Source organism: Streptomyces xiaopingdaonensis, assembly GCF_000262345.1.
GTDB classification, from domain to species: domain Bacteria; phylum Actinomycetota; class Actinomycetes; order Streptomycetales; family Streptomycetaceae; genus Streptomyces; species Streptomyces xiaopingdaonensis.
The window spans coordinates 57,439-114,364 of the sequence record NZ_AJTQ01000186.1; the positions used below are offsets into that span (position 1 = coordinate 57,439).

The 56,926-nt window shown below is 72.3% G+C and carries 50 protein-coding genes (1 of these 50 cut by a window edge); 30 read left to right on the forward strand and 20 right to left on the reverse strand.

The features are described 5' to 3' along the window. Positions 1-94: 94 nt before the first annotated feature. A complete protein-coding gene (locus UWG_RS0115220) occupies positions 95-919 on the reverse strand; it encodes an inositol monophosphatase family protein (RefSeq protein ID WP_016908081.1) in 825 nt (274 codons plus the stop codon). A gap of 76 nt (positions 920-995) precedes the next feature. On the opposite strand from UWG_RS0115220, the gene UWG_RS0115225 reads away from it, so the two are divergent. Further along, positions 996-1,772, forward strand: a complete 777-nt coding sequence (locus UWG_RS0115225) for an SIR2 family NAD-dependent protein deacylase (RefSeq protein WP_016908082.1) — start codon at positions 996-998, stop codon at positions 1,770-1,772. Between the two features lie 12 nt (positions 1,773-1,784). Here UWG_RS0115225 and UWG_RS0115230 read toward each other — a convergent pair whose 3' ends face one another. Further along, positions 1,785-2,582, reverse strand: coding sequence for an ABC transporter ATP-binding protein (locus UWG_RS0115230; protein WP_016908083.1), 798 nt, complete (start codon positions 2,580-2,582; stop codon positions 1,785-1,787). A gap of 530 nt (positions 2,583-3,112) precedes the next feature. On the opposite strand from UWG_RS0115230, the gene UWG_RS0115235 reads away from it, so the two are divergent. From UWG_RS0115235 to UWG_RS0115270, 8 genes are all read left to right on the forward strand, one after another. Then, positions 3,113-3,910, forward strand: coding sequence for a 2,3-dihydro-2,3-dihydroxybenzoate dehydrogenase (locus UWG_RS0115235; RefSeq protein ID WP_016908084.1), 798 nt, complete (start codon positions 3,113-3,115; stop codon positions 3,908-3,910). A gap of 51 nt (positions 3,911-3,961) precedes the next feature. Next, positions 3,962-5,167, forward strand: coding sequence for an isochorismate synthase (locus UWG_RS0115240; protein WP_016908085.1), 1,206 nt, complete (start codon positions 3,962-3,964; stop codon positions 5,165-5,167). Continuing rightward, positions 5,164-6,831, forward strand: a complete 1,668-nt coding sequence (locus UWG_RS0115245) for a (2,3-dihydroxybenzoyl)adenylate synthase (RefSeq protein WP_016908086.1) — start codon at positions 5,164-5,166, stop codon at positions 6,829-6,831. Before UWG_RS0115240 ends, UWG_RS0115245 begins: the two co-directional genes overlap by 4 nt. Positions 6,832-6,845: 14 nt before the next feature. After that, positions 6,846-7,481 (forward strand): isochorismatase family protein, encoded by a 636-nt coding sequence (locus UWG_RS0115250; RefSeq protein ID WP_016908087.1) that lies wholly within the window; start codon positions 6,846-6,848, stop codon positions 7,479-7,481. Next, the gene (locus UWG_RS0115255) at positions 7,478-7,708 is read left to right on the forward strand and encodes a phosphopantetheine-binding protein (protein WP_016908088.1); all 231 of its coding nucleotides are present in this window, start codon (positions 7,478-7,480) and stop codon (positions 7,706-7,708) included. Before UWG_RS0115250 ends, UWG_RS0115255 begins: the two co-directional genes overlap by 4 nt. Continuing rightward, positions 7,705-11,634 carry a non-ribosomal peptide synthetase gene (locus UWG_RS0115260; RefSeq protein WP_016908089.1) on the forward strand — a complete coding sequence of 1,310 codons (3,930 nt, stop codon included), beginning with the start codon at positions 7,705-7,707 and terminating at the stop codon, positions 11,632-11,634. The genes UWG_RS0115255 and UWG_RS0115260 overlap by 4 nt, the downstream gene beginning before the upstream one ends. Beyond that, positions 11,631-11,819, forward strand: a complete 189-nt coding sequence (locus tag UWG_RS0115265; protein ID WP_016908090.1) for an MbtH family NRPS accessory protein — start codon at positions 11,631-11,633, stop codon at positions 11,817-11,819. The genes UWG_RS0115260 and UWG_RS0115265 overlap by 4 nt, the downstream gene beginning before the upstream one ends. A 301-nt stretch (positions 11,820-12,120) precedes the next feature. Beyond that, positions 12,121-13,092 carry a formylglycine-generating enzyme family protein gene (locus tag UWG_RS0115270; RefSeq protein ID WP_016908091.1) on the forward strand — a complete coding sequence of 324 codons (972 nt, stop codon included), beginning with the start codon at positions 12,121-12,123 and terminating at the stop codon, positions 13,090-13,092. Between the two features lie 67 nt (positions 13,093-13,159). On the opposite strand, the gene UWG_RS0115275 is transcribed toward UWG_RS0115270, so the two are convergent. The 5 genes from UWG_RS0115275 to UWG_RS0115295 all read right to left on the reverse strand — a co-directional run bounded on the left by UWG_RS0115275 (position 13,160) and on the right by UWG_RS0115295 (position 17,520). Further along, positions 13,160-13,696: a hypothetical protein gene (locus tag UWG_RS0115275; protein ID WP_016908092.1), complete on the reverse strand. Its 537-nt coding sequence runs from the start codon at positions 13,694-13,696 to the stop codon at positions 13,160-13,162. 329 nt (positions 13,697-14,025) lie between these two features. Then, positions 14,026-15,171, reverse strand: coding sequence for a galactonate dehydratase (gene dgoD, locus UWG_RS0115280; protein ID WP_016908093.1), 1,146 nt, complete (start codon positions 15,169-15,171; stop codon positions 14,026-14,028). Beyond that, entirely contained in the window at positions 15,168-15,812 is a 645-nt protein-coding gene (locus tag UWG_RS0115285; RefSeq protein ID WP_016908094.1) for a bifunctional 4-hydroxy-2-oxoglutarate aldolase/2-dehydro-3-deoxy-phosphogluconate aldolase, read from the reverse strand. Before UWG_RS0115285 ends, dgoD begins: the two co-directional genes overlap by 4 nt. After that, positions 15,809-16,552, reverse strand: a complete 744-nt coding sequence (locus UWG_RS0115290) for an IclR family transcriptional regulator (RefSeq protein WP_016908095.1) — start codon at positions 16,550-16,552, stop codon at positions 15,809-15,811. The genes UWG_RS0115285 and UWG_RS0115290 overlap by 4 nt, the downstream gene beginning before the upstream one ends. Next, complete coding sequence (locus UWG_RS0115295) at positions 16,549-17,520, reverse strand: sugar kinase (RefSeq protein ID WP_337459931.1); 972 nt, start codon at positions 17,518-17,520, stop codon at positions 16,549-16,551. The genes UWG_RS0115290 and UWG_RS0115295 overlap by 4 nt, the downstream gene beginning before the upstream one ends. A gap of 131 nt (positions 17,521-17,651) precedes the next feature. On the opposite strand from UWG_RS0115295, the gene UWG_RS0115300 reads away from it, so the two are divergent. After that, entirely contained in the window at positions 17,652-19,097 is a 1,446-nt protein-coding gene (locus UWG_RS0115300; protein ID WP_016908097.1) for a sugar porter family MFS transporter, read from the forward strand. Positions 19,098-19,147: 50 nt separating this feature from the next. After that, positions 19,148-20,581, forward strand: coding sequence for a sulfatase family protein (locus UWG_RS0115305; RefSeq protein WP_016908098.1), 1,434 nt, complete (start codon positions 19,148-19,150; stop codon positions 20,579-20,581). Positions 20,582-20,683: 102 nt separating this feature from the next. On the opposite strand, the gene UWG_RS0115310 is transcribed toward UWG_RS0115305, so the two are convergent. Beyond that, a complete protein-coding gene (locus tag UWG_RS0115310; RefSeq protein WP_016908099.1) occupies positions 20,684-21,838 on the reverse strand; it encodes an FAD-dependent monooxygenase in 1,155 nt (384 codons plus the stop codon). A gap of 734 nt (positions 21,839-22,572) precedes the next feature. Between UWG_RS0115310 and UWG_RS0115315 the strand changes: the two genes are divergently transcribed. Further along, a complete protein-coding gene (locus UWG_RS0115315; RefSeq protein WP_016908100.1) occupies positions 22,573-24,087 on the forward strand; it encodes a sugar porter family MFS transporter in 1,515 nt (504 codons plus the stop codon). 206 nt (positions 24,088-24,293) lie between these two features. Here the strand turns inward: UWG_RS0115315 and UWG_RS0115320 are convergent, their stop codons facing one another. From UWG_RS0115320 to UWG_RS0115330, 3 genes are read right to left on the reverse strand one after another with little or no spacing between them, the layout of a single operon-like run. Further along, positions 24,294-25,268: an ABC transporter substrate-binding protein gene (locus UWG_RS0115320; RefSeq protein ID WP_016908101.1), complete on the reverse strand. Its 975-nt coding sequence runs from the start codon at positions 25,266-25,268 to the stop codon at positions 24,294-24,296. A gap of 29 nt (positions 25,269-25,297) precedes the next feature. Further along, positions 25,298-26,650: an alpha/beta hydrolase gene (locus UWG_RS0115325; RefSeq protein ID WP_016908102.1), complete on the reverse strand. Its 1,353-nt coding sequence runs from the start codon at positions 26,648-26,650 to the stop codon at positions 25,298-25,300. Then, entirely contained in the window at positions 26,647-27,792 is a 1,146-nt protein-coding gene (locus UWG_RS0115330; protein WP_016908103.1) for a nucleotide disphospho-sugar-binding domain-containing protein, read from the reverse strand. The genes UWG_RS0115325 and UWG_RS0115330 overlap by 4 nt, the downstream gene beginning before the upstream one ends. Before the next feature lie 132 nt (positions 27,793-27,924). Between UWG_RS0115330 and UWG_RS0115335 the strand changes: the two genes are divergently transcribed. Genes UWG_RS0115335 through UWG_RS0115365 form a run of 7 tightly spaced genes read left to right on the forward strand, consistent with a single transcriptional unit; the run spans position 27,925 to position 37,309 of the window. Beyond that, positions 27,925-31,638, forward strand: a complete 3,714-nt coding sequence (locus UWG_RS0115335; protein ID WP_157838559.1) for an ABC transporter ATP-binding protein — start codon at positions 27,925-27,927, stop codon at positions 31,636-31,638. Beyond that, positions 31,635-32,702: a glucose-1-phosphate thymidylyltransferase gene (locus UWG_RS0115340; protein ID WP_016908105.1), complete on the forward strand. Its 1,068-nt coding sequence runs from the start codon at positions 31,635-31,637 to the stop codon at positions 32,700-32,702. Before UWG_RS0115335 ends, UWG_RS0115340 begins: the two co-directional genes overlap by 4 nt. Positions 32,703-32,711: 9 nt before the next feature. Next, complete coding sequence (gene rfbB / locus UWG_RS0115345; RefSeq protein WP_016908106.1) at positions 32,712-33,668, forward strand: dTDP-glucose 4,6-dehydratase; 957 nt, start codon at positions 32,712-32,714, stop codon at positions 33,666-33,668. Beyond that, complete coding sequence (gene rfbD, locus UWG_RS0115350; protein WP_016908107.1) at positions 33,665-34,555, forward strand: dTDP-4-dehydrorhamnose reductase; 891 nt, start codon at positions 33,665-33,667, stop codon at positions 34,553-34,555. The genes rfbB and rfbD overlap by 4 nt, the downstream gene beginning before the upstream one ends. Continuing rightward, on the forward strand, positions 34,552-35,169 hold the full coding sequence (locus tag UWG_RS0115355; protein WP_016908108.1) for a dTDP-4-dehydrorhamnose 3,5-epimerase family protein: 618 nt from the start codon (positions 34,552-34,554) through the stop codon (positions 35,167-35,169). The genes rfbD and UWG_RS0115355 overlap by 4 nt, the downstream gene beginning before the upstream one ends. Next, on the forward strand, positions 35,166-36,218 hold the full coding sequence (locus UWG_RS0115360; protein WP_016908109.1) for a FecCD family ABC transporter permease: 1,053 nt from the start codon (positions 35,166-35,168) through the stop codon (positions 36,216-36,218). Before UWG_RS0115355 ends, UWG_RS0115360 begins: the two co-directional genes overlap by 4 nt. Then, positions 36,215-37,309 (forward strand): FecCD family ABC transporter permease, encoded by a 1,095-nt coding sequence (locus UWG_RS0115365; RefSeq protein WP_016908110.1) that lies wholly within the window; start codon positions 36,215-36,217, stop codon positions 37,307-37,309. The genes UWG_RS0115360 and UWG_RS0115365 overlap by 4 nt, the downstream gene beginning before the upstream one ends. A 287-nt stretch (positions 37,310-37,596) precedes the next feature. Here UWG_RS0115365 and UWG_RS0115370 read toward each other — a convergent pair whose 3' ends face one another. Beyond that, positions 37,597-38,640: a zinc-binding dehydrogenase gene (locus UWG_RS0115370; protein WP_016908111.1), complete on the reverse strand. Its 1,044-nt coding sequence runs from the start codon at positions 38,638-38,640 to the stop codon at positions 37,597-37,599. 260 nt (positions 38,641-38,900) lie between these two features. On the opposite strand from UWG_RS0115370, the gene UWG_RS0115375 reads away from it, so the two are divergent. The 6 genes from UWG_RS0115375 to UWG_RS0115400 all read left to right on the forward strand — a co-directional run bounded on the left by UWG_RS0115375 (position 38,901) and on the right by UWG_RS0115400 (position 43,639). Next, a complete protein-coding gene (locus UWG_RS0115375) occupies positions 38,901-39,956 on the forward strand; it encodes a lipoate-protein ligase LplAB (RefSeq protein WP_016908112.1) in 1,056 nt (351 codons plus the stop codon). Positions 39,957-40,227: 271 nt separating this feature from the next. Then, entirely contained in the window at positions 40,228-40,638 is a 411-nt protein-coding gene (locus UWG_RS0115380) for a hypothetical protein (protein ID WP_106429967.1), read from the forward strand. A gap of 154 nt (positions 40,639-40,792) precedes the next feature. Beyond that, positions 40,793-41,122, forward strand: coding sequence for a hypothetical protein (locus UWG_RS31450; protein ID WP_016908114.1), 330 nt, complete (start codon positions 40,793-40,795; stop codon positions 41,120-41,122). A 240-nt stretch (positions 41,123-41,362) separates the two neighbouring features. Next, positions 41,363-41,671, forward strand: coding sequence for a GNAT family N-acetyltransferase (locus UWG_RS0115390; RefSeq protein ID WP_016908116.1), 309 nt, complete (start codon positions 41,363-41,365; stop codon positions 41,669-41,671). Positions 41,672-41,807: 136 nt separating this feature from the next. Next, positions 41,808-42,356: a helix-turn-helix domain-containing protein gene (locus UWG_RS0115395; RefSeq protein ID WP_050988582.1), complete on the forward strand. Its 549-nt coding sequence runs from the start codon at positions 41,808-41,810 to the stop codon at positions 42,354-42,356. Further along, entirely contained in the window at positions 42,353-43,639 is a 1,287-nt protein-coding gene (locus tag UWG_RS0115400; RefSeq protein WP_016908118.1) for an MFS transporter, read from the forward strand. Before UWG_RS0115395 ends, UWG_RS0115400 begins: the two co-directional genes overlap by 4 nt. A gap of 219 nt (positions 43,640-43,858) precedes the next feature. Here UWG_RS0115400 and UWG_RS0115405 read toward each other — a convergent pair whose 3' ends face one another. After that, positions 43,859-44,665 carry an alpha/beta fold hydrolase gene (locus UWG_RS0115405; RefSeq protein ID WP_016908119.1) on the reverse strand — a complete coding sequence of 269 codons (807 nt, stop codon included), beginning with the start codon at positions 44,663-44,665 and terminating at the stop codon, positions 43,859-43,861. Between the two features lie 86 nt (positions 44,666-44,751). Here UWG_RS0115405 and UWG_RS0115410 point away from each other — a divergent pair, with 86 nt between their 5' ends. After that, entirely contained in the window at positions 44,752-45,687 is a 936-nt protein-coding gene (locus tag UWG_RS0115410; protein ID WP_016908120.1) for a helix-turn-helix domain-containing protein, read from the forward strand. Positions 45,688-45,747: 60 nt separating this feature from the next. Here the strand turns inward: UWG_RS0115410 and UWG_RS0115415 are convergent, their stop codons facing one another. After that, positions 45,748-46,140 (reverse strand): VOC family protein, encoded by a 393-nt coding sequence (locus tag UWG_RS0115415; RefSeq protein ID WP_016908121.1) that lies wholly within the window; start codon positions 46,138-46,140, stop codon positions 45,748-45,750. A gap of 378 nt (positions 46,141-46,518) precedes the next feature. On the opposite strand from UWG_RS0115415, the gene UWG_RS0115420 reads away from it, so the two are divergent. Both UWG_RS0115420 and UWG_RS0115425 read left to right on the forward strand, forming a co-directional pair. Continuing rightward, entirely contained in the window at positions 46,519-47,955 is a 1,437-nt protein-coding gene (locus UWG_RS0115420; RefSeq protein ID WP_029391472.1) for a sugar porter family MFS transporter, read from the forward strand. A 317-nt stretch (positions 47,956-48,272) separates the two neighbouring features. Further along, entirely contained in the window at positions 48,273-49,313 is a 1,041-nt protein-coding gene (locus UWG_RS0115425; protein WP_029391473.1) for an NAD(P)-dependent alcohol dehydrogenase, read from the forward strand. 568 nt (positions 49,314-49,881) lie between these two features. Here the strand turns inward: UWG_RS0115425 and UWG_RS32195 are convergent. Further along, on the reverse strand, positions 49,882-50,085 hold the full coding sequence (locus tag UWG_RS32195) for a DUF397 domain-containing protein (RefSeq protein ID WP_078495662.1): 204 nt from the start codon (positions 50,083-50,085) through the stop codon (positions 49,882-49,884). Further along, positions 50,082-50,918 (reverse strand): helix-turn-helix domain-containing protein, encoded by an 837-nt coding sequence (locus UWG_RS0115430; RefSeq protein ID WP_029391474.1) that lies wholly within the window; start codon positions 50,916-50,918, stop codon positions 50,082-50,084. Before UWG_RS0115430 ends, UWG_RS32195 begins: the two co-directional genes overlap by 4 nt. A gap of 395 nt (positions 50,919-51,313) precedes the next feature. Here UWG_RS0115430 and UWG_RS0115435 point away from each other — a divergent pair, with 395 nt between their 5' ends. Beyond that, a complete protein-coding gene (locus UWG_RS0115435; protein WP_016908125.1) occupies positions 51,314-51,559 on the forward strand; it encodes a DUF7848 domain-containing protein in 246 nt (81 codons plus the stop codon). Positions 51,560-51,820: 261 nt separating this feature from the next. Continuing rightward, positions 51,821-52,042: a hypothetical protein gene (locus tag UWG_RS0115445; protein WP_016908127.1), complete on the forward strand. Its 222-nt coding sequence runs from the start codon at positions 51,821-51,823 to the stop codon at positions 52,040-52,042. Positions 52,043-52,245: 203 nt separating this feature from the next. Here UWG_RS0115445 and UWG_RS0115450 read toward each other — a convergent pair whose 3' ends face one another. From UWG_RS0115450 to UWG_RS0115465, 4 genes are all read right to left on the reverse strand, one after another. Next, positions 52,246-53,805 (reverse strand): hypothetical protein, encoded by a 1,560-nt coding sequence (locus UWG_RS0115450; RefSeq protein WP_020372371.1) that lies wholly within the window; start codon positions 53,803-53,805, stop codon positions 52,246-52,248. A gap of 318 nt (positions 53,806-54,123) precedes the next feature. Next, positions 54,124-55,140 (reverse strand): TIGR03842 family LLM class F420-dependent oxidoreductase, encoded by a 1,017-nt coding sequence (locus UWG_RS0115455; protein WP_016908128.1) that lies wholly within the window; start codon positions 55,138-55,140, stop codon positions 54,124-54,126. Positions 55,141-55,232: 92 nt separating this feature from the next. Then, the gene (gene hydA, locus UWG_RS0115460; RefSeq protein ID WP_016908129.1) at positions 55,233-56,666 is read right to left on the reverse strand and encodes a dihydropyrimidinase; all 1,434 of its coding nucleotides are present in this window, start codon (positions 56,664-56,666) and stop codon (positions 55,233-55,235) included. Beyond that, positions 56,663-56,926, reverse strand: part of the annotated coding region (locus UWG_RS0115465) for an aspartate aminotransferase family protein (RefSeq protein WP_016908130.1) (this coding region is incomplete at its 5' end). 1,032 nt of the annotated region lie beyond the right edge of the window; 264 of its 1,296 annotated nt are in view. The genes UWG_RS0115465 and hydA, both read right to left, overlap by 4 nt.

The window sequence follows — 56,926 nt, forward strand, 5'->3', positions numbered from 1 at the left end:
TGCGGAGGAACGCCGAGAGGTACGCGGAGAACTTGCGGCGTGCGCGGCGCGGACGGTGGGGCGGGTGGCCGGAAGGTGTACGCCCGCGTGCCGGTCAGCCGCCGAGCGCCCCCAGTACCCGGCGCACGGTCGGCTCGTCGCGGGCGGAGACGAACGGGAGCGCGTTGCGCCCGCGGAGCCGGAAAGGCGCGCCGTCGAAGGTACGGGTGGCGCCGCCGACCTCGGCGACGAGGAGCTGCCCCGCGGCATGGTCCCAAGCGGCCTCCCAGGTGTAGGCGACAGCGTCCAACTCCCCTGCTGCCACGGCGAGATACTCCAGGCCGGCCGAGCCCGTGGGCCGGGCGGCGAGCGTATCCGGCGGGCTGTCGCGCAGGGCGGCGAGGGCGCGGCGCTGCGCCGCGTCGTCGGCGTCGGCGTCGGGGAAGGAGAAGGCGACGTCGAGCGGTGCCCCGCGGTCCTCGGGCGCGGCGAGCGGCTCGCCGCCGAGCGCGGCTCCGCCGCCGCGTACCGCGGTGGCGAAGAGCCCGAGGACCGGCGCGTACGTCCAGGAGGCGACGGTCTCGCCGCCGCGTGCGAGCGCCACCAGCGTGCTGAACTCGGGCGCGCCGGAGACGAAGTGCCGGGTGCCGTCGATCGGATCGACGATCCAGACCCAGCCGTCGCCCTCGAGGGCCGCGTACCTGCCGGGGTCCGCGTACACGGACTCCTCGCCGACCACCGCCGAGCCGGGGAGCAGCGCGGTGAGCGCAGCCGACAGGTGCGCCTCGGCCGCGCGGTCGGCGACGGTGGCGAGGTCGTGCGGGCCCGCCTTCTCGAACACCTCCTCGGCGCCGAGGCGTTGGCGGCGCGGCAGCACCTCGGTGGCGACGGCCTCGCGTACGGCCTCTTCGACTTCGCTGAGCAGACGTTCGGGGAACACCCGGCAATCCAAGCATGCGCCGGCCGCGCCGCCCGGTCAGGTGGCCGCACGCCGCCGCGGCACTACCCTGGCGGGCATGAGCGCCGAGCACGCCCCCGCAACCGACGCCGAGGAGAGCGGCGAGGAGGACGGCCGTCCCCTCGTGGCGATCCTCAGCGGCGCAGGGATCTCGACCGACTCCGGCATCCCCGACTACCGCGGCCCCAGGGGCCTGTGGCGCGAGGACCCGGACGCGGAGAAGCTCGTCACGTACGGGTACTACATGAGCGACCCGGAGATCCGGCGCCGCTCCTGGCAGATGCGCCGCACCAGCCCCACGTGGGAGGCGCGGCCGAACGCGGCGCACGAGGCGGTGGCCCGCCTGGAGCGGTCGGGGGTGCCGGTGCGGGTGATCACGCAGAACGTCGACGGGCTCCACCAGCTCGCGGGCGTCCCCGAGGAGAAGGTGCTGGAGCTGCACGGGAGTTCGCGGAGCGCGGTGTGCACGGGGTGCGGGGCCGCCTCGTCGATGGCTGCGGCGTTGCGGCGGGTCGAGGCCGGGGAGGAGGACCCGGCGTGCGAGGTGTGCGGCGGCATCCTGAAGTCGGCGACGGTGATGTTCGGTGAGCAGCTCGACCCGCGGGTGCTGGGCGCCGCGGTCGCCGTGGCGAAGGCGTGCGACGTCCTCGTCGCCGTCGGGACGAGCCTCCAGGTGCAGCCGGCGGCCTCGCTCGCGTCCCTCGCCGCCGAGCACGGGGCCCGTCTCGTGATCGTCAACGCCTCACCCACGCCGTACGACGCGCTCGCCGACGAGGTCGTGCGGGAGCCGATCGGCGAGGCGCTGCCCCCGCTCCTCGACACCCTGCGGGGCTGACCCGCCCGCTCCTCAGCCACCCGACCGCGACCGTGGCACCACCACGGGCGCACCGTCCGAGGGCCCGGCGACCACGTCGGCCTCGACCTCGTACAACTCCTCGACGAGAGCGCTGTCGACGGTCTCGGCCGGCGGTCCCTGGGCGAGGACGCGTCCGTCCTTCATCGCGACGACGGTGTCCGCGTACCGTGCCGCCGCCGAGAGGTCGTGGAGCACCATCACGACCGTCCGGCCGCCGGCTGTGATCTCCCGGACGAGCTCCAGCACGTCGACGACGTGGCCGAGGTCGAGGGCGCTCGTGGGCTCGTCGAGGAGGACGAGCGGGGTCTCCTGCGCCAACACCATGGCGAGCCAGCACCGTTGGCGCTGCCCGCCCGAGAGCCGCGCCAGCGGTTCCCCGGCGAACTCGACCGTGGCCGTCGCCTCCATCGCCTCCCGTACCGCCCGCTCGTCCTCGCGCGACCACTGCCGCAGGACGCTCTGGTGCGGGTGGCGGCCGAAGCGCACGAGCCTGGAGACGGTCACCCCCTCCGGTGCCAGCGGCGACTGCGGCAGCAGCGCGATCCGTCGGGCGGCCTCGCGCCTGCCGAGCGCCCACACGTCGTCGCCGGAGGCCCGTACGGTGCCGGAGGCGGGTCGCTGGAGCCGGGCGAGGCTGCGCAACAGGGTCGATTTCCCGCACCCGTTGGGCCCGACGATCGCCGCGACCTTCCCTGCCCCGACCGTGACGTCGGCTCCGTGGACGACCGGGCGGTTCGGGTAGCCCACGTGCAGCCCCTCCACCTCCAGGCCGGGCGGTGTCACGCTCACCGGCCGCGCTCCGCCGCCGCGCTCGGGCGGCGGCCGGGGCCGTACGAGCGCCTGCCTCCGGGGCGGCGTGCGTCAACTCCGCTGCTGGTCGCGGCTGGTCGCGCCGACCGGGTGCGGACGGTGCGGGGTCGGCCCACTTGCTTCGCGTACATATGGTTAGCCTAACCTAAGTTCGTCGCTCGGAGAGGGCGACCGACAACGACCCGATACGCCGTGCTGCACAGCGACTTGTCCGCCGCGCCCCACCCGGGGCGGCGCCCATCGACCCGCGCAAGCGGCCTGATCCCACTCGGACGACGGAGGCTCAGCATGCCGTGCCCCGATCCAGCCGGACCGCGGGAGCGACCGCACGCCTGCGCCCACCCGAAGAGCGAGCGCGGCGCGCGCCCCCTCGCGGGCGAGGCGCCGCCGAGGTCCGCCCGCTGCCGCGGCAGCGCGCGCCGAGGCGTCATCGGCCAGGCTCCGCCTGCCGGTCGGCCTTGCCGCGCAGCACGCCACCGGATGCTCACCACACGTCAGGCGGAGGCACAGTGAACGCCGAAGAAGAACTCCAGGGGCGTCTCGCCCTCGTCACAGGGGCCGGGCGCGGCATCGGCGGCGCCGTCGTGGAGACCCTCGTGGCCAGAGGCGCGCGGGTCGTGGCGGCCGATCTCGACACCGAAGGCGTCACCGGTCTCGCCGAGACGCACCCGGGACGCGTGACGGCGCTGCGACTCGACGTCACCGACGCGGGCGCCGTCGACAACGCCGTCGAGGAGGCGGAAGCGGCCCTCGGGCCGCTCGACATCGCCGTCAACGTCGCCGGGATACTGCGGAGTTGCGAGGTGGTGGAGCTCGGCGACGACGACTGGGCGCAGACCTTCGCCGTCAACACCGACGGTGTCCTCCACGTCTCCCGCGCCGTGGTGCGCGGCATGGCCGAGCGCGGCTCGGGGAGCATCGTGACGGTCGCCTCCAACGCCGCCGGTGTGCCGCGGACCGGGATGTCCGCCTATGCGGCGTCGAAGGCGGCGGCCGTGATGTTCACCAAGTGCCTCGGCCTGGAGGTCGCTGCGCGCGGCGTGCGCTGCAACACCGTCTCGCCGGGCTCCACGCTCACCGACATGCAGCGCGGCATGTGGCGCGACGCAGGCATGGCGGACGAGGACGAGGCCACCCGCCGTGTCGTCGCGGGCGACCTCGCCTCGCACCGCACCGGCATCCCGCTCGGCCGCATCGCAGAACCCGTCGACGTCGCGGAGGCGGTCGCCTTCCTCGCCTCCGACCGCGCGCGCCACATCACCCTCCACGACCTCTACGTGGACGGCGGGGCGACGCTCCGCGCCTGACCCACCCGTTTCCGCGGCCCCTGCGGCCGCGTCCCCCCCCCAGGAGGAGAGATGACCACCTCCCTGCGCGAATCGCCCGGCGGGACGGCGGATTCCGCGGCACCGGCGCCCGGTGCCGCGACCGCCCTGCTCGACGCGTACGGCGCCACCCGCGACCGCTTCCTCGCGACACCGCGGCACACCCTGCTCGCCCACGGGACGGCCGCCGAACTCCCCCACGACGGACGTCCTTTCACCCGCGGGGTGGCCGAACTCCTCGCCTCGCGGGCCGAGTCGGGGGTCGGGCCCGCGCTCGTGGCCGGGGCGCTGCCTTTCGATCCGGAGCAACCGCCCGCCGTGGCAGTTCCGTTGAGCGCCGAGTGGGGGCCCGCGCTGCGCTCCGACCCGCTCGTGGCACTGCCGACCGCGCCGGTGGAGCCGACCGAGTGGCGGATCACACCGGTTCCGGCGCCCGAGGTGTACGAGGCGGCCGTCGCCGAGGCGGTCGCCCGGATGCGGGACGGTGAGCTCGACAAGGTCGTCCTCGCCCGCTCGCTGGAGCTGTCGGCCGAACGGCTGCCGGACACCGCCCAGTTGGTGAACGGACTCGCGCGGCGCGACCCGGGCGGCTACACCTTCGCCGTGCCGAGCGGCCCGGGGCGCACCCTCGTGGGCGCCAGCCCCGAGCTCCTCGTCGAGAGGTTCGACGGACGCCTCACCGCGAACCCGCTCGCCGGCTCCACCCCGCGCAGCGGCGACCTCGCGGAGGACGTGCGGCGGGCCGCGGCACTGCTGGAGTCCCCGAAGGACCTGCACGAGCACGCCGTCGTCGTCGACGCCGTACGGGAGGCGCTCGCGCCGTTCTGCTCCCGTCTGGAGGTGCCCGCGGTGCCGACGCTGGTGCGTACCGCCGCGATGTGGCACCTGTCCACGACCGTCACGGGCGAGCTGCGCCAACCGGCCGCCTCCGCACTGGAGTTGGCGACGGCGCTGCACCCCACGCCTGCCGTGTGCGGGACGCCCGTCGAGTCGGCGAGGCGCACCATCACCGCGTCCGAGCCGTTCGAGCGCGGCGCGTACACCGGCATGGTCGGCTGGCAGGACGCGGCAGGCGACGGCGAATGGGTGGTGACGATCCGCTGCGCCGAGGTCGGGGAGAAGGTGCTGCGGCTCTTCGCCGGCGCCGGCGTCGTCGCGGACTCCTCGCCCGCCGCCGAACTCGCCGAGACCGACGCGAAGTTCCGCACCTTCCTCGACGCCGTTGGAGCAGCGCTGTGACCGACACCCCGACCGCACCCTCCGCCCTCGCCACGACGCCAGGACTCGACGCGCCCACCTGGCCCGCGGAGTTCGCGGCCCGCTACCGCGCCGCGGGCCACTGGCGCGGCGAGACCTTCGGCGGCGTCCTGCGCGAGCGCGCCGCGGCCCACCCGGACCGGGTCGCCCTGATCGACCCGGCGCCGGAGAGACGCACCTGGACCTACCGGCAGCTCGACGAGCGCGCCGACCGGCTCGCCGCCGGCCTCGCCGCGCGGGGGATCGGCAAGGGCGACCGCGTCGTCGTACAGCTCCCCAACGTGGGCGAGTTCGTGGAGGTCGTCTTCGCCCTCTTCCGCATCGGAGCCCTTCCGGTCTACGCGCTGCCCGCGCACCGCGACACCGAGATCGGCTACTTCTGCTCGTTCACGGAGGCGGTCGCGTACGTCGTGCCCGACGTCCACGGCGGATTCGACCACCGGCGCCTCGCCTCCCGCGTCGAGGAGCGGACGCCGAGCCTGCGCCATGTCTTCGTCGTCGGCGATCCGGGCGAACACACGGCACTCGCCGAGGTGTCCGCCGACCCGGAGACGGCACCCGAAGGACCCGAGCCGCACGAACTCGCCTTCCTCCAGCTCTCCGGCGGCACGACGGGGCTTCCGAAGCTCATCCCCCGCACCCACGACGACTACATCTACTCGCTGCGAGGCTCCAACGACATCTGCGGCGTCGACGGCGACACCCGCTTCCTCGTGCTGCTGCCCGCCGCCCACAACTTCCCCATGAGCTCCCCCGGTTGGCTCGGCGTGCTCTACGCGGGCGGCACCGTCGTCCTCGCGCCGCGCCCCGACCCGTCGGCCGCCTTCCCGCTCGTCGCACGCGAACGCATCACGATGACGGGCATGGTGCCGCCGCTCGCGCTCGTCTGGACCGAAGCGGCGCCGGAGACCGAGGAGGACCTGGGCAGCCTCCGACTCGTCCTCGTCGGCGGCGCGAAGTACAGCGAGGAGGCCGCACGGCGCCTCGAACCGGCGCTCGGCTGCCGGCTGATGCAGGTCTTCGGCATGGCCGAGGGACTCGTCAACTACACCCGGCTCGACGACGACTACGAGACGATCGTCACCACCCAGGGCCGGCCGATCTCCCCCGACGACGAGGTCCGCCTCGTCGACGACGACGGAGAGCCCGTGCCCGACGGCGAGTTCGGCCACCTCCTCACCCGCGGCCCCTACACGATCCGCGGTTACTGGCGCGCCCCCGAGCACAACGAGCGCTCCTTCACCGCGGACGGCTTCTACCGCTCGGGGGACATCGCCCGACGCACCCCCGGCGGGCACCTCGTCGTCGAGGGACGGGCGAAGGACCAGATCAACCGGGGCGGCGAGAAGGTCGCCCCGGAGGAGGTGGAGAACATCCTCCTCGCCCACCCGGCCGTCCACGACGCCTCCGTGGTCGCCGTGCCCGACGAGTACCTGGGCGAGCGCTCGCTCGCCTACGTGATCCTGCGCGACGGGGCCGAGCGCCCCGGCTCCGTCGCGCTCAAACGGTTCGTCCGCGAGCGCGGCATCGCCGCCTACAAGATCCCCGACCTCGTGGAGTTCGTCGACGCGTTCCCCGAGACCGGCATCGGCAAGGTCAGCAAGAAGAGCCTGCGGGCGAACAGCCCCGCGGCAGACGAGCGTTGAAAGGCCGCCGTTCCATGGCACTCCCCGCAATCGCCCCCTACCCGCTCCCCCGACCCGAGGAGCTGCCCGAGAACCGGGTGGCCTGGCGCGTCGATCCGAGCCGCGCCGTCCTCCTCGTCCACGACCTCCAGCAGCACTTCCTCGGGGCCTTCCCGGGCGGCGCCGAACCGCTCACCGGGCTCCTCGGCAACACCGCGCGCCTCCTCGCGGCGTGCCGCGGCCGCGGCGTGCCCGTCGTCCACTCGACGCAGCGCGGCGGGCAGACGCGCGAGGAGCGCGGCCTCCAACTCGACTTCTGGGGCCCGGGCGTCGCGGACGACCCCGCCGCGCTGGCGATACCGGAAGCGGTGGCACCCGCGGCGGGCGAGACGGTGCTCACCAAGTGGAAGTACAGCGCCTTCGCCCGCACCGAACTCGGCGCGCTCCTGCGGGAGTCGGGGCGCGACCAGCTACTCGTCGCCGGCGTCTACGCGCACATCGGCGTGCTGGTGAGCGCGTGCGACGCATGGATGCGGGACATCCGCGCCTGGGTCGTCGCCGACGCCGTCGCCGACTTCACACGCGACGACCACGACGCGGCGCTGCGCTGGGCCGCCGGCCGCTGCGCCGCCGTGACCACCACGGACGCGCTCGTCGAGGAGCTGGCATGACACTCACCACGCAACGCATCCACCACGACGTCGCCGCCGCCCTCGGCGAGGACCCGGCGGAGATCCCCGTCGACGAGAACCTCGTCGACTACGGCCTCGACTCGGTGCGCATCATGACGCTCCTCGAGCGGTGGCGCCGGGAGCACGGCGTGCAGGCGGACTTCGCCGGCCTCGCGGAGGCCCCCGCGGTCGAGGCGTGGGCGCGGCTTCTGGGGGCCGCCTCATGACCGCGGCCGCGACCCGTCGCCGCACCTCCCCCGACACCGGGCAGGCGCTCCGACTCCCGCTCACCGCAGCGCAGTCGGGCATGTGGTACGCGCAGGCGCTCGACCCGGCGAGCCCCGCGCTCAACACCGCGGAGTGCCTGCGGATCGACGGGCCGCTCGACGCCGGCCTCTTCGCCGAGGCCCTGCGCCGCGTCACCGAGGAGGCCGAGGCTCTGCGGGTACGGGTCGAGGACACCCCGCAGGGCCCGCGTCAACGCCTGCTCCCCGCCGTCGAGTTGCCGCTCTCCGTGCACGACCTGCGCGGCGACAAAGCGGAGCGGCGGGCCGAGGCGTGGATGCGCGACGACCTGGCACGGGCGCGCGACCTCTCCCGCGAACTCCCCTTCACGCACGCGCTGTTCCGCGTCGCCGACGAGCGGTGGCTGTGGTACCAGTGCATCCACCACCTCGTCATGGACGGCTACGGCTACTCGCTCCTCGTCCGGCGCACCGCCGAGGTGTACTCGGCACTCGCCGAAGGCGCGGACCCGGCGCCCCGCACCTTCGGGCGCCTCGCGGAACTCGTCGCGCGGGACGCCGCATACCGCTCCTCCGAAGAGTTCGCCGCCGACCGCGCGCACTGGAAGGCGGCACTCGCCGACCGTCCCGAGGCGCCCAGGCTCGCCGGTCGGGACGCCCTCGCCTCGCGCACCTTCGGCCGCCGCACCGCATACCTGCCGCCCGCCATCACCGAGCGGCTGCGCACCCTCGCCGAGGAACTCCGCGCGACCTGGCCCGACGTCCTCGTCGCGGCGCAGGCCCTCTACACGGCGCGCGTGACCGGCCGTTCGGACGTCGTGCTCGGGCTGCCGCTGATGGGACGCATGGGCTCCGCCGCGCTCCGCATCCCCGGCATGGTGATGAACGTGCTGCCGCTGCGGCTCGCGGTGCGGCCCTCGGACACGCTCGCCTCGCTCGTGCGGCAGGTGGTCCTCGGCATCCGGGACGTACGCCGCCACCAGCGGTACCGGTACGAGGACATCCGGCGCGACCTGGGGCTGCTCGGTGAGGGCCGGGCGCTCGTCGGGCCGCTCGTCAACGTCATGCCGTTCGACTACGGTGCGGCGTTCGCCGGCGTGCCCGCCAGGGCGATGAACCTGTCCACGGGTCCCGTCGACGACCTCACAGTGAACATCTACGACCGGGCCGACGGCCGGGGCCTCCGCATCGACCACGACGGCAACCCCGCGCTCTACCCGCACGAGGCGCTCGCCGCGCACCAGTCGAGGTTCCTGCGGCTGCTGGAGCAGCTCGCCGGCGCGGACCCGCAGCAACCGCTGGGCGCGTACGCCGTCGCGAGCCCCGCGGAGCGGGAGTTCGTCCTCGACGAGTGCAACCGCACGGCGCGCGAACTCCCCCACACCACGCTCGCCGGCCCCTTCGAGAGCCGCGCCCGCGAGACACCGGGCGCGACGGCGCTGCGCGAGGGCGGCACCGCGCTCAGCTACGAGGAGCTCAACGCGCGGGCCAACCGCCTCGCACGGCTCCTCCAGGACGAGGGCGCGAAGCCCGGCGCACTCGTCGCCGTCTCGCTGCCGCGCTCGACCGACCTCGTCGTCTCGCTCCTCGCCGTCGCGAAGTCGGGCGCCGCCTTCCTGCCGCTCGACCCGGAGTACCCGCCGGAGCGTCTCGCGTACATGCTCGACGACGCGGCGCCGGTCTGCGCCGTCGCCGACCGTACCGGGAGGCTGCCGGAGCACGGCCGCCCGCAGCTCCTGCTCGACGACCCCGGCACCCGTGAGCGGCTCGACGCCTGTCCGGCGGTCAACCCGCCCCGGGCCCTCACCCCCGCGCACCCCGCGTACGTCCTCTACACCTCCGGCTCGACGGGACGCCCCAAGGGCGTCGTCGTCTCGCACGGGGCGATCGACAACCGGCTGCGCTGGATGCAGGACACCTACCGGCTGCGGTCCGACGACCGCGTGCTGCAGAAGACGCCGTCCTCGTTCGACGTCTCCGTCTGGGAGTTCTTCTGGCCGCTGCGCGAGGGCGCCACGCTCGTCGTCGCCGAGCCGGGGAGCCACCGCGACCCGGCCCGCCTCGCCGCGACCGTAGCCGAACACGCCGTCACCACCTGCCACTTCGTCCCGTCGATGCTCCAGGTCTTCCTCGCGGAGGCGGACGCCTCGCGCTGTGCGTCGCTGCGTCGGGTCTTCTGCAGCGGCGAGGCGCTGCCGCGGGAGACGGCGCACACCTTCGCGCGTGCGCTCCCCGAGGTCGAGCTGCACAACCTCTACGGGCCGACGGAGGCGGCCGTCGACGTGACGCACCACGCGTGCGTGCCGGAGGAGACCGGCCCCGTACCGATCGGTGCGCCGGTGTGGAACACCCGGCTCTACGTCCTCGACCCGGCGCTGCAGCCGTGCCCGCCAGGCGTGACGGGCGAGCTCCACCTCGCGGGCGCCCAGCTCGCCGACGGCTACCTGCACCGGCCCGGACTCACCGCGACGAGGTTCGTCGCCGATCCGTTCGGCCCGCCGGGGGCGCGCATGTACCGCACGGGGGACCTCGCGCGCTGGACCGTCCGCGGCGAGGTGGAGTACCTCGGGCGCACCGACCACCAGGTGAAGCTCCGCGGGCAGCGTCTCGAACTCGGCGAGGTGGAGGCCGCGTTGGCGGCGCTCGACGGTGTCGACGGCGCGTGCGCACTGGTCCGCGAGGACCGGCCGGGCGAGCAGCTACTCGTCGGCTACACCACAGGAACCGCGGAGCCGGCGGCGTCGCGGGCCGCGCTCGCGCGGCGGCTGCCCGAGCACATGGTGCCGTCGGCCGTCGTCGCGCTCGACGCGTTCCCGCTCACCCCCAACGGCAAGCTCGACCGCGGTGCGCTGCCCGCACCCGTCTTCTCCGGCGGCACGCGACGCGCCCCGGAGGGGCCGCGGGAGGAGGCGCTCACCGCGCTCTTCGCCGAGGTCCTCGAAGTGGAGGGCGTCGGCCCCGACGACGCGTTCTTCGACCTCGGCGGCACCTCGCTGCTCGCCGCGCGCCTCGTGAGCCGCGTACGGGAGCGCCTCGGCGCCGAGTTGACGATCGGCTCGCTCTTCGAGGCGCCGACCCCGGCCGGGCTCGCCGTCCGCACGGCCGACGCCTCCGCCGCCTCCGGTGACGCGCTCGGCGTACTGCTGCCGCTGCGGGGCTCCGGCTCGCGCACGCCGCTCTTCGCGATCCACCCGGCGGGCGGGATCTCCTGGTGCTATGCGGGGTTGGCCTCGCGACTCGGTCCGGACCAGCCGGTCCACGGGCTGCAGGCGCCCGGGCTCCTCGACTCCTCGCCGCTGCCGTCCTCCCTCGACGAGCAGGCGGCCGCGTACGTCGAGCACCTCAGGTCGGTGCAGCCGCACGGCCCCTACCGGTTGCTCGGCTGGTCGGTCGGCGGCGTGCTCGCACACACCGTGGCGACCCTGCTCCAGGACGAGGGCGAGGAGGTCGGACTCCTCGCGCTGCTCGACGCGTTCCCCGCCGAGCAGTGGCGCGAGCACCCGGCGCCCGAGGAGGGCGACGCGCTCACCGCCGTGCTGCGCATGGCCGGGTTCGAGCGCACCTCCGAGCGCGACCACGCCGACGTGCTCGCGACGCTGCGGCGCGCGGGCAGCCCGCTCGCCGGACTCAGCGACCACACGCTGGCGCGGATCGTCGACATCGTGCCGCACCACGCCGAGCGGATGCGCGAGCACCGGCACCGGCGCTACACCGGCGACCTCGTCTTCTTCACCGCGGCGGCGCCGAGGCCGGAGGACTGGCTCACGCACCTGGCGTGGCGCCCGCACGTGGACGGCGCCATCGAGAACCACGAACTGCCCTGCACCCACCCGCAGTTGCTGCGGGACGAGCACGTCGGGGCCATCGCCGACGTACTCGCGGAACACCTGGAGGTACCGCAACGATGACCGCGACGGAGCCGGGCCCCTTCGACCCGCCGGCCGACGGCCGGGACGACGCCTTCCTCGTCCTCGTCAACAGCGCGGGCGACCACTCGCTGTGGCCCGACTGGCGTGCCGTCCCGCAGGGTTGGCGCCGCAGCTTCGGACCGGACACGCACGGGGAGTGCCTGCGGCGTCTTTCGGCACGGTGAGGGGGCGGCAACCGGTGGGCGGCACTGACTGCGCCGGCTTCGCGGAGGCGCCGTCCCGGGCAGCGGAGGCGCACGGGCAGTGAACCCGGTTCCGTGGCGGGGTCCCTGAGTCGGTCGAGCGACCATGCCGCCGCGTCGGGGTCCCACTCGGTTCCGGGCGTGCCCTCGCGAGAGACTGCACCGTGCGCCAACGGATGCCCCTGCGACCCCTCGACACCGTGCACGTACATATAGGCATATCGTGGGAACGTGCAAGGGTTCGGAGCGACGAGCCCCGGAGGAACGCGCGGGAGGACGAGCGATGCCAGACCAACAGCACACCGCGCACTGCTGCGCGCCCGCGAGAACGGAAAGCCCCACGACCCGGCCGGCCGAAGCGCGCACCGGGGCCGCACCCGCCTGGGTCGGCACCGGGACCCACGGGATCGAACAAGCGCAGGTGCCCGCCGGGGAGTTCGCGATGGGCGACGCCCACGACGACGGACAGCCGACGGACGGCGAGGGCCCCGTGCACCAGGTGGCGCTCCCCGGCTTCGAGATCGACGCGACCTGCGTCACGGTCGCCGACTTCGCGGCCTTCGTCGAGGCCACCGGATACCGCACGGAGGCCGAGGAGTTCGGCTGTTCCGCCGTGTTCCACCTCGCGGTGCGCGCACCCGCGGACGACGTCCTCGGGGCCTCGGCCGGCACCCCGTGGTGGCTGGCGGTGAAGGAGGCCGACTGGCGCCGCCCCGGCGGGCGCCGTTCCGACGCGTACGAGACGCCCGACCACCCCGTCACCCACGTCTCCTGGCACGACGCCGCGGCGTACTGCGCCTGGGCCGGGCGCGCCCTGCCGACCGAGGCGCAGTGGGAGTACGCGGCCCGCGGCGGTCTCGCCGGCGCCCGCTACCCGTGGGGGGACGTGCTGCGCCCGGACGGCGCGTGGCGGTGCAACATCTGGCAGGGCACCTTCCCGGTGCACAACACCATGGCGGACGGCTACCTGACCACGGCTCCCGTCCGCGCCTTCGAGCCCAACGGTTACGGACTGTGGCAGACGGTCGGCAACGTCTGGGAGTGGTGCGCCGACCGGTTCTCGCCCGTCCACTACACCTCGGGGCCGGTGACCGCGCCCACCGGCCCCGAGGAGGGCAACACCCGGGTCATGCGCGGCGGTTCGTACCTCTGCCACGACTCCTACTGCAACCGCTACCGGGTGGCCGCGAGGTCGTCGAACACTCCGGACTCGGCCACGGCCAACCTCGGCTTCCGTACGGTCGGCCGCCCCTAGGCGGTTGCGTCCGGACCAGCCCGACGAAGGCGGCGAGCACGTGCGCCGGTCCCGACAGCCCGGAGTCTCACTCGGAGCCGGAGGGCGCGGTGGGCATGAGGGCGTGCTGGGCACGGCGCATGAAGGCGTAGTACCTGGAGCGCGCGAGTTTCACCTGGCCGGATACGTCGATGCTGGTGGGCCGGTCGAGGTCGGGGCTGTCGTGGTGCGGGTACGCCGCGAGGGACGTGTGGACATCGAGGATGCGGGCCCGCAACTCTTCGCCGGCTTCCTGCACAGGTGTGGGGCCGACGAGTGCGAGACGTGAGCAGGCGTTGTAGAAGGCTTCGAAGTCCCCGAAGAGTTCGCGCAGTCTTTCCACAGAGGGAGGGCCGTAGAGGTACGCGTCGTCCGCGGCGCCGCTCAGGACGGGTGAAAGGTTCGCGTACGCGTCGGCGACTTCGCGGTAGGCGTCGTGCCGTGTCCGGCGTCTCCACTGATTGCGCTCTGCTTCGTGCTGACGGTGTGCTTGGTCACGCGCGGTCTTGATGCTCAGCAGACCGGTTACAGCGGCTCCGGCGATGGCGGCCAAAGCTGCGATGGCGGCTGTCCAGACTTGGTCCATGCAGGAGGACGATAGGGACTCGCCCGCGTCACCGCGCGGACCGGAGAAAGATGCCGCGACGCGGAGCCCGGCCAGTGGATCGCGGCGGTCTTCCCGTGACGGGTCGCTATGCCGCGCCACTGGTCGGGTAGCCGGGTCGCGTCGCCGTGACCCGGCTACCCGACCGACACCGGGCCTCGCCACCCGCTTCGAGGGACGAGCCATCCGCTACCGAACGGTGTTCAGCCTCGTCCGCCGCACACTCCGGCCCCGTGACTTCGCGGACACGCCCCAGCCGCGACGCGGGCAAGCGCAGCCGGGGCACCCGCGCGACTACGGTCGCGCACCGCTCACCACTCGGCGAACGAGCCGTCGTCGTGCCGCCAGACGGGGTTGCGCCACCGCGCCCCCACCTCGGCGGCACGGCGCACCGCACGCTCGTCGATCTCGATCCCGAGGCCCGGGGCTCGCAGGCGCTCGACATAACTCTCCGACGTCGCGAAGACGCCGGGATCGACGAGGTAGTCGAGCAGGTCGGAGCCGACGTTGTAGTGGATGCCGAGGCTCGTCTCCTGGATGAGCGCGTTCGGCGAGGCGAAGTCGACCTGGAGGCTCGCGGCGAAGGCGATCGGTCCGAGCGGGCAGTGCGGAGCCAGCGAGACGCCGTACGCCTCGGCGAGCGAGGCGATGCGGCGCACCTCGGAGATACCACCCGCGTGCGAGAGGTCGGGCTGGGCGACGGCGAGGCCGGAGCCGACCACCTCGCGGAAGTCCCAACGGGAGAAGAGGCGCTCGCCGGTGGCGATCGGGATGCTGGTGGACGCGCATATCGCCGGGTAGTCGGCGGTGAGTTCGGGGACCAGCGGCTCCTCGACGAAGAGCGGGTGGAAGGGTTCGAGCAGGCGGAGCGCCCGGCGCGCGACCGCAGGGGAGAGCCGGCCGTGGAAGTCCACGGCGATGTCGAAGTCGTCACCCGCGGCCTCGCGCACCGCGGCGACCCGCGCGACCATCGCGTCGAGCGCCGCCTTCGACTCCAGCCCGCGCATCCTGCCGGAGCCGTTCATCTTGACGGCGCCGAGCCCCAACTCCTTCTTCTCCAGGGCGGCTTCCGCGACGCCGGCGGGATCGTCGCCGCCGATCCACGCGTAGGTGCGCATCCGCTCGCGCACCGCACCGCCGAGGAGTTCGTGGACCGGGACGCCGAGGCTCTTGCCCTTGATGTCCCACAGGGCCTGGTCGATACCGGCGACGGCGCTGGAGAGGATCGGGCCGCCGCGGTAGAAGCCGCCCTTGGTGAGGGTCTGCCAGTGGTCCTCGATCCGGAACGGGTCGGCGCCTATCAGGTAGTCGGAGAGCTCCTCCACCGCGGCGGCGACGGTCGCCGCGCGGCCTTCCACGACGGGCTCGCCCCAGCCGGTGGGGCCCTCGTCCGTGTGGACCGCGAGGAACAGCCACCGCGGTGCGACGGAAAACGTCTCAAGTCCCGTGATCTTCATTCGGATACCTCCGAGGTGGTGGACGGGGTCAGCGAGCCGGCCAGCTCGCGGACCCTTTCGAGCTGCGCGGGATCGGCGAGCGCCGAGCCGAGCGCGACGCCGGCGGCGCCGGTGTCGAGATAGGTCCGGGCGGTGTCGAGGTGGACGCCTCCGGTGGCGACGAACCGTGCCTGCGGGAACGGCCCGTGCATCGAGCGGAGCCAGTCGGGGCCGAGGTCGGAGGCCGGGAACATCTTCAGCCAGTCGAGCCCGAACGCCAGCACGCGCTGCACCTCGCTCGCGGTGGCGACGCCCGGGAGGTGAGGCAGTCCCGCCGTGAGCGAACTCCCGGCCACCGCGGGGTCGAATCCGGGCGCCACTGTGAAGACGGCTCCGGCGTCCGCCGCCTGCCGCACGTGCGCGGCGCTCGTCACCGTGCCGGCGCCGACGGGCAGCCCACGGGCGCGGCCGGCCTCGACCGTGGCGGCCAACGCGTCGAGCGCGGCCGGCGACTGGATCGGCACCTCGACGAGGCGGATGCCGACGTCCCAGGCCCGCTCGGCCAGTTGGACGGTCCGCGCGGCGTCGAAGCCGCGCAGTATCGTCATCAGCGGAAGGTGTGCGAAGTGCGTGGCGAAGAACGCCCCGGTGTCGTCGGTCATTTCATCCATCCCAGGTCGCGTGAGATCGCTTGCGCCGTCTCACGAATCAGCGGGAGCCTGCTGCGCAGCTCCGTAAGGTCGAGTTGCTCCTTGAGCGCGGTCACCGACAGCGCCGAGGTCACCGCGCCTGTCGCGTTCCGGATCGGCAGCGCGATGCAGTTGACGAAGCTCTCGTGCTCGCCGTCGTCCTCCGCGTGGCCGCGTTCGCGGATCTCTTCCAGGTGCGCGGTGAAGGCGTCCCTGCCGGCCACGGTCGTCGGCGTGAACCGCTCGAACGAGCAGGTGGCGAGGAGGCGTTCGCGCTCCTCGTAGTCGGCCCAGGCGAGGATCGCCTTGCCGACGCCCGAGGCGTGCAGGCGCACGCTCTTGCCGATCTGGGAGTAGAGCCGCACCCTGCCGAACGACTCCGCCTTGTCGGCGTAGACGATGCGGTCTCCGTCGATCACCGCGACGTGCACGGTGACGTGGAGTTCGGCGGCAAGGGCCTGCACGTGGGAGTGGGTGACGCTGCGGAGGTCGAACTGCTCCGTCACCGCCTGGGCGAGTCCCACCAACCGGTAGCCGACGACGAACGTGCCGTCCTCCGCACGCCGGGCGAGCCCGCCGTTGACCAGGTCCTGCATCAGTCGCAGGGCGGTGGTGCGGTGCACGTCGAGCTCGGCCGCGATGTCGGAGGGGCGTTGCGGCCCCGTACTCATGAGTTCGAGGATGCTGATGGCGCGCTCGACGGCCTGGCTCACGACGCCACCTCGCGCATCTCGCGGAGCCCGCTCGCGTCGACGTGGTCGGCGACGGAGCCGAGGGCGAGCTCCGCCGTACGGTGCCCCAGGCGCAGGCGGTCGTCCGGCTCGGCGCCGTGCAGCAGCGCCGAGAGGTACCCCGCGGCGAACGCGTCTCCCGCGCCGACCGGCTCCACCACCTCGATCTCCGCCGCGGGTTGGAACCAGCGGTCCGGACCGTCGAAGAGCGTGGCTCCCACCTCGCCGTCCTTGACGACGAGCTGTCCGGTCGCCCCGATGAGCTCCCGTACGTCCTCGGGTGCGGCGGTGCCCCAGAGGGCGGCGGCCTCGTCGAGCCCCACGAGGACGACGTCCGCCTGCCGTGCCGTCTCGCGCAGGACACGCGCGGCCTCGCGCGAACTCCACAGCGCCGGCCGGTAGTTGACGTCGAAGACGCGCAGGCCGCCGGCCCGCTGCGTCCGCGCGAACAGTGCGGAGACCGCCTCGGCGCAGGAGTCGGAGAGGGCGACCGTCACACCCGAGGTGTAGCCGAGCCGCACGTCGCGGAAGGCGACGGCGTCGAGATCGGCCGCGCTCATGCGTGAGGCCGCGGAGCCCGCCCGGTAGTAGTGGACCCTGGTTCCCCCGGGCCCGGGGTCCTTGAAGTAGACGGCGGTCGGGGCCGCCGGATCGCGCACCACGGTGCTGGTGTCGACCCCGGAGGCCGCGATCTCGGAGACGACGCGCTCCCCCAGCGGGTCGTCTCCGAGCCGGCTCACCCAGCTCACCCGGTGGCCGAGATCGGCGAGGTACTGCGCCGTGTTCGACTCGGCGCCGGCCACCCGCAGTTGGGCGTCCGTCGCCGATCGCAGGGGGGTCGACGCGGGCGGTGCGACGAGCACCATCGATTCGCCGAGACACACAACGTCGGGCGGGGGGGCGTGGGTTGAGCGGGAATCCGAAGCAGCGGCCACGTGCGTATCGCCCACCGGAACCTCCTCGATCATCGTCAGGGTTGTGCAAATTATGCACACCTTGTGCAGATGTGCCACCGCCAGCATACTGGCCCGGCTGTCGACCACAGACGGCCCGGAAAGTGAGCGGCGAAGGAGCCCCCCACGTGAGCACATCGACAACCACCAGCAGCAAAGCCCCACTTCGCACGAGAGGGGTACCGTCCTGGTTCATCTACGTCTTCGGCGCCCTCGGCGCGGTGCTGTGGGGCTACGACACGGGTGTGATCTCCGGGGCGCTGCTCTACATCAAGCGCGACTTCGCCATCTCCTCGGCGGGGCAGGGACTCGTCACGTCGTCCTTCACGATCGGCGCCGCGGCGGGCGCACTCGTCACGGCGCTCCTCGTCGACCGGCTCGGCAGAAAGAAGCTGCTGCTCATCGCCGCCGGCATCTTCGTCGTCGGCACGCTGATGTCCGGACTGGCGGGCGACGAGGTCGTCCTGATCGTCGGTCGAGCGGTGCTGGGCGTCGGCATCGGCTTCGTGTCGGTGAACATCCCGATCTACCTGTCGGAGATCTCGCCGGCCCGGATACGGGGCCGCATCGTGTCGCTCACTCAGTTCATGAACGCGACCGGCATCCTGCTCGCCTACCTCTCCAACCTCGCGTTCTCTCCGACCGGAGCATGGCGGTGGATGATCGGGATCGCCGTGGTGCCCGCGGTGCTGCTCTTCTTCGGCGTGCTGTTCCTCCCCGAGAGCCCCCGGTGGCTCGTCGGGAAGGGCCGCATCGCCGACGCCCGGGCGACGTTGGCCGCCCGGGACGACGGTGCCGACCCGGTCGTCACGATCCGCGAGATCGAGGAGGGGCTCGCCGCCGGTCGCGGCGCATGGCGCTCGCTGCTGCGGCCCTGGGCACGCAAGCCCGCCGCCATCGCCGTCCTGATGACCGTCCTCGCGCAGTTCCTCGGCATCAACGCCATCACGTACTACGCGCCCACGGTGCTGACCTCCGTCGGCTTCAGCGACAGCGCCTCACTGATCACGACCGTGGGGTTCGGCGCCGTCTCCGTCATCGCCACGGTCTTCGCCGTGCGCTACGGGGACTCCGTCGGGCGCCGGCCACTGCTCATCGCCGGTGCGGCGATCACAGGGACGACGATGCTGCTCACGGCGATCTTCTCGTGGTCCTTCGGCATCACGGCAGGGATCACCGGTGTGGTGGCCATCATCTGCTTCTGCCTCTTCAAGGGCGCGTTCTCCTCGACGTGGGGGCCCATCTCCCGCGTCGTCGAGACGGAGATCCTGCCGATCTCCATCCGCGGTACGGCGATGAGCGTCGCCGAGGTCGCCAACTTCATGGCGATATTCGTCGTCACGCTCTTCTTCCCCATCCTGCTCCAGGCGGGCAGCGGATTCGCCTTCTTCACCTTCGCGTTCATGGGCGCGGTCGCGGTGGCCGTGATCGTGTTCTTCGTCCCCGAGACCCGGGGGCGCACGCTGGAGGAGATCGAGGCCGAGATGCGGGAGGGGCCCGCCGCCCGGGCCGCGCAGCGGAACGGTCCGCCCGCGCCGGCGGACGACGTGGCATCCGCCGGCCACGTCGACTGACGCCAACACCCCCACGCACCAGGGCTGTCACACCAGCAAGGAGAAAGCACATGCCCGACGGGCGCCCCAACATCGTCTTCATCATCACCGACCAGCAGCGCTTCGACACGATCGCGGCGCTCGGCCACGAGCACGCCCTCACCCCGAACCTCGACCGTCTCGTCCACGAGGGGACCGCCTTCACCCACACCTACGTCACGGCACCCTCCTGCGCCCCCTCCAGGGCGAGCCTGTTCACGGGCCTCTACCCGCACAGCAACGGCGTGCTCAAGAACAACGACCCGTGGAGCCACTCCTGGGTCGAGCTCCTCGCCGCCGACGGTTACCGGTGCGCCAACGTCGGCAAGATGCACACCTTCCCGTACGAGACGTCGATCGGCTTCCACGAGCGTCACGTCGTGGAGAACAAGGACCGGAGCAATCCGACCCTCCCGTTCTTCCTCGACCAGTGGGACAAGGCGTTCTGGGCCCGCGGGCTCGTCAAACCGGACCGGGCGACCAAGTACCGTGCCATGCCCGACTACCAGGACCGCCTCGGAGCCTACGTGTGGGAGGCGCCGGACGACCTGCACGCCGACAACTTCATCGGCGGCCTCGCGACGCTGTGGCTCGACCGCTACCCGGGCGAGGAGCCCTTCTTCCTCCAGGTCGGCTTCCCCGGGCCGCACCCGCCGTACGACCCCACGGAAGAGCACCTCGCGCGCTTCGACGACATCGAGATGCCGCTGCCGGTCAACTCGCAGGCGGACATGGACAGTCAGCCCCACGCGCTGAAGGATCTCAGGCGCGACAACCTGGAGGTCGACCACGACGGGATCGTCCACCTCGAGAACCCGACCGACGAGCAGGTGCTCCGCCAGCGAAAGCACTACATGGCGAACATCTCCATGATCGACGAACAGGTCGGCTTCCTCATCGAGGCACTCGAGCGGCGCGGAGCCCTCGACGACACGGTCATCATCTTCACCTCGGACCACGGCGACTGCCTCAACGACCACGGCCACATCCAGAAGTGGTCCATGTACGAACCCAGCGTGCGGGTCCCCGCGCTCGTGCGCGGCCCGGGCGTGGTGCCGGGGCAACTCGTGGACGGGCTCACCTCGATGATGGACCTCGGCCCGACGGTGCTTCAGCTCGCCGGTATCGAGCCGCCGGAGTGGATGGAGGCCGAGTCCCTGCTCCCCGCGCTCCACGGCGAGCCCTGGACGGGACGTGAGTACGCCTTCTCGGAGCACGCCAGGGACATGATCCTGCAGGCGACGGCCCTCATGACGATGGTGCGCGACGCCAACATGAAACTCGTCGAGTTCATCGACTCCGACGAGGGCCAGCTCTTCGACCTCGAAGCCGACCCGCGGGAGGAACACAACCTCTGGGACGACCCGGAGTTCGAGGCGCACCGGCGCCGCCTCTCCGGCGTCATCGCGCGCTGGCGCGGAACGAGCCAACTGCGCACCGCTCCGTGGAGCGAGCAGTTCCGCTGAGGCCACCGGCCGCCGCAACCGCTCCCGTACGGCGGACGAGCGGCTGCGTGGACGAGTCGGCGCAGCTCGCCCACTGGCGTCCGGGGCTCGCGGCCCGGTTGTCTACACGCGCTCCGGTGGACGCCAGTCGGCGATTCCGTCGAGTGCACGCAGCATGAGTTCGGGGGCCAGGCGGCCGACGACGGCGAACGCGGCGTTGCGCACGGCGCACGCGGGTGCGCTGGTGAGCGTCGTCGTCCGCGCGGCGCGTGCCGACTGCTGCACGATCCTGGTCGTGCGGGGTAGGCGCAGCCGGGTGTAGGAGGCCGGTGCGAGGGTGGTGTCTCCGGCGGGGTCGGCGAGTTGCCCGAGTACGACGGCGTCCTCGACGGCCTGGTTGCCGCCTTGACCGATGCTGGGGGTCATCGGGTGCGCGGCGTCGCCGAGCAGGACCACCCGGCCGTGGTGGTGGGCGGGAAGGGGCGTGGCGAGGTGGTGGACGTCGTTGCGCAGGACCGCTCTCTTCGGCAGCGTCTCGAGGAGTTGCGGCAAGGGCGGGTGCCAGGAGCAGAACAGGCGCCGCAGCTTCGCGAGTTCGTCGTCGTGGGCGTGGTGCGCGGCGGGTTGGGCGGCGGCCGCGTAGGCGTAGACCCGGCCGTCCGGGAGGGACTGGGTTCCCCACATCCGCCCGCGTCCCCAGGTCTCGTGCGGCTGGACTCCTCCCGGCGGGGCGTCGGTGAGGAAGCGCCAGGTGGTGAAACCCGCGTAGCGGAGGCCGGGGTGGGCGGGGAACAGGCTCCGCCGGGTCGCGGAGTGGATGCCGTCGGCGGCGACGACGAGGTCCGCTTCCAGGGATCGCGCACCGGCGGTCACGGTGGCGGGCCGTTCGGGACCGCCCGGATCGGCGAGTACCGCTTCGGCGCCGGTGCGCAGTTCCGCGCGGGCCGGCAGCCGGGAGCGGAGCAGGTCCACGAGGGCGGTACGGGTCAACAGGACGAGGGGGTCCCCGAAACGCGCGCTGGTCCGGTCCCCGGTGATCGGCACCAGCCATCGGCCCGACGGCGCGCGCAGGCCCCCACGTCCGGTCCAGGTGCGGAGGGCGCGTACGGCGTCTCCCAGCCCGATGACGTCCAGGGCTCGCAGCGCGTTGGGGGCCAGGGAGATGCCCGCGCCGACGGGTTCGAGTTCCGAGACCTGTTCGAGGACGGTGACCGACCAGCCGCGGTCGGCCAGGATCGCGGCCGCCGTCAGCCCGCCGATCCCGGCTCCGATCACCACGGCCCGTGGGGAGCCCGACCTCCGCGAACCTCCGTAGGGGATTCCCACCGTCACCTCCTCAGGACGCCCCACTCGTACGCATCCGCAACCGGGGTACGGCAAAGATCTGTTGCACGAGTTCCTGGTGTACGAGTCCGCTGCCGCACATGACGACCGCCGACGCGACAGACCGTATCGTCCCCGGCCGGGCGCGACCTCAAGCGGACCACACGGCCGTCCTCCCCCGGCGGAGAATGTCGGGTGACCACTCGTCCGGGGCAGGGGGCGGTTGGTAACGCTGGCCTGGAGGCGCGAAGCGGGGCTGTTCGTCGGCTCCGCTGTGTGGGCGGTGATAGTTGCAGTGGATGCCCCAGAGGGCGATCGCAGTTGATCGGGCGTGTTCGCCAGTAAACCCTCGGGCGCAGAGGAGTTCCTCGGCCAGGACGCGTTGACAGCGCTCGGCACCCGACCGGACACCATCACCCAACACACACGACCTGCTGCGGGCAGGAACGCACCTGGCGGCAGTGATCGAATTCGCCGCAGGGGCGGGACAAACGGTCCGTCACGTCGCACGAGCCGTGTCAATAACGTCCCGTCCCGCAACAGCCAGCCGCATTCTTTTCGTCATGGCCGACCGCGAAGAAAGGGTCCTGGTCGTCCAACTCGCCGAGAAAGGCTCACCGTGGCCCACCATGCTCCTCACTATGGTTTCCGCTGCCACACGTTTCGCGAAGCCCCGGCGAGGAGAATGTATGCACGAACAACCAAGCGATGCCGAGGACGACGTGGGCGGCGGATTCAGTGGCGAGCCGGAGCTGTCGCCGCAGCAACAGAAGCTTTCTGGTATCCCCGGCGATACGTCCCACTCCGCGAAGTGGAACATCTACCATGTGGCCTTGGTGGCCGCGCTGGGTGGACTACTGTACGGATATGACACCGGGGTCATTTCGGGAACCCTCGATCAGATCGCCCAGGATTTCGAGATCACGAATTCCTATGAGTTGTTCGGTGTCAGCATCCCCAACAACACCATCGAGCAGATGATCACCTCCTCGATTCTGCTCGGTGCCGTGATCGGCGCGCTCGCGGCAGGACCATACACTGTGCGGTTCGGGCGGCGGACCACGATCCTGACGGTCGCTGTGCTTTTCGCCGTCGGGGTGGTGCTTGCGGCATTGTCCCCCGAACCGCTCTCGCTCATCGGCAGTCGACTGCTGCTGGGTTTGGCGGTGGGTGGCAGCACCCAGACCATCCCTACCTACATCGCTGAACTTTCCCCTCCCGGTCGTCGCGGTGGTTTCGTCACCTTCTTCAATATGGCCATCGGCATCGGCATTCTGAGTGCGGCGATCGTGAACGCAGTATTCAGTGATGTCGCCTGGCACTGGAAGATCGTGGTAGCCGTCGTCCCCGCAGTCATTCTGATCATCGGCATCCTCACGCTGCCCGAGAGCCCACGCTGGCTCGTGCGGCATGAGCACATCGACTCCGCACGGAAAGTGCTGCGTTGGGTGCGACCCACTGGTCAGATCGCTGACAGCGAGGTGCGGGATATTCAGGAAGTCCTGCGCAGGGAGAGCGAGGCCGAGGAGGGCCCTTGGCGGGCGCTCGGCGAGAAGTGGCTGCGTCCGGCGCTGATCGCCGGAATCACGGTGGCGGTCTTCACTCAGATCACCGGACTTGAAATGATGATCTACTACACGCCGATCATCCTGACCGACGTGGGATTCGCTCCCTCGTTCTCGCTGGAGGCCAATGTCTACGTCGGCGTCGTGTACGTGGTGATGACGCTGGTCGGCAAACTGCTGGTGGACCGCATCGGCCGCCGGCGTCTGATGCTCATCATGCTGCCCGGCTCTGCGCTTTCGATCGCGCTGTTCGGCCTGCTCTTCATCGTCTCCGAGGACCAGCCCAACGGGTGGCTCGCGTTGGCGATGCTGCTGGCGTTCATGTTGTTCCAGACCGGGGGTATCCAGGTCGTCGGCTGGCTGATCGGCTCCGAGATGTATCCACTGCGGATTCGTCCCGCGGCCACCGGTGTGCACGCTGCGGCACTATGGGCGTCGAACCTCGTCGTCACTTCCAGCGCGCTCAGCCTGGTCAGTGCGCTTTCCCTGGGCGGGGCGATGCTGGTGTACGCCATGTTGAACGTTCTCGCCTGGGTCGTCATCTTCTTCCGCGTGCCGGAGACCAAGGGGCGTTCGCTGGAGGCCATCGAGCAGGACCTGAAGCGCGGCGTCTTCTTGCCGCGGACGAAGACCTCATGAGGAGGGTGGTGCGCATGGCGGTGTCGTCGTCGGGCGCGCGGGCAAAGACAGGTGGAGTAGGCGATGTCCTTGGGTTCCATGAGGCTCGCCGTGCCAGTAGCCGGTGGTGCGAGCCCTCTCGCCGCCAGGGCCTGATCGGGCTGCCGCCCGCCCATCAACCCGCCCCGCCGCACGTCAACACACGTCCGGCGGGGCCCCGTTGACCGCTACTCCGCCATGCTTCCCTTGACATCGGCGAGGACCGCGCGCGCCGCGAGCGGCCCGCCGGCGCTGTTCCAGGCGGAGCCCTCCACGACGACGACGTGGTCGTCGCGCACGGCGTCGAGGCGTGCGAAGTTGCGGATGTCCTTCGCCTCCTTCAGTGCCTTCTCGCCGGACGCCCGGTCGTCGAGGGTGCCGAAGAAGAGCCAGTCGCCGTCGATGGTGCGGAGCTTCTCCAGACTGACGGGCTCGCTGTGGCCCACGCTCTCGCCCTGCTGGTCCTCGGGGCGCTTCAGGCCGAGGGAGGCGAGCGTCGAGCCGACGTGGCCCTTGCCCTTGCCGACGACCGAGGGCGCCCCGTCCTGCCAGCGCACCACGCTCGTGACGGCCTCGGCGTTGTCCTTCAGCCCGTCCTCGGTCTCGCGTACGTCGGCGTCGAACTCTTCGAGCCACTTCTGGGCCTTCGCCTTGTCGCCGAGCGCGTCGGCCGTGGCGAGGAAGGACTTCTGCCAGTCCTCGTTGAGTTTCGCGGTGAGCACCGTGGGGGCGATCCGGCGGAGCTTGTCGGTGACGCGCTTGGAGCCGGTCGTCTCGTCGAGGAGGATCAGGTCGGGCTCGAGGACGGCGAGCTTCTCGAGGTCGGGCTCGGCGACGGTCGCGACGACCTTCGCCTTCCCCGCCTTCTTCGCCAGGTAGCTGGAGACGCCCTGTTGGCCTCGCCCCGCGGTGGCGCCGACGGGCTGGTGGCCGAGGGCGAGCGCCGCATCGAGGGTCGGCTCGCTGAGCGTGACGACCTTCTTCGGCTCTTCGGGTACCTCGGCCTTCTTCCCGTCGGCGCCTGTGACGGTGCGGGTGCCCGCGTCCGCGGCGGGCTTGGAGGACGAGGAGGACTCCTCGCCACCGCAGCCGGTGAGGACGGCGGCGCCCGCGAGGGCGGCGGCGACGGCGGCTCTGCGCGTACGGGAGGCGGTGAGGGACATGGGTGCTTGCTCCTGTGGAAGTAGCGGGTTCAGAGGGTGTGGAGGGCGGCGAGGCCGTCGGCGAGCGCACCGCTCCAACAGGTGTAGTCGTGGCCGCCGTTGAACTCGGTGAGCACGGTCGGGTAGCCGCGCGAGTCGAGGCGGGTGAAGAGTTCGCGCACCATGGTGGCCATCGCTCCCTCGTGCAGCCCGACGTCCAGGCGCACCCGCAGGCCCTCACGGAGGGGGAGTTCGGCGAACCGGCGGCTCATCCACTGCTCGCCGGTCTCCATCTTCGACGGGATGCCCGGCCCGATGTCGGGACGCCACCACAGCGAGGGGGACTGCGCGACGACGTTGCCGACGCGGTGGGTGCGCTGCTCCAGCCCGACGTGGAGCGCGCCCAGCCCGCCGAGGCTCTGCCCCGCGACGGTGGTGCGGCGCGGGTCGGCGCGGAGCGGCCAGCGGGCGGCGGCCCAGGGGAGCAACTCCTCGGTGAGGAAGTCGGTATAGGGCTGCCGACCGCCGAACTCCCGCATGCGCGTGGCGTTGTCGACGGCATCGGGGGCGAGGACGACGAGCGGGCGGACCGCGGCGTCGGCGTGCAGGTTGTCGAAGAGGTCCTCGGCGGCGAGCTGTCCGAACCACATGTCGCCGTCGAGGAGGAGGAGTACGTCGGCGCCGTCCGCGGGCTCTGCGGCGGTCGGGGGCAGGTAGGCCCATACGTCGCGGGTGGCGCCGAGCGCCTCGGAGCGCAGGCGGTGCCGCTGCACCTCGCCCCGCGGCACGCCGCCGCGCCGGCCGGCCCACGGCTGCCGAGGTGCCTCGGGGAGCGCGAAGACGGAGCCGGGCGGGCCGTGCCAACGGGTGGCGATCGTACGGGGGTTGAGCGGGTCGCCGACCGCCTCGGCGGCGAGCGAGCGGAGCCGGTCGTGCGTGGGCTCGGCCGCGTCCTCGGTGGCGGCGATGCGGTAGGAGCCCCGGTGGTCGGCGCGCAGCCGGTAGGTGAAGTGCCAGACGTCGGTGCCGTCGAGGTGCTCCATGAGCCCCGAGGTGTAGTCGCCGCGGTCGATGAGCCGGTTGGCGAGGAGCAGGACCGCGCCCGTGGTGTCGCCGCCGCGCCGGAGGAACGTGACGGCCCGGTGGTGCGGCTCGTTGGGGAGCGGCTCGATGAGCGGCGTGCCCGACGTGCGCACCTCGACCCAGAAGCGGTCGAGTGCGGCGGCGCGCGCGTCCGGGCCCGGCAGTTCGTCGAGGTCGCGCGCGAGACGCGCGACGCGGGGGCTGCGGGCGCGGCCCGGTGCCGCGGGGTGGCCGGCTCCCGGGCCGCGGGCGGGCTCGGGGGTGCCGTGGGGGACGGAGTCGGGGGGCGCGGTCGCCTGCGGAGGGTGGGCGGCGGTCATCGAGTTCTTCCCTGCGTCAGGGCGAGTTGGACGAGTCGGCCGACGGTCTCGGCGGGGCTGGGCATCGCGGCCATTTCGGCTGCGGTCTCCCGTGCGGCGTCGGCCAGGGCCTCGTCGGTGAGGAGTCGCTCGACGAGCGCGGGGGTGAGGTCGTCTTGGCCGTCGGGGACGAGCCCGCAGCCCCGGTGGCGTACCGCGGCGGCGTTGGCGGGGCGGTCGGCGCCCTCGCCGAGGACGATCTGCGGGAGCCCGGAGTCGAGCGCGGTGAGGGTGGTGCCCGCGCCGCCGTGGTGGACGACGGCGTCGGAGGCGTCGAGGAGCGCGCCGAGCGGAATCCAGTCGACGGTGCTGACGTTCTCGGGGAGTTCGCCGAGCGCGGCGACGTCGGCGCCCCCGAGCGCGAGGACGAACTCGGCGTCGGTGCGGCGGGCGGCCTCGACGACCCACGCCACGGGCGAGACACCGTCGACGGCGGGCCGTACGGTGCCGAGCGTCACGGCGACCCTCGGCCGCCGCCGCGGCGCGAAGAGCCAAGGGGGCAGCGCGGCCCCGCCGTTGTAGGGCACGTACCGCATCGACCAGCGGCGCGGCTCGTCGGTCGTGGTCATGCTGGGCGGCGCGACGTCGAGCCAGGCGGCGACCGGCTCGGGCCCGTCGAGGCCGTGGCGTTCGTAGCCCCCGGCGAGCGCGTCGTTCATCATCGCGACGTGGACCCCGGTGTGCCCGAACCCGACCGCGTGCAGCACGGAGGGCAACCCGAGGCGGGCGGCGACGAGTTGGCCGACGACGCCGTTGGGCGTGTGGACGACGAGGTCGGGCCGCCATTCCTGCGCGACCCGCACCATGCGGTCGGCCATCTCGTCGCTGAAGAAGGAGAATCCGCGGCCCTTGGCGGGGCGGCCTGCCTCGCCGGGCGAGGGCGGTCTTCCCTGCCGCTTCTTCTCCATCTCGGCGTAGCGAGCGTCGGGATCGAGGCCGGGGGCGCAGTCGGCCGCCAACAGCCCGGCTTCCGCGGTGCGTTGGACGGCGGCGCCGCACGTGCCGACGAGGACGTCGTGTCCGGCGGCCCGGAACGCCTGGGCGAGCGGAACCATCGGGTAGAGCAGCCCGAAGAACGGCGGTCCTGCCAACAGTACGCGCATGGTGGGTGTTTCCTCCTCGGCTGGGGACGGTCTGAGGCGTTCCGGAACGCCCGCGGGAGTTCCGGGAACCCTGTGCCCGAGGTCACGCCCCGCAGGTGGCATGTTCTACTTAGGTAAGCCTAAGCTAATCACGTGATTCCGAGGCCACCAACACCCGCCCCGTGGTTCCGCCGGCTCGCCGCGGCCTGCCTCCGGCACCGACGGCTGACCCTCGCCGTGGTCCTGAGTTCCGTGCTGGGCACGGGACTTGAGGCCGTCGGCCCGCTCGTCGCCAGGCTCGGCGTCAACGACGCGCTCGACGGCGAGACCCACCGGCTCCACCTGCTCGTCGCCGCGCTCGTCGGCCTCGCCGTGGTGCAGTTCGGCGCCGAGTACACCCGGCGCTTCGTCGGGGGGAAACTCGCCCTCGCCGTCCAACACCGACTGCGTACCCGGGTGTTCGCGTCGATCCAGCAGCTCGACGGGGCGGGGCAGGACACCCTGCGCACCGGGCAGGTCGTCTCCCGGACCAACAGCGACCTGCAACAGGTCCAGATCATGCTCGGCATGCTGCCGATCCCGATGGGCGTCGCGGCGCAGTTCCTCGTCGCGGTCGTCGCGATGGCCTGGTTGGCGCCGCTGCTGACGCTCGTCGCGCTCACCGTCGTCCCCGGACTCGCCTGCCTGACGGCCTGCACCCGCAAGCGGCTCGTGCCCGCGACGAAGGCGGCGCAGGCGCAGACGGCGCGTATCGCCGAGCGGGTCGAGGAGAACGTCACAGGCGTCCGCGTGGTGAAGGGGTTCGGCCAGGAGGAGCGGGAGACCGAGCGGCTCGCCGCCGCCGCGCGCCGGCTCTTCGGGCGCCGCCTGCAAGTGGTGCGGCTCCAAGCGGCCGCGACGGCTTCCATGTCGGCGCTGCCGCCGCTCGGCCAGGTCGCGGTGCTCGGGTTCGGCGGCTGGCTCGCGCTGCGGGGCGGCATCGACATCGGCACCTTCCTCGCCTTCGCCGCGTACCTCTCGCTCCTCGCCGGACCCGCCCGCCTGTTCGCCAACTTCGTGGTGACCGCGCAGCAGGGCCGCGCCTCCGCCGAACGCGTCTACGAACTCATCGACGCGGAGCCGCACATCACGGAGGCGCCCGCCGCCCGACCCGTACCCGCAGGTCCTGTGGGGCTCGCCTTCGAGGGGGTGCGCTTCGGCTACGCGCCGAGCGATCCGGTCCTCGACGGCCTCTCGCTGACGGTCGAGCCGGGCGAGACGGTCGCGCTGATCGGGCCCGCCGGCTCCGGCAAGTCGACCGTCTCGCTGCTGCTGCCGCGGTTCTACGACGTGCAGGCGGGGTCCGTCCGTGTGGGAGCCGCCGAAGACACCGTCGACGTGCGGGAGTTGCGGCTCGACTCGCTCCGGGAGACCGTCGGCGTCGTCTTCGAGGAGCCGTTCCTCTTCTCCGGCAGCGTCCGCGACAACATCGCCCACGGGCGCCCCGAGGCGACGGACGAGGAGGTGGAAGCGGCGGCGCGCGCGGCGGGCGCGCACGCCTTCGTCGCCGCACTGCCCGAGGGGTACGGGACCGAGGTCGGCGAGCGCGGCCTCACCCTCTCCGGCGGCCAGCGCCAACGCGTCGCGCTGGCACGGACGTTGCTGACCCGTCCGCGTGCGCTCGTCCTCGACGACGCCACCTCGGCCGTCGACGCCGAGACCGAGGCCGCGATGCACACCACCCTCGCCGAGGTCACCCGCGGGACGACCACGCTGCTCATCGCGCACCGCCGCGCCACCCTCGACCTCGCCGACCGCGTCGCGGTCCTCGACGAGGGACGCGTCGTCGACGTCGGCACCCTCGACGAACTCACCGCGCGCTGCGCCCTGTTCCGCGAGCTCACCGCGGGGCACAGCGGCTCGGTCGAGGAACGCGTCAACCCGGCCGACGCCCACGGCACCGAGGGCGTCACCCCGGAGCTGTGGCCCGTGACCGGGCCGGAAGCCGCAGACGAGCCCGCGGAGCCGCCGGCAGACCCCGCGCTCGACGAGGACGAACTCCGGCGCCCCCGACCGGACTTGCGCCTCGCCGGCCTGCTGCGCCCGGTACGCGCCGCGCTCCTCGCGGGGCTCGTTCTCGTCGTCCTCGACACGGCCGCGACGGTCTCCCTGCCCCTGTTCGTCCGCCACGGCCTCGACCACGGCGTCGCCGAGGGCGACGGAGCCACCCTGCGGAACGCGGCCCTGGCGGCGCTCGGCGTCGTCCTCGCAGGGTGGGTGCTGCTCCACACGCACACCCGCCTCACCCGCCGCGCGGGGGAACGGGTGCTGTACGGGCTGCGCATCCGCACCTTCGCCCAACTGCAGCGGCTCGGCATGGACTTCTACGAACGTGAGCGCAGCGGCCAGATCATGACCCGGATGGTCAACGACATCGAGGCGCTGTCGACCTTCCTCCAGTCGCACCTGCTCACCTCGCTGGCGGCGCTGGCGACGGTCGCGGGCGTCGCGGTGACGATGCTCGCCGTCGACCTGCCGCTGGCCCTCGCAGGACTCGCGCCGCTACCGCTCGTCGCGCTCGCCACCTTCGTCTTCTGGCGGCTCTCCTCCGCCGCCTACGCCGACGCGCGACGCCGCATCGGGGAGGTCAACTCCACGCTCCAGGAGAACGTTTCAGGGCTGCGCATAGCCCAGGCCGACAACCGGCAGAGGGACACGGCGGCCGAATTCGACAAGCTCTCGGACTCCTACCGCACCTCCCGGCTGCGCGCCCAGCGGTACGCCTCGGTCTACTTCCCGAGCATCAACGTCTGCGCCGAACTGGGGAAGGCGCTGGTCCTGTTCGTGGGCGGCACCTGGGTAGCCGAGGGCAGCCTCGACGCGGGGGTGCTCGTCGCCTTCATGCTCTACCTCGGCCTTCTCTTCTCCCCCATCCAGCAGCTCTCGCTCGCCTTCGACAGCTACCAGCAGGCCGCCGTGGGCCTGCGGCGAACGGTGGAACTCCTCCGGCTGCCCTCCTTGGTCCCCGACAAGCGCCCCGAAGAGGCCGCCCCGCTCCCCCGACGCCTCGCCGGCGCGGTGGAGTTGCGGCACGCCTCGCACCGCTACCCGGGCGCTCCGAGCCCCTCGCTCGACGGTGTGGACCTGCGCGTCGAGCCCGGCGAGACGCTCGCCCTCGTCGGGCGGACGGGCGCCGGCAAGTCCACCGTCGTCAAACTCCTGACCCGGTTCTACGACGTGGCCGAAGGCCAGGTCCTCGTCGACGGCGTCGACGTCCGCGCCTACCCGTCCTCCGCCTACCGGCGCCGCATCGGTTACGTGCCGCAGGAGGCCCATCTCTTCTCCGGCGATCTCGCCGACAACATCAGGTACGGCCGCCCGGAGGCGAGCGACGCCGACGTCGAGGCGGCCGCGAGGGAGACAGGTGCGCTCTCGGTGGTGGCCGCGCAGCCGTACGGCTTCCGGCAGCAGGTCGACGAGCGGGGCCGCAACTTCTCCACCGGGGAACGGCAGTTGCTCGCCCTCGCCCGCGCCCGGCTCACCGACCCGGGGCTGCTCCTCCTCGACGAGGCCACCTCGGCGCTCGACCCCGCGGCCGAGCGGTTCGCCGCGGAGGCGACCTCCGCTTCGACGGGCCCTGGGCGCACGACCGTGCTCGTCGCCCACCGGCTCGCCACCGCCGCACAGGCCGACCGCATCGCCGTCGTGGAGGACGGGCGGATCGCCGAACAGGGCACGCACGAGGCGCTGTTGGCGTCCGGGGGCGCCTACGCGCGGCTCTGGCGCCACCAGCACGGCGCCGACGACCTGACCGTCACCGTGCCCGCCCGACCGATCCCCGGGGCCGAAGCCCCGGAGGCACCCGCCACCGAGGGGAAGCTCCGATGAAGGCTCTCGTACTCGCCGGGGGCACGGGCTCGCGGCTGCGGCCCATCACCCACACCGCGGCGAAGCAGCTCGTGCCGGTCGCCAACAAGCCGGTGCTCTTCTACGGCATCGAGTCGCTCGTCGCCGCCGGCGTCACCGAGATCGGCATCGTCGTCGGCGACACCGCCGAGGAGATCCGCGCCGCCGTCGGCGACGGTGCGCGGTTCGGCGCCGAGGTCACCTATCTGCGCCAGGAGCGTCCCCTGGGCCTCGCGCACGCCGTCCTCGTCGCGCGGGAGTGGCTCGGCGACGACGACTTCGTGATGTATCTGGGCGACAACTTCGTCGTCGGCGGGATCAGCGGCCTCGTCGCCGACTTCCGGGAGCACCGGCCCGAGGCCGGCATCCTGCTCACCAAGGTGAGCGATCCGACGGTCTTCGGCGTCGCCGAACTCGCCGCGGACGGCGGAGTGTTGAGCCTCCAGGAGAAGCCGTCGCAGCCGCGCAGCGACCTCGCCCTCGTCGGCGTGTACCTCTTCACCCCCGCCGTGCACGAGGCGGTGCGCGCCATCGAACCTTCGGACCGCGGCGAGTTGGAGATCACCGACGCTCTGCAGTGGCTGCTCGACCACGACCACGCGGTGCAGGCGACCGTCGTCACCGGCTACTGGAAGGACACGGGCAACGTCCTCGACATGCTGGAGGTCAACCGCTCGGTGCTCGACACCCTCGACGGCACCGTCGCGGGGAGCGTCGACGCGGAGAGCCAACTCGTCGGCCGCGTACGGGTGGAGGAGGGGGCGAGGGTCGAGCGGTCGCGGATCGTCGGGCCCGCGGTCATCGGCGCCGGCAGCGTCGTACGCGACTCCTACATCGGCCCCTCGACCTCCGTCGCCGGCGGGTGCCTCATCGAAGGCAGCGAGGTGGAGTTCTCCATCGTCCTCGACGGCTGCCGCATCGACCGCGCAGGGCGCATCGAAGGATCGCTGCTGGGCCGCACCGTGCACGTCACGGGCGCCCCACGCGCGCCGCGCGCCCACCGCCTCGTCCTCGGCGACCACAGCCGCGTGCACCTCACGACCTGAACGGACACCATGCGCATCCTCGTCACCGGCGGGGCCGGCTTCATCGGCTCCCACCTCGTCGACTCCCTTCTGGCGGAGGGGAGTTCGACCCACCGCACCGTCACCGTCCTCGACGCCTTCACCTACGCGGGCAATCCCGCCAACCTTCCCTCGTCCGCTACCGGTCCGTGCCTCGACGTGGTTGAGGGGGACGTCCGCGACGCCCGCCTCGTCGACGCGCTCATGCGCGACCACGACGCCGTGGTGCACCTCGCCGCCGAGTCGCACGTCGACCGGTCGATCGCGGACGGCGGGGAGTTCGCCTCCACCAACCTGCTCGGTACCCAGACGCTGCTGGAGGCCGCCGTCCGCCACGGCGTCGAGCGCTTCGTGCACGTCTCCACCGACGAGGTGTACGGCTCGATACCGCACGGCGCCTGGTCCGAGGACGAGCCGCTCGCGCCCAACTCCCCCTACTCCGCGAGCAAAGCCGGCTCCGACCTCCTCGCGCTCGCCTACCACCGCACCCACGGCCTCGACGTCCGCGTCACCCGTTGCTCCAACAACTACGGGCCGCGCCAGCACCCGGAGAAGCTGATACCGCTCTTCACCACCCGACTTCTGCGCGGCGAGACGGTCCCGCTCTACGGCGACGGCGGCAACGTCCGCGACTGGCTCCACGTCGCCGACCACTGCCGGGCGCTCCGACTCGTCCTGGAGAGCGGCGAACCGGGCCGCGTCTACAACATCGGCGGCGGCACCGAACTCACCAACCGGGAGCTGACCGAGCGGCTCCTCGACGCCTGCGGCGCCGACCGGGACCTCGTGACGCCCGTCCCCGACCGCAAGGGCCACGACCGGCGCTACCGCGTCGACTGGACCCGCATCCACGAAGAGCTCGGCTACTCGCCGCGGCACCCCTTCGCGGAGGGGCTCGCCGCCACCGTCGCCTGGTACCGCGACAATCCGGGGCGGTGGGCCCGGTGAGTGCCTGGCTGGTCACCGGGGCGCGGGGCATGCTCGGACGCGACGTCGTCGCGGTGCTCGAAGCCGCAGGGGAGCGCGTACTGCCGTGCACACGCGCCGAGTTGGACGTCACGGACGGCGCGGCCGTCGCCGCGGCGCTCGGCACGGCCCGGCCCTCCGTCGTCGTCAACTGCGCCGCGTGGACCGACGTCGACGGCGCCGAGGAGGCCGAGCCGGAGGCACACCGGCACAATGCCGAGGCACCGCGCCTCCTCGCCCGGGCCTGCGCCCGGAACGGCGCGCGGCTCCTGCACCTCTCGACGGACTACGTCTTCCCCGGCACCCACCGCACCCCGTACGCGGAAGATGCACCGCCGGGACCGCGCACCGCGTACGGACGCACCAAACTCGCGGGCGAACAGGCCGTGTTGGCGGAACTGCCGACGGCGGGCGCGGTGGTGCGCACCGCCTGGCTCTACGGCAGGCACGGGCACAACTTCGTCCGCACCATGGCCGGGCGCGCCCTGGCGGGCGGCACCGTCGACGTCGTCGACGACCAGCACGGCCAGCCCACTTGGACGCGCGACGTCGCCCGGCACCTCCTCGCGCTCGGGCGCGCCGACGAGCCGGCGACCGGCGTCCACCACAGCACCTCGGCGGGCCGCACCACCTGGTACGAGTTCGCCCGCGAGGTCTTCCAGCGGTGCGGCGCGGAACCGGCGCGCGTACGGCCCGTCTCCAGCGCGGCGCTCGCACGCGCCGCGCCCCGCCCGGCGTGGAGCGTCCTGGCGCAGAAGCACACACCCGCGCCTCGCCGACCCGCCTCCCGGGACTGGCGGGAGGTGCTCGCCGAGGCGCTCCCCCACATCGTTCCGTCAGGTGCGCAGCACCTCGAAGGAGAGTCGTGAAGGAACCGTTGACGATCGAGGGGGCGTGGCGCCGTACGCCCCGCGTCCACACGGACGAGCGCGGGAGGTTCCACGAACTCTTCCGCCGCGAGGACTCCGTCGAGCCGGGCGAGCGGGTCGAGCGGCTCGAGACGGCGCAGGCGAACTGCTCGGTCTCCCGACGCGGGGCGCTGCGCGGCGTCCACTTCGCCGACGTGCCTCCCGGCCAGGCGAAGCACGTGGCGTGCGTGCAGGGCGCGATCCTCGACGTCGTCGTCGACGTGCGGGTCGGCTCGCCGACGTTCGGCGCGTGGGAGGCCGTCGAACTCAGCGCGGAGAACGGGCGCTCCGTCCACCTCTCCGAGGGCCTGGGCCACGCCTTCCTCGCGCTCAGCGACACCGCCACCGTGGTCTATCTCTGCTCCACCGGGTACGCGCCCGGACGCGAGCACGGCATCCAGCCGCTCGACCCCGGCATCGGCATCGCGTGGCCGCCCGGCATCGAGCCGATCCTCTCCGCGAAGGACCGGGAGGCGCCGACGCTCGCCGAGGCGGCCGAGGCCGGACTCCTCCCCCGCCACGACGCCTGCCTGCGGTACCGCGGCGCCCACCACGGAACGGAGGGCGCCGCGTGACCGCTCTCGCCGCCGACTCGGCTGCGGGCACGGGCAGTTCGGCACGTGCACCGGACTCGGGGTCCGCGCGTGGCGGCGCGGGGCTGGTGCTCGGGGTGGTGCTCCTCTTCGGCTCCGTGGCGCTGAGCCTGTGCGCCGGCGCCGAGGCCGTGCCGCCTGGGACGGTCTGGGACGCGCTGGTGCACGGCACGCGCGGCGAAGAAGCGGCGATCGTGCAGGACATGCGGCTGCCGCGGACCCTCATCGGCGTCGCGGTCGGCGCCGCGCTGGGGCTCGCGGGCGCCGTGATGCAGTCGCTCACCCGGAACCCGCTCGCGGACCCCGGGCTGCTCGGCGTCAACGCGGGCGCCTCCGCCGCCGTCGTCACCGCGATCAGCCTCTTCGGGGTGGAGAGCTTCGGCGGCTACCTGTGGTTCGCCGTCGCCGGCGCGGGGATCGCCTCGGTCGTCGTCAGCGCGCTCGGCGGCAGCGGCGCCGCGACCCCCGTGCGGCTCGCGCTCGCCGGCACCGCGGTGAGCGCGGCGCTCTCCGGGTACATCAACGGCCTCCAACTCCTCGACACGCACGCCCTCGACCGGCTTCGCAACTGGGACGTCGGCAGCCTCGCCGGACGCTCGGGCGACCTGCTCGCACAGGCCGCGCCGCTCCTCGTCGCCGGCGCCTTCCTCGCCTTCGCGCTCGCCCGGCCGCTCAACGTGATGGCGTTCGGGGAAGATTCGGCGCGCGCCCTCGGAACGAACCCCGGGCGCACGCGCGTGCTCTCCGTCGTCTCGGTGACGCTGCTGTGCGGCGGCGCGACGGCCGTCTGCGGGCCGATCGGCTTCGTCGGCCTGATGGTGCCGCACGCGGTGCGGTTCTTCACGGGGCCGCACACGCCGCGGCTCTTCGCGTACTGCGCGCTGTACGCGCCGGTCCTGCTGCTCGTCTCCGACGTTGTGGGCCGCGTCGTCGCGCCGCCCTCGGAGATCCAGGTCGGCATCATCACCGCCCTCCTCGGCGGCCTGCTCTTCATCCACCTGGTACGACGCCGAAAGGTGGCGCAACTGTGAGCCCGACCGGCCCAGGCCGCACCACGCTCGACCCGCCGCGAAGTCCCCCGCGGCACAGCGTCACCCGCGACCACCTGCGCACCCGCGGCGACCGCCTCTCCCTCCGCTTCGAGCTGCGCGCGGTGTACGTCGCCGCGGCGCTCGCGGTGCTCGGGCTCTTCATGGCAGCGGTCGCCATCGGTTCGGGCGAATACCCGCTCAGCCCGGTCGAGGTCGTACGCACCCTGCTCGGGGACGGGCCGCCAGGCGCCGAGTTCGTCGTCACGGGGCTGCGGTTGCCGCGCGCGCTCGACGCGCTCCTCGTCGGCTTCGGCATGGGCGTCGCAGGCGCCGTCTTCCAGTCGCTCTCCCGCAACCCGCTCGGCAGCCCCGACATCATCGGCTTCGGCAGCGGGGCCTCGACGGGTGCGCTGGTGGCGCTGCTCGTCTTCAACTCGGGCCCCGTACCGACGGCGGCAGGTGCCGTCGGCGGCGGCCTGCTCACCGCGGTCGCCGTCTACCTGCTCGCCCGCAGGGGCGGCGCACACGGCTACCGGCTGGTGCTCATCGGCATCGGCGTCACCGCGGTCCTCGACTCCGTCACCTCGTTCCTCTTCGTGCGGGCCGACCTCGGCAAGGCGGCGGAGGCGGCGACGTGGCGCATCGGCAGCCTCGGCGGGCGCGGTTGGAGCGACGCCGCGACGGCCGCCGTCGGCCTGCTCGTCCTGCTGCCCGTGCTGCTCGCCGCGGCCCGGCGCCTCTCGCTCCTGGAGCTCGGCGACGACGCGGCCGCCGCGCTCGGCGTCGGCCCCGAGCGGACGCGGGTACTGCTGCTCGTCACCGGCACCGGACTGACGGCGATGTCGGTCGCGGCCGCGGGACCCGTCCCGTTCGTCGCGCTGGCCGCACCGCAGATCGCGCGGAGACTCACGCGCTCCCCCGGGCCGAACCTGCTGCCGGCCGGGTGGGTCGGCGCACTCCTCGTCGTCTCGTCCGACTGGGCCGCGGGCAAGCTGCCGGGCATCGTCCCGGTCGGCGTCGTCACCGGCTGCGCGGGCGGCGTCTACCTCGCCTGGCTGCTGTGGCGCCAACGGCGAGCGGGGCGGCTGTAGTCGGGCGCGGTCGGCGGCGGGGCGCCTGCGGCCGAGCCGGTCCGGTCCGGTCCGTTCCGTTCCGCGACACCGGGCCTTCGCATCCGCACCGTTCAGCGACGTGGCGCAACCGAACGCGGGAGCCGCGCCGTTCCGCAAACCCGGCTGCGTCGCGACCGTTCGGCGGGCGGACGCGGGGACGGCGAGGCGCACCCGGTGTGCGCTCGCCGCCCCCGCTGCCCGCGGGCCGCCCCAACTCCTCGGGCGGCGTGCCGACTTCGTCCCCCGGCCGGGCAACAGGCGCCGTCCTAGGGCCGCATGACGATCTTCCCCACGTGCCCCCTGCGGGCGAGCTCCTCCTGTGCCTCGGCGGCCTGGTCGAGCGGAAACGTCGCGGCGACGACGGGCTGGACGTCGGCCCGCCGGGCCAGCTCCATGAGGAGGCCGAAGTGCGTGGGCGTGTGCATCGCGGAGCCGATCACCTGCGCGTTGTGGAGGTAGAGACGGCGCACGTCGAAGGCGACCTCGTAGCCGCCGAGCGCGCCGGCGACGACCCACCGGCCGCCCTCGCGGAGCAGCGGCAGTCCGTCGCTCACCAACTCGCCCGCCACGACGTCGAGCGCGACGTCGACGCCCGCGGGCGCGGCGTCGCGGACCTGCTCGGGAACGTCGCGCGCGCGGTCGAGGACCGCGTGAGCGCCTGCCTCGCGCACCGACTCGATCTTCGATCCGCTGCTGATCGCGAGCACCTTCGCGCCGCGCGCGCGGGCGATCTGCACCGCCGCGAGACCGACCCCGCCGGACGCCCCGGAGACCAGTACGGTCTCGCCCTCGCGGAGGCGTCCGCGCTCGATCATGCCGAGTGCCGTGCCGTAGGCGGTCGGCAGCGAGGCGAGCTGCTCGTCCGTGAGCGGGGACTCCGTCGCGTCGTGCACACGGTCGGTGCGCGCGGTGACGTACTCGGCGTAACCGCCGTCGCGTTCGCTTCCCATCAGGCCGACGGGCTGCGCGTCAGGGCCGTCGGAGTCGTAGATCGCCGGGTCGACGACCACGCGGCGGCCGACGAGGCTCTCGTCCGCGTCGGCGCCGACCGCGACGATCCGGCCCGCCACGTCGGCGCCCTGGATGCGCGGGAAGTCGATCGCGCCCCGCCAGCCCGACAGCGCCTTCGGGTCCCCCGGGCGGCCGTAGGCGCCCTGCCGGGTCCACAGGTCCGTGTTGTTCAGCGCCACGGCGCCGACCCTCACCAGCACCTCTCCCGCCTGCGGAACGGGCAGGGGCACTTCCGCCAGTTCGAGCGCCTCCGGTCCGCCGTGCTCCGTGATCCGCACCGCGCGCATCGTCTCGGGCATCGCTGGAACCTCCTCACAGGTATACCGATCTGTTTAGCCACGACCACGATATACCGATCGGTTAAGTCTGCTCAAGGCGGGAGGGGCACCCGTGGCAGGAGTCGTCCCACGGGCGCGGAGTTCCGTGACCGGGGCTTTGAGCGGGACGTCGCGGCGCCGCCCCGCCCCGGAGGCGCCCGCTCCGCCGACCGACGCGGAACAGCCCGGCCCCGTACGGCGTTTACCGTGGGCACGGTTCGGAGCAACGGAGGCATTTCGGCATGCACGGTGAGTACAAGATCCCCGGCGGCAAGCTGGTCGTCGTCGACTTGGAGCGGCGCGACGGCGTCCTGCGGAACGTGCAGGTGGCCGGCGACTTCTTCCTGGAGCCCGACGAGGCGATCACCGCGATCAACCAGTCGCTCGAGGGCGCCTCCGCCGACACGGACCTCACCGGCCTCGCCGCGAGGATCGAGGCGGCCGTCCCCGAGGACACCGTCATGTACGGGATCACGGCCGCGGGCGTCGCCGTCGCGGTCCGCCGCGCCCTCGCCGAGGCGACCGACTGGACCGACTACGACTGGCAGGTCATCCACGAGGCCCCGCAGTCCCCCGCCCTCCACATGGCGCTCGACCAGGTCCTCACCGAGGAGGTCGCCGCGGGCCGCAGGCCGCCGACACTGCGGGTGTGGGAGTGGGCCTCGCCCGCCGTCATCATCGGCAGCTTCCAGTCCCTCCGCAACGAGGTCGACCCCGAGGGCGCCGACCGGCACGGAGTGACCGTCGTCCGCAGGATCTCCGGCGGCGGAGCGATGTTCGTCGAGCGCGACAACACCATCACCTACTCCCTCTCCGTCCCCGCCTCCCTCGTCTCCGGACTCTCCTTCGCCGACTCCTACGCCTACCTGGACGACTGGGTCCTCGCCGCTCTCGGCGACATCGGCGTCCGCGCCTGGTACGTGCCGCTCAACGACATCGCCTCCAAGGACGGCAAGATCGGCGGCGCCGCCCAGAAGCGCATCGCCACCGGCGACGGCGCCGTCCTCCACCACGTGACCATGTCCTACGACATCGACGCCGACAAGATGCTCGACGTCCTCCGCATCGGCAAGGAGAAGCTCTCCGACAAGGGCACCACCAGCGCCAAGAAGCGCGTCGATCCCCTCCGCCGCCAGACCGGCCTCCCCCGCGCCGAGATCATCGACCGCATGATCGCCTCCTTCTCCCAGCGCTACGGCCTCACCGAAGGAGCCGTCACCGCCGAGGAGACGGCCCGCGCCGAGGAGCTGGCACGGACGAAGTTCGGCAGCGAGGAGTGGACGGGGCGGGTGGCGTAGGGAGAGTCGTCCCGGCTGCGGGCGAACGGACCGTCCGACTCCCCCGCACTTGCCGTCAGCGCGGACCCGCTCGGTTCCGGGCCGCGAAAACCGGGACCCGACGCGGCGAGCCGGCAGCGCTCCGACGAGACCCGCCGACATACCCGCGGCCGCCTTCCCCGGCCCGCCCAACTCCCCACTCCGCGCCCCGAATCGCCCCGCAACCGCACCGCATCCCCGTGCGTCCCCTGGGGCGTCGAGGCGCCGCACCCAAGGCGCCCAGGAGGAGCAGGTGGAAGCTTCCGCACACGAAGGGCGGCGCCGTCGTCCCAGCCGTCCCGGTGCCGCCGTGCTCGGGGCCGTCGCGGGGATCGCCGTGACGGTGACGGCCGTCGCGGTGCTGTGGTGGCCGCGGGCGGACGTCGTCCAGGAGAGCCGGGCACCGGCGGACGTGGAGTACGCGGACGGGTCGCGGCACCACCTGGCACTCGTCGAGGAGCGCACGCTCTCCGGGCGGGAGACGTACCGTCTGGTGGTCGGGCGGGATCCGGGGCACGGCTACGGGCACCACGTCGACCTCGGTTCCGGAGTCGCCGCCGAGGGGATCGAGTCGGCCGAGTGGACGGCCGCCGGCGTGCGGGTGCAATTCGGTACGGGACACCGGGTGTTCGTCCCCGCCTCCCTCTTCGTCGGCGGGCGCTGATGCGGTCCGCCGTGCGGGCGCGGCCGTCGTGGAGCCCGGGCGTCCGGCGAAGTGCGGGTGCGCACGGAAGGACGCACCCTGGCCGCTCACGCGCCGTCCGGCTCGCAGGCACCCGAGGTCTCCGACCGGCTGCTCGCACGGCAACCACGCCCTGATGCTCGTCGACAACGGGAGCCAGGCGGGCTTCGCCGTCGCCTCCCGCTCCATGGAGTTCCTCCGGAACGCGGTGCAGGCCTCGCCCGCACCGCGGCGCCCTTCGAGGTGTCGACGGCCGTGCCGGCGCTTCGGCGTCCCGCTCCTCCGGGGCGTGCGCGAGGTCTTCCCCGGCGAGGACGCACGGATCGACCGCACCACCACGAGCCTGGGAGGACGCCCGCGTCCGGCTGCGGTTCCTGGGGCCCGGCGGCGCAGGCTGGTGCGTGGTGCTTGCGCGGTGGAGGAGGGGTACGAGGTGTACGTCGTCTGCCACGCCTGCGGGGCGTGAGCGAGGAGGCGGTGACGCGCACGGTCCTGGCCGGTGTGCAGCCGCTGGGTACCTACGGGCTCGGCGCCGAGTACCGCTACCGGATACTCGACTGGGACCGCGAGCAGCGCAGTTGAGGGCCGGGCGGCGGGCTGCGGCCCGAGAGGCCGGGCCTTAGCCTGAAGTGGCTTCCGGGCTCGCGTGCGGGAGCGCCGGGCCGCGGGCCGGCTGGCCGTCGTCGGCGCAGGGAAGGGAGCTGCCATGGGCGAGGAAGTCGAGGTCGTGGACGTTCCGGACGCCAACCGGTACGAGGCCCGGATCGGCGGCGAGCCGGCCGGGTTCGCGCAGTACGTGCGGTCGCCGACGGTCGTCGCTTTCCTCCACACCGAGGTCGACCCCGCGTACGAGGGCCGCGGCGTCGGGAGCGCGCTGGCGCGGGCGGGGCTCGACGCGGAGCGGGCCGCGGGGCACCAGGTCGTACCGGTCTGCCCGTTCGTCGCGGGCTGGATCCGCAAGCACCCGGAGTACCAGGCGCTCGTCTACGACGAGGAGAGCGCGGTCTCGGACTGAGCCGGCGGCCGGCCTGCCGGGAGGACGCGGCGCCGAGGGTCGCACCAAGCATGCCACCACGGGTCGCGGTGGCATGCCGCGTCGACCTACAAATAACTGTTTGACGGTCACCCCCGCGCCCTCCGACACTTCCGCCATGCCGCCAACTCCCCCTGATCCCCCGCGAGAAGAGCTGCGCGGACTCCGCGTCCTCGCGCACCCGCTCCGTCTCCGGCTGCTCTCGCTCACCACCGCACGCGCGTACAGCGCGGCCGAGGCCGCCCGCGAGCTCGGCGCCTCGCAGGCCAACGTCAGCTACCACCTGCGCCGGCTCCACGAGGCGGGCCTGCTGAGGCTCGACGGCGAGGAGACCGTCCGCGGCGGCCTCGCCAAGCGGTACCGGTACGACGGATCGAGCCGTCTCACCGTCGGGACCGAGGCGGACGAGTACGCAGCCGTCGCCTCCGCACTCGGCGAGGAGTTGCGCCGCCGCTCCCACCGACGCGATCCCCGGCACCCGGGCTCGCTCACCGACGCGGAGGTCTGGCTGCCGAAGGCGACGTGGGAGCGGGTCCGCGAACTCGCCGAGGAGATCGGCGAGTTGGTGCACGAGGAGGCCGTCCCCGCCGACAGCCCGGGCGCCGTCCCCACCAGCGCGACGCTGCTGCTCTTTTGCATGGCCGACGGACGGGGAGACGAGGAGTGAGAAGCCGCCGGATCCGTACGCAGCGGCAGGGCCCGCTCCTGAAGGCCCTGCGCCGACGCAATCTGCGGAACCTCACCGCCGGGCGCACGCTGACGCACTGCGCCAACGCGATGGCGCCCATCGCCCTCGCCTTCGCCGTCCTCGACCTGACGGGCTCGGCCGTCCACGTGGGGCTGGTCGTCGCCGCGCGCTCCCTCACCAACGTCGCGCTCGTCCTGCTCGGCGGGATGCTCGCCGACCGGCTGCCGAAGAGCGTGATCCTCCAGGGCTCCAGCCTCGCGGCGGCGGCCGCCCAAGCCGCCGTCGCCGCACTCCTGTTGACCGGAAGCGGCGGGCTGCCGGCGCTCGTGGCGCTGAGCACCGTCAACGGGGCCGTCGCCGCGCTCTCGCTCCCGGCCGCTGTCGCGCTCACCCCGTACACGGTCCCCGCCGGGGAGCTGCGCGCCGCCAACGCCGTGGCGCGGATGGGCGTGCAGGGCGGGATGATCGCCGGTGCCTCGCTCGGCGGGGCGGTGACGGCGACCTTCTCGCCCGCGTGGGGCTTCGCCGTCAACGCGATGCTCTTCGCGGGGGCCGCGGTCGCCTACCACGGGGTGCGCATCCCGCAGCCGCCCCGGGAGGGTTCGCGTCCGCTCCACGAACTCCACGAGGGCTGGCGGGAGTTCACGGCACGGCGGTGGGTGTGGCTCGTCGTGCTCCAGTTCTTCGTCGTCAACGCCGTGACGGCGGGCGGCGTTCACGTGCTCGGCCCGACGATCGCCGACGACACCTTCGGGCGCACCCTCTGGGGGCTCGTACTCGCCGTGCAGATGGCGGGTGCGCTCGTCGGCGGGTTCTTCGCGGCGCGCTCCCGCGTGCGGCACGCCCTGCGGCTCGGCGTCGCCGTCGTGGTCTTCGACGCGCTGCCGCTGCTGGCGCTCGCCGAGACGGCGCCGCTCGCGCTGCTGGTGGCGGCGATGTTCGTGAACGGCGTGGCGATGGAGCAGTTCGGCGTCGCGTGGGAGGTGTCACTCCAGGAGAACATCCCGACGGACCGGCTCGCCCGCGTCTACTCCTACGACGTCCTCGGCTCCCTGCTCGCCCTCCCGCTCGGCGAGGTCGCCGCCGGCTGGCTCGCCGAACAGCACGGCACACGCCTCACGTTGCTCGGCGGCACCGCGCTGCTCGTCGCCGCGACGGGGCTCGTCCTCTGCAGCCGCCAGGTGCGCGGGCTCACCGTCCGCGCAGGAGCGGGCGACGTCGGGGACGCCGCCGTGGAGGAGAGACCCGGCGCGGCGACGTAGGGCGCTCACTGGGTGGCCGCCCACCGGTCGCGCGCCGGCACAGCGCGCCGCCCGCCGCCGGCGCGGCCGCGGCGGCTCTCCAGGGGGCGGTGGCTGGTTCCGCAATCCGCCGACGGGCGCCGACCGGTCTCCGCCGCACCCCGTTCGGCCGGGGCCGCCGCACCGCCCCACCCCCGTAGGAGCGGCGCAACGTCTGTCCCCGGAGCCGCGCGCGACGCCCTACGGGACTCCCTCGGCGAGCCGCTCCCCTTCGCCCCGCCCCGCGCGCAGCAGCACCTCGGTGAGCGTCTCGGGCGCCGAGACCATGGGGAAGTGCGCGGTGTCCAGGTCGAAGAAGGCCGAGGTGGGTCGTGCGAGGGCGGCGAACCGCGGGTCGCCGGTGGCGGCGAGCTCGGCCGCCACCGCCGTACTCGTGCCGTTGCGGGTGCAGAAGACGCCGGTGAGCGGGATCTCGGCCGCGGCGCCTTTCAGGTGCAGGCGGCTGGTGAAGGTGCCGAGCGGCTGGGGCGCCGCTCGCCCTACCATCCACGCGAGTTGGGCCTCGTCGAGGTCGGAGGTGGCGGTGCCCCGCCACCGCTCGGCGGTCGGCGCCGGAATCCGCCAACCCTCCTCGGCCTCGACGGTGTGCTGCCGCATCACGGCCTGACGCGGAGAGTCGGGCTCCCTCTCGTCGAGCAGCTCCAGGACGGAGTAGCCGTCGAGCGGGAACGCGGCGTCGAGGTAGACCACCCGCTCGACGCGGGCGCCGCGCCGATCGGCCGCGCCGACCGCGGGGAAGATGCCGTAGCAGTGCCCGACGAGGACGACGCGTTCCCCTTCGAGGTGGTCGAGGATCTGCACCAGGTCCTCGACGTGCGTCTCCAAGTCCACGGCGGGGCCCGCGAGATGGCGCCGGTCCCCCATGCCGGTGAAGGTCACCGGGTGCGCTCGGGCCCCGGCGGCGCGCAGCCGGTCGGCGACCTCCTCCCACACCCAACCGCCCAGGTAGCCGCCGGGGGCGAGGACGAACGTCGGCTCAGTGGTCATGCGACCTCCCGTGGTCGTCGTGCGGGCCGTCCTGTCCGGCCGCCTGCTCAGTACGCTAGGAACTCCAGCGACGGGAGGTTCAACCCTTGCTCCGCGACGAGACGTTGAGCATCGGCGAGCTCGCAGCACGCACCGGCGCCACGGTCAAGACCGTCCGCTACTACTCGGACCGCGGGCTGCTCCCCGAGACGGTCCGCAGCACAGGCGGGCACCGCAGGTACGCACCGGAAGCGGTGGAGCGGCTGCGCCGGGTCCGCTCGCTGCGCGCACTCGGCCTCTCCCTGCCGGAGGTCTCCCGCCTGCTGGCGCACCCCGAGGAAGATTTCGACGGAGCCCTGGAGGGCGCCGCGGCACGGAAGTTGGGCGACCTCGGCACGGAACTCACCGCGCTCCGCTGGCGGGAAGCGGCGCTCCGCCTCCTCCACGAGAGCCCGCCTGAGCTGCGCGCCGAGCGCCTGCTGCTCGTCGGCGGGTTGGAGGTACCGCCCGACACGACGGACCTGGCGCGCTTCTGGCGGAGGCTGCTCCCGCCGGGCATCCCGCGCCGCCTGCTCGACGTCGTCGTGGAGGCCGCGGTGGTACGCCCGCCCGCAGACCCGACTCCCCAACACGTCCTCGACCAGGCAGAGTTGCACACCCTCGCCACCAGGGGCCGGCTCAGCGTCGACCTCTGCGTCCCGTTCTCGGCGACGCATCCCCACTACCGCACCGACGCGCTCTACGAGGGCCTCGCCGAGGCGGTGCCGCTCACGTCGGCACACCTGCGCGCCGGGCGCCCGCCGCACGAGGGGGACGCCCTCGACTGCTTCGTCGCCGCCCACGCCCGCGCCCGCGGTGCCCGCGACACCCTGGCGTTCCGCCGCGACCTCAGCCGCCACCTGGCACGGACGGCCGACCCGGTGATCGAGCGCTACTGGCAGCTCGCCAGCCGCCTGGCACCCGCCGACGAGCCCACCCCCGGAGCCGTCGACGACTGGCACCGGGCCGCTCTCGACGGCCAGTTGGCGCGTACGGACGCCTGAACCCACGGCACCGGCGAGCAGGCGGGGCCGCACCCGTCGAAGGTGCGGCCCCTGACCGGGCTACTGCTCCGGCCAGCCGCCGTACGGGACGGTGAGCAGCTCCATCTGGTGCCCGTTCGGGTCCAGGAAGTACACGCCGCTGCCGCCGTCGTTGTGGTTGACCGTCCCCGGATGCTTCTGATGGGGATCGGCCCAGTGCGCGAGGCCGCGTCGGGAGATCTTGGCGTAGGCCGCTTCGAACTCGTCCTCGGACACGAGGAAGGCATAGTGCTGCGGTGTGATGTGCTGCTCGGGGATGCTGGCGAAGTCCAGGGTGACGCCGTTGCCCAGCTCCACCGGGACGAACGGGCCCCATTCCGGGCCGACTTCGAGTTCCAGCAGCTCCGCGAAGAATTCAGCGGATTCCCGGTTGTTCCGTGAGTGGACGATCGTGTGGTTCAACTCGACTGCCAAAAGAATGCCTCCATAGGCATCTCCCGACACCTCCATGCCTCACCCTGCCGGTGACCGACACGCGATGCCGCGGCAGCACGGTACGACACCCGGACGGCCGATGTCCCCCGTTTCCGTCCTCTTCCGGAAGAACAACCGCACGACCGCGGCACCGTCGGGGGTCACCGCGCGGCAAGCGAAAGCCCGTCGCACCGTGGTGAATCCTCCGACGGCCGCATGTGACACATCGTGCCGGAGCGATCCTTTGACAGGCCGCTCCCGACGGGTCGTACGGTGGCCCGCGGGTAGACCAGGGCGCGCCCGCTACCGGTGAAAAGGCATCTCGACCTCGGAGTCGACCGAAGCCGCATACACGTACCTGGTGAGGTGACGCTCTTCATGGCTGACACGGCCTCCGCGACACAGCCGTCCGGCCACCACGGCAAAGCCGTCGGTATCTCGATCGCCGCGGCGGTCGGCGGGTTCCTCTTCGGCTTCGACTCCTCCGTGATCAACGGCGCCGTCGACTCCCTCAGCGGGCACTTCCAGCTCGGCGACTTCCTCTCGGGGTTCGTCGTCTCGATCGCGCTCCTCGGCTGCGCGGTGGGCGCCTGGTACGCGGGCCGCCTCGCCGACGGGTGGGGCCGCCGCAACGTGATGCTGCTGAGCGCGGCGATGTTCGTCATCAGCTCGACCGGGTCCGCGTTCGCCTTCTCCGTGCCCGACCTGCTGCTCTGGCGCGTCATCGGCGGCCTCGGCATCGGCATCGCCTCCGTCATCGCGCCCGCCTACATCTCCGAGGTTGCGCCCGCCTCGGGCCGCGGTGCGCTCGGCTCCCTCCAGCAGTTGGCCATCACCATCGGGCAGCTCGTCGTCCTCAGCTCGAACAAGAGCCTGGCGGGGGCCGCCGGCGGCGCCTCGCAGGACCTGTGGTTCGGCATGCCGGCCTGGCGCTGGATGTTCCTCGTCGGAGTGCTCCCCGCCGGCGTCTACGCGGTGCTGGCGCTGCTCATCCCCGAGTCGCCGCGCTACCTCGTGCTGGCGGGCAAGGACGAGAAGGCCGCGGAGGTCCTCGGCAGGGTGACGGGTGTCGCCGAACCGCAGTCCAAGGTGCGGGAGATCCGCGAGACCCTCCGCAAGGAGCACAAGAGCAGCTTCAGCGATCTCCGAGGCCCCCGCTTCGGACTGCATCCGCTGGTCTGGGTCGGTATCGCCATGGCCGCGTTCCAGCAGCTCGTCGGCATCAACGCGATCTTCTACTACTCGACGACGCTGTGGCAGTCGGTCGGCTTCAGCGAGTCCGACTCCTTCACGACCTCCGTCATCACCGCCGGCGTCAACGTCGTCATGACGGTCGTCTCGATGCTCTTCGTCGACCGCGTGGGCCGCCGCAGGCTGCTGTCGATCGGCTCGGTCGGCATGTTCGTCGCGCTCGCCGTTACCGCCGTCGCCTTCTCGCAGCAGCGGGGCAGCGGCGAGGACATCTCCCTGCCCGACCCCTACGGCCCCGTGGCCCTCGTCGGGGCCAACGCGTTCGTGGTCTTCTTCGCGCTCTCCTGGGGCCCGATCATGTGGATCATGCTGGCGGAGATGTTCCCCAACCGGATGCGGGCCATGGCGCTGGCGATCGGCACCGCCGCCAACTGGATCTTCAACTTCCTCGTCACCTTCTCCTTCGAGCCGATGACGGAGCGGGTCGGCCTCTCCTGGCTGTACGGGGCGTTCGCGTTCTTCGCCGCGGCCTCCTTCGTCTTCGTCCGCAGCAAGGTCCCGGAGACCAAGCAGCGGGAGCTGGAGTCGATGACCGGGGAGACGCACCAGCGGAAGGGCGGCTGACGCCGGTGGACCGCGTGTTCCTGGTCGCCGCGTGCCGGCGCACCGACCTGACGCTGCGACAACTCGCCCCGCAGTGCGGTATATCGACCGCATCGTCACCTGAAGCCTTCGGGGCGGGTGTGCCCGGCGGACAAGGAGCTGGAACGGTCGCGTCGGGCGAACCGGCTCCGTATTCACGGAGCGATGGAGCAGTCGCGCCGCTGTACGGAGACGGACCCGGACAGACCATGATTTTCACGCTGCCGGAATCCGGGACAAGCTTGAGAATGTGCTCTCACTTTTGCCGGGCTGCCGTATGCGCTGGCAAACTGGAAGGCATGACTACGGTTTCCGCATATGCAGCATTGAGCCCCAAGGCTCCACTGGAACGCACCACCATTGAGCGCCGAACTGTGGGCGAGTCCGATGTTCTGATAGCCATCGAGTACTCGGGCATCTGCCACTCCGACATCCACCAGGCCCGCAACGGCTGGGGCGAGGGCATCTTCCCGATGGTGCCCGGCCACGAGATCGCCGGTGTTGTCGAGGAGGTGGGCGCAGGTGTGACCAAGTTCAAGGTCGGCGACCGGGTCGGCGTCGGCTGCATGGTCGACTCCTGCCGCGAGTGCGAAGCCTGCCGTACGGGCTTCGAGCAGCACTGCGCGCAGGGCAATGTGCAGACGTACAACGGCGTCGGCCGGGACGGTGAGCCCACCTACGGTGGCTACTCCACCCATGTCGTCGTCGACGAGGCCTTCACCCTCCGCATTCCCGACGGTCTCTCCCTGGACGTGGCCGCCCCGCTGCTGTGCGCGGGCATCACCACATACTCGCCGCTCAAGCACTGGGGCGCCGGGCCGGGCAAGAAGGTCGCCGTCGTCGGACTCGGCGGCCTCGGCCACATGGGCGTGAAGATCGCGCACGCGCTGGGCGCCGAAGTGACCGTCCTGTCCCAGTCGTTGCGCAAGAGGGAGGACGGCCTCAGGCTCGGGGCCGACCACTACTACGCCACCAGTGACGAGCAGACTTTCAAGGATCTCGCCGGTTCCTTCGATCTGATCCTCTCAACGGTCTCCGCTCCCCTGGGCTACGACGCTTACCTCGCCCTCCTCAAGACGAACGGTGTCCTGGCGAATGTCGGCGCCCCTGAGGAGCCGGTTTCCCTCAGTCTGTTCTCCCTCATCGGCGGCAACAAGCAGCTCGCCGGCTCCATGATCGGCGGTATCGCCGAGACGCAGGAGATGCTCGACTTCTGCGCGGAGCACGAGCTGGGTGCGGAGATCGAACTCATCGAGGCCGGGCAAGTCAACGAGGCCTACGAGCGCGTCACCAACTCCGATGTCCGCTACCGCTTCGTGATCGACACGTCCACGATCTGACGGCACGGGCCGCCGCGCTCTGACGGCCCGGGCACGTCAGCCCTCGGCGAGTGCCTCGGGTTCACGTACATGGCGACCCCACGGGCCTGAATCCGGCAACCGCGGCCGAATCCCCCGGGGTTGAGCGGCGCATCCGGCGCCGCTCAACCCCGAGCTGCGGGAAGCCCCGTCCTCCGGTGGAATTGGCTCGGCGACGCGCTATTCCCGACTCGTTGCTCGTATTCTTCGACGAGCAGATCGCGGGAGGTACCGGATTCCGGCGAACTCAACCTCGGCCTGGGCAGGTAGACCGGTTGGTCTCTGCCTCAGGTGCTCCTCGACCGGGGCTGGGCGAAGATCGAGGTAGCAGGAGGCGCCCGACTGGGCCGTGAATGTGTTTCAACTTGCCGCCTCAGCAGGCAAGTTGGAAGACGCACGTCGGCCGTCGTTGTCGCTGTAAGACGGCATGCCCGCGTCCGGTGCTCGACCATGTGCGCGCGCCCGGTAACACGTAAGTGCCCTGCAACCGCCGACTCGTCGGCAGCCAGGGCACTTTCCACCTTTCACAGGAGCGGCCGGAGTCAACGGCCTATGCGCTGAACCGCCCGTCGGCGACGCCGCGCACGAAGCGCTGCCACGAGAGGGAGGGGAACGCCAGCACGGGGCCCTCCGTGGTCTTGGAGTCCCGGACGGGGACAGCGTTTTCAGACGCCTGGCCTGGAGCCCACTCAACACAGGCGCCACCGTTGTTGCTGTACGAGGACTTGACCCAGCGGATGGATTCGGTCGTCACGGGGTGCCCTTTCTAAGCTGCCTGATCATGGCTACGGACTGCGCCTGTGATGGCGCGTCGGCCTGTAGTTGATGGTAGGCGGTCAGCATCGGCAAGACGAACTTGCCGTCACGTTCGAGATGCCCTCGTTGAGCGGACTCGGCGTACGACATGAGCGAACGGTCCGGCATCGTGAGGATGTAAAGCGGCAGGTCGAACGGTCGACGAGCCCCCATGTCGAACGGGGCGATCTGGAGCACGGTGTTGGGCAGCTCGGCGAACTCAAGCAACCGCTCGAACTGGGCCTCCATGACAGCAGATCCGCCGACGGGGCGGCGGACGCAACCCTCGTCGAGCATGGCGAAGACCAGTGGCGGGGCTGAGCGGGCAAGTGCGGCTTGCCGCTCTGCGACGAGTGCGACTCGCTCGGCGGCCTGGTCCGGCGTGATCGACCCGCGTTTGACTGCGCTCTCGGCAAGAAGAGAGGCGTATTCCGGCGTCTGAAGCAGCCCGGGCATCACGCCCACCTCGTACAGCCGGATCTCCACTGCCCGGCTCTCGTGCCCCACGAACTCCGGAAACCCCTCCAGCAGGCTGCCGTGCCGAATCTTGCGCCACTGGCGCTCGAACGTGTCCGCCGTGCCTTCGAGGCCGAATGCCTTGTCGGCACTGCGCGAAAAGCGCAAGGTAGGAAGCTTCCGAGAAGTTTCGACGGCCGAGATGTGCGTGCTGGAATATCCCATCCGCTCGCCCAACTCCTCCTGCTTCCAGCCTCGCGCCTCGCGCGACCTGCGCAGTCGTGCACCGAACGCGGCCTGTGGGCTGACTTCGGGGTTCAAGTCCTTGCGGTTCAGGGCGGGTCACCAACTTTCCGTGCACGGCTGACAAGTTGAGTAGTGGCTCACCGTGAGCCACGCTGAATCGCCCTGGTAATGGTGTCGCTACAGAGCGGAGCCAGTCATGTGTCAGCTTCCGGTATCCCACCCAAGGGACAAAACCGCGTCGCGTCCGAACACGGACGCGCACACCAGCGGTTTCCGGCAGCAGACACCACTCCATGCTGAGGCGCCGCCATGCCCACCGGGAACAGTCCTCATCCGTCGGACTGAAGAATCCGCATTCCCTCCCCTGCAACGGACTTGATGCAGTAGCGGCTGTCCGGCCTTCACGGACGACCCGTCACGGCAGGCCCGTCGGCACGCAGGTGAGCACACCCCCGCACCCCCTCCCGCCTACAGGGTGATCAAGCATGCCCCGAGCCAGCACGGCCTACCGCTTCCGCAAGTTCGGCATCGCCCGCGACGCCGAACCCGACGCCGAGCCGCACTCGTACGCGCTGGAGTGCGCCGTCTGCGCCGCTACCGGCCCCCGAAGTGACAATCCCGGCACAGCGCACCAGTGGATTCCGGTCCATCTCCGCTCGCATCCCGAGCACTTGACCTACCGCGAACACGTCACCCGCCCCTACCGCGCCGTCCCCGGCGAGTGGCTGTGACCCGGGCCGCGCACGCCCTACGCCGCCGCATCGGCGCGTGGGCGGGCCCGCTCTTCCTCTTCTCCCTTACCGCAGGCATCGGCTTCGTGCTGTGTGCCGCCTGGCTCACCCGGACGGGAGCGTGACATGAAAAACGAGCGACAGCCGGCACCGAAGCCGAAACCACAACCGAAACAACCGAACTGCATCCACCGCAAGTTGACCCCCGACGGCAAGCGCTGCGCCGACTGCAACGCCCAGATCTATCTCTAGGACCCCACCATGCTCCGCACCGGTTGGTACGAAGTCCCAGGCGGCCTGGGCCCGTTCGACGTGCGCCGCGGTGACCGCGTACTCCACGGCGGACGATGGTGCACCGTCGTCGACCTCTACTCCCCCGGCAGCTCGGGCCGCGGCCGCGTCCTCCATCTCGACAACGGCCGCCTCCAACTCCTCAGACCACCCGAACGCATGCGGGTCTTCCGTCGCACGGGGCGCCGCTGAGACTCCGCTCCGGACCCGGTGTCCTCGCCCCGGGTCCGGAGCGGGCCGTCGACGGAACGCTGAGCCTCGGCCCTCCCGAGGCTCAGACGTGCGTGAGACTCACCTGCTGCACAATCGTCCGCAGACGCCTGCGAGTACCGCGTCAACTCCTCCCGGACGGGCAGGCGCACTTCGACGACGCGGAGTCGGCACGGCGTCCCGCCTCACCGCCTCCGCATCCTCCGCCTCACCAGCACGACCGCCCCCGAGAGAACCGCACCCCCGCCGAGTACGTAGCCGACCACGGCGCCCGTTCCCGGCCCCGACTCAGGAACGGCCTTGGCGGGCACACCGAACAGGTCGAAGGCGCGGGTGTTGTTCGCGGTGTCCGGGTCGGCGTGGTCCGCCTTCGTGTCGTCGATCCTGAGGGCGGCCTTCGCCTTTCCGTTCTCCGCGCCTGCGCCCTTGCGCACCTCGAAGTCGAGCGCGGACGTCTCGCCGGGTGCGACTGCCCGCAACGGGCAGGTGTAGGTGAGGCCGCGGTGGCGGCAGACGGGCTCGTACGCGCCCTCGTCGATCGCTTGCATCGGCTGCTTGCGTACCTCGGTCCCCTTCGGCAGCGTGAGGACGAGCGAGACGCGGTCGCCACCCCCTGGATCGCCCGAGCCGTCGTTGCGCAGGCCCACCCGCAGGCGGCGGCCGTCGTCGACGGCGAAGATCTCCGAAACGACCGCGTAGTCCGGGCGGTTGGCGATGCGTACCTTCGTCCAGACGTCCTTCTCCTCGCTGTACTCCTTGCGCCCACCGCTCGCCTTGCCCACCTCCGGGGTGAGCGCGGCGCCGGTGCCGGTATGCGGGGTGCCGGTCGGGGAGGGCTCCGCCGTGGAGCGGGACCTACCGTCGAGGCCCCCGTTGTCGGCACCGGTGCCGAGGAGGGTGACGGTCGCCCGGAACGAGGCGTACATCGCGGTGCGCGAGGCGCGGAGGACGAGCCAGTCCTCGACGCGTGCCTCCTCGCCGGGTTCGATGCGGACCCCGGGGAAGCGGCACGTCACGGTCGTGCCGTTGGAGGGCCAGTAGTCGCACGTCCGGGAACGGCGGATGGGTTCCAGCACCTCCTCCACCGTCGCGGTGACGGCGAAGCCGTCGGCCGGCAGGTCACCGGTGTTGCGGACGCCGAGCGTGACGGCGTGCTGCTTGCCCGAGCCCATGCGGAGGGTGCCGTGCTTGCGCAGGGCGAGGGAGGGGCCGCCGACGTCGACACGGGTCGTCGCCCGGCTCGTCTTGCCCTCCGAGTCGCGGAAGGTGACGTGCAGTCGGCCCGTGTCACCCGGCTTGCTTCCTGGCGCCGCGCGCGGCCGGGCCCCGACCCGGTCGGTCCAACTGTCGTACTTCTCGCCGACGCGGCAGACCACCTTCCGGTCCGACCCGGAGCAGCCGCTACCGAACTGCTTGAGTCGCAGGACGTCGGAGGAGCCCGTGACGTCCATGGTGAGCGTCGACCGTTTCGCCTCACCGCGCAGAGCTCCGGAGTCGTACCTGATGAGGAGGCGCTTCTCGCGGTCGGGGCGCGGCTTTCCGCCGTGCGGCGCGACGCGGAACGCGTCGGGCGCCTCGAGTCCGGGTGCGTCGGAGCCTTCGTCGCCGACGGCGTTGCTCGGCGGAACGAGGCCGGTGCCGAGCAGAGCGAGGACGCCGACGAGCAGAACGCGGACGAGCGGGGAACGCCGCCGGCCGGAAGCGGAGGAACGCGGGCGGGGGACGGCAGCGTGTGCGGAAGCCATCGCTCCAGTCGAACAGCCCACGCACACGCCATGGGCACCGTCGGATGACGGAACGGCTACGGTTCCTGCCATGACCGCGCGGCTCGGGTCGTGCCTGGCCGCCGGACGCCAACTGCCGTACTCGGCCCGCCTCACGCTCACGGCCGCCTTCTGCCGCCGTTCAACTCGCCACGCACGGCGTTGTGTTGGCGGAGTCAGGGCCCCAGCAGGCGTGCGGGCGGTCACGCCGTCCGGTGCTCGGCCACCGATCCGACGGTGCGGAGGTCACCGAAGGCTCCGGGACCCGACACGCACGGAAGGCCAAGCCCGACGAGCCGCTCACCCTCGCATCGCCGGGATCACCTCCGCCCCGTACGCCTCGATCGTCGCGTCCCGCGCGTCGTGCATGGCGTACATCGCGAACTGGTCCACCCCCAGCCCCCGCAGCTCCGCGAGCTGTTCGACCTGGGCCGAGGGCGGGCCGAGGAGGCAGAAGCGGTCCACCACCGCGTCCGGCACGAAGGCGGTGTCGGGGTTCCCTGCACGGCCGTGGTGCGCGTAGTCGTAGCCGCGACGGTTCTCGATGTACGCCGTGAGCGCCTCGGGTACGGCGCCTCCGCTCCGGCCGTAGCGGGCGACGAGGTCGGCGACGTGGTTGCCGACCATGCCGCCGAACCAGCGGCACTCCTCGCGCGCGTGCGCGAGCGCCTCGGGACTGTCGTCGGCGGTGACGTAGGCGGGCGCGGCCACGCAGACGGTGACGTCCTGCGGGTCGCGGCCCGCGTCGGATGCGGCGGTGCGCACCGCGTCGACCATCCAGGCCGTGAGGTAGGGGTCGGCGAGTTGGAGGATGAAGCCGTCGGCCTCGCGGCCGGCGAGGGCGAGCGCCTTCGGCCCGTACGCCGCCATCCAGACGGGCAGGCTGCCGTCCTTCACCCAGGGGAGGCGGACGGGTGTGCCCTCCATGGACACCTCGCGGCCCTCGGCGAGTTCGCGGATCGTGGAGATCGCCTCGCCGAGGCGGGCGAGCGTCGTCGGCCGGCGTCCCGCCACGCGCTGGGCCGAGTCGCCGCGGCCGATGCCGCAGACGGTGCGGTTGCCGTACATCTCGTTGAGGGTGGCGAAGGTCGACGCGGTGATCTCCACGGACCGCGTCACGGGGTTGGTCACCATCGGGCCGACGCGGAGGCGTTCCGTCTCGGCGAGGATGCGGCTGTGGATGACGAAGGGCTCCTGCCAGAGGACTGCCGAGTCGAACGTCCAGCCGTAGTCGAACCCCAGGTCCTCCGCACGCTGCATCAGCGCGACCGTCGCCGAGGCCGGCGGGTCGGTCTGGAGGACGAGCCCGAAGTCCATGTCGTCGCGCAACGTGGTCCCTCAACTTTCCGTCGCTTGGGGGCTGTCGGGGGCGCGGGGCCGGCCGGATGGCCCGCGGTCGGCCCCGCGTGTCAGCCGAGCAGTTGGCAGGTTCCGCGGGGCACGTACTGGCCGTGACCGGCCCGACCGGTGTACTCGCCGCGGTCGAGGACGGTGGTCCCGCGGGAGAGGACCGTCTCGACGCGGCCGGTGATCCGCTTGCCCTCGTACGGCGAGTAGTCGACGTTCATGTGGTGGGTCTCGGCGGAGAGGACCTGCTCCGCGTGCGGGTCGTAGACGACGATGTCCGCGTCGGCGCCCGGCGCGAGCGTGCCCTTCTTCGGGTAGAGGCCAAACATCCGCGCCGGGCTCGCACAGGCGAGGTCGATCCAGCGGCGGCGGGTCAACTTCCCTTCCACGACGGCCTGGTGGAGGAGGTCCATGCGGCTCTCGACACCCGGCATACCGTTGGGGATCTTGCTGAAGTCGCCGCGGCCCAGCTCCTTCTGGCCCGAGAAGCAGAACGGGCAGTGGTCGGTCGAGACGACTTGGAGGTCGTCGGTGCGCAACCCCCGGAAGAGCGCCTCCTGGTGCTCCTTGGGCCGCAGCGGCGTCGAGCAGACGTACTTGGCGCCGCCGAAGTCGGGTTCCGCGAGGTTCTCGACGTCGAGAAAGAGGTACTGCGGGCAGGTCTCGCCGAAGACCGGCAGGTTCTCGTCCCGCGCGGAGGCGAGTTCGGCGAGGGCCTTCTCCGCCGAGACGTGCACGACGTAGAGCGGCGCCCCCGCCACGCGCGCGAGCTGGATCGCCCGGTGGGTGGCCTCGGCCTCCAGCAGCTCGCGCCGCACCTCGCCGTGGACGCGCGGATCGGTGCGGCCCTCGGCGAGCGCCTGCTCCACGAGGACGTCGATGGCGATGCCGTTCTCGGCGTGGACCATCGGCAACCCGCCGTTGTCGGCGGCGCGTTGCATGGCGCGGAGGATTTGGCCGTCGTCGCTGTAGAAGACACCGGGGTACGCCATGAAGAGTTTGAAGGAGGTGACCCCCTCCTCGACGAGGAGGTCGGTCTCGTGCAGGGACTCGGGGGTGACGTCGGAGAGGACCATGTGGAAGCCGTAGTCGACGGCGCAGCGGCCGTCGGCCTTGGCGTGCCACTGGTCGAGGCCCTCGCGGAGGGCCCGGCCCTTGGTCTGGAGGGCGAAGTCGACGATGGTGGTGGTGCCGCCCCAGGCTGCCGCTCTCGTGCCGGTCTCGAAGTCGTCGGAGGCGAAGGTGCCGCCGAACGGCATCTCCATGTGGGTGTGTGCGTCGACTCCGCCCGGGAGTACGTACTTCCCCGTGGCGTCGAGGGTGCGGTCGGCCTGCCAGCCGTCGGCGACGTCGCTGTGCCGGGCGGCGACGGCGGCGATGCGCCCGTCCTCGATGAGGAGGTCGGCGTGGAGCTCGTCGCTCGCGGTGACGAGCAGGCCGCCGCGTACGGCGGTACGGCCCGGGGCTCCGGAGGCGCCGGGTTGCGGGGACGTCATCGGTCGCCTCCTGCTGCGCTCTCTGCGGCGCGGAGGGCCGCGCCGAGGATCGCGGCGCCCTCCTCCGCTTCCTCCGCGGTGAGGCTGAGCGGCGGCGCGACCCGCAGCACGCTGCTGACGGCGTGGCCGTGGCCTCCTCCCTTGCCGACGAGCAGGCCGCCTCTGCGGGCCTCTTCCAGCACCAACGACGCGGCGTCCGGCGCTGGTTGACCGCTGCGCGGGTCGACGAGTTCGACGCCGATCATCAGGCCCCTCCCCCG

Excerpts from the sequence above, each read along its gene's own strand:
- UWG_RS0115265 (WP_016908090.1), top strand. The coding sequence starts at position 11,631 with ATGACCGCGACGGAGCCGGGCCCCTTCGACCCGCCGGCCGACGGCCGG.
- UWG_RS0115425 (WP_029391473.1), top strand. The coding sequence starts at position 48,273 with ATGACTACGGTTTCCGCATATGCAGCATTGAGCCCCAAGGCTCCACTG.
- UWG_RS0115390 (WP_016908116.1), top strand. The coding sequence starts at position 41,363 with ATGGGCGAGGAAGTCGAGGTCGTGGACGTTCCGGACGCCAACCGGTAC.
- UWG_RS0115435 (WP_016908125.1), top strand. The coding sequence starts at position 51,314 with ATGCCCCGAGCCAGCACGGCCTACCGCTTCCGCAAGTTCGGCATCGCC.
- UWG_RS31450 (WP_016908114.1), top strand. The coding sequence starts at position 40,793 with ATGCTCGTCGACAACGGGAGCCAGGCGGGCTTCGCCGTCGCCTCCCGC.
- UWG_RS0115305 (WP_016908098.1), top strand. The coding sequence starts at position 19,148 with ATGCCCGACGGGCGCCCCAACATCGTCTTCATCATCACCGACCAGCAG.
- UWG_RS0115260 (WP_016908089.1), top strand. The coding sequence starts at position 7,705 with ATGACCGCGGCCGCGACCCGTCGCCGCACCTCCCCCGACACCGGGCAG.
- UWG_RS0115375 (WP_016908112.1), top strand. The coding sequence starts at position 38,901 with ATGCACGGTGAGTACAAGATCCCCGGCGGCAAGCTGGTCGTCGTCGAC.
- UWG_RS0115340 (WP_016908105.1), top strand. The coding sequence starts at position 31,635 with ATGAAGGCTCTCGTACTCGCCGGGGGCACGGGCTCGCGGCTGCGGCCC.
- UWG_RS0115420 (WP_029391472.1), top strand. The coding sequence starts at position 46,519 with ATGGCTGACACGGCCTCCGCGACACAGCCGTCCGGCCACCACGGCAAA.
- UWG_RS0115445 (WP_016908127.1), top strand. The coding sequence starts at position 51,821 with ATGCTCCGCACCGGTTGGTACGAAGTCCCAGGCGGCCTGGGCCCGTTC.
- UWG_RS0115395 (WP_050988582.1), top strand. The coding sequence starts at position 41,808 with ATGCCGCCAACTCCCCCTGATCCCCCGCGAGAAGAGCTGCGCGGACTC.
- UWG_RS0115455 (WP_016908128.1), bottom strand. The coding sequence starts at position 55,140 with ATGGACTTCGGGCTCGTCCTCCAGACCGACCCGCCGGCCTCGGCGACG.
- UWG_RS0115370 (WP_016908111.1), bottom strand. The coding sequence starts at position 38,640 with ATGCCCGAGACGATGCGCGCGGTGCGGATCACGGAGCACGGCGGACCG.
- UWG_RS0115405 (WP_016908119.1), bottom strand. The coding sequence starts at position 44,665 with ATGACCACTGAGCCGACGTTCGTCCTCGCCCCCGGCGGCTACCTGGGC.
- UWG_RS0115450 (WP_020372371.1), bottom strand. The coding sequence starts at position 53,805 with ATGGCTTCCGCACACGCTGCCGTCCCCCGCCCGCGTTCCTCCGCTTCC.
- UWG_RS0115250 (WP_016908087.1), top strand. The coding sequence starts at position 6,846 with ATGGCACTCCCCGCAATCGCCCCCTACCCGCTCCCCCGACCCGAGGAG.
- UWG_RS0115330 (WP_016908103.1), bottom strand. The coding sequence starts at position 27,792 with ATGCGCGTACTGTTGGCAGGACCGCCGTTCTTCGGGCTGCTCTACCCG.
- UWG_RS0115275 (WP_016908092.1), bottom strand. The coding sequence starts at position 13,696 with ATGGACCAAGTCTGGACAGCCGCCATCGCAGCTTTGGCCGCCATCGCC.
- hydA (WP_016908129.1), bottom strand. The coding sequence starts at position 56,666 with ATGACGTCCCCGCAACCCGGCGCCTCCGGAGCCCCGGGCCGTACCGCC.
- UWG_RS0115285 (WP_016908094.1), bottom strand. The coding sequence starts at position 15,812 with ATGACCGACGACACCGGGGCGTTCTTCGCCACGCACTTCGCACACCTT.
- UWG_RS0115255 (WP_016908088.1), top strand. The coding sequence starts at position 7,478 with ATGACACTCACCACGCAACGCATCCACCACGACGTCGCCGCCGCCCTC.
- dgoD (WP_016908093.1), bottom strand. The coding sequence starts at position 15,171 with ATGAAGATCACGGGACTTGAGACGTTTTCCGTCGCACCGCGGTGGCTG.
- UWG_RS0115320 (WP_016908101.1), bottom strand. The coding sequence starts at position 25,268 with ATGTCCCTCACCGCCTCCCGTACGCGCAGAGCCGCCGTCGCCGCCGCC.
- rfbB (WP_016908106.1), top strand. The coding sequence starts at position 32,712 with ATGCGCATCCTCGTCACCGGCGGGGCCGGCTTCATCGGCTCCCACCTC.
- UWG_RS0115240 (WP_016908085.1), top strand. The coding sequence starts at position 3,962 with ATGACCACCTCCCTGCGCGAATCGCCCGGCGGGACGGCGGATTCCGCG.
- UWG_RS0115315 (WP_016908100.1), top strand. The coding sequence starts at position 22,573 with ATGCACGAACAACCAAGCGATGCCGAGGACGACGTGGGCGGCGGATTC.
- UWG_RS0115325 (WP_016908102.1), bottom strand. The coding sequence starts at position 26,650 with ATGACCGCCGCCCACCCTCCGCAGGCGACCGCGCCCCCCGACTCCGTC.
- UWG_RS0115225 (WP_016908082.1), top strand. The coding sequence starts at position 996 with ATGAGCGCCGAGCACGCCCCCGCAACCGACGCCGAGGAGAGCGGCGAG.
- UWG_RS0115270 (WP_016908091.1), top strand. The coding sequence starts at position 12,121 with ATGCCAGACCAACAGCACACCGCGCACTGCTGCGCGCCCGCGAGAACG.